Source organism: Telluria sp. RB2R28, assembly GCF_059685835.1.
Genome location: NZ_JCASIK010000001.1, coordinates 738,592 through 794,599, shown reverse-complemented (window position 1 = coordinate 794,599; position 56,008 = coordinate 738,592). Strand labels below are relative to the sequence as shown.

The 56,008-nt window shown below is 65.9% G+C and carries 50 protein-coding genes and 4 tRNA genes (2 of these 54 running past the window's edge); 24 read left to right on the top strand and 30 right to left on the bottom strand.

Annotated features, from left to right (window positions below):
- Positions 1-136 carry the start of an arsenate reductase (glutaredoxin) gene (gene arsC, locus AC56LV_RS03600; protein WP_499556074.1) on the bottom strand. The gene continues 212 nt to the left of window position 1, outside the view, so 136 of the gene's 348 nt are visible here — the first part of the coding sequence; it begins with the start codon at positions 134-136; its stop codon lies beyond the left edge, outside the window.
- Between the two features lie 191 nt (positions 137-327).
- Between arsC and AC56LV_RS03595 the strand changes: the two genes are divergently transcribed.
- Positions 328-960 (top strand): 1-acyl-sn-glycerol-3-phosphate acyltransferase, encoded by a 633-nt coding sequence (locus AC56LV_RS03595; protein WP_499556073.1) that lies wholly within the window; start codon positions 328-330, stop codon positions 958-960.
- 66 nt (positions 961-1,026) lie between these two features.
- Here AC56LV_RS03595 and AC56LV_RS03590 read toward each other — a convergent pair whose 3' ends face one another.
- Complete coding sequence (locus tag AC56LV_RS03590; protein WP_499556072.1) at positions 1,027-1,473, bottom strand: ester cyclase; 447 nt, start codon at positions 1,471-1,473, stop codon at positions 1,027-1,029.
- 94 nt (positions 1,474-1,567) lie between these two features.
- Here AC56LV_RS03590 and AC56LV_RS03585 point away from each other — a divergent pair, with 94 nt between their 5' ends.
- Complete coding sequence (locus tag AC56LV_RS03585; protein ID WP_499556071.1) at positions 1,568-2,479, top strand: LysR family transcriptional regulator; 912 nt, start codon at positions 1,568-1,570, stop codon at positions 2,477-2,479.
- Positions 2,480-2,517: 38 nt separating this feature from the next.
- Here the strand turns inward: AC56LV_RS03585 and AC56LV_RS03580 are convergent, their stop codons facing one another.
- From AC56LV_RS03580 to AC56LV_RS03535, 10 genes are all read right to left on the bottom strand, one after another.
- Complete coding sequence (locus tag AC56LV_RS03580) at positions 2,518-4,212, bottom strand: SulP family inorganic anion transporter (protein WP_499556070.1); 1,695 nt, start codon at positions 4,210-4,212, stop codon at positions 2,518-2,520.
- 73 nt (positions 4,213-4,285) lie between these two features.
- Complete coding sequence (locus AC56LV_RS03575; protein ID WP_499556069.1) at positions 4,286-4,864, bottom strand: HupE/UreJ family protein; 579 nt, start codon at positions 4,862-4,864, stop codon at positions 4,286-4,288.
- Between the two features lie 16 nt (positions 4,865-4,880).
- On the bottom strand, positions 4,881-5,504 hold the full coding sequence (gene ureG / locus AC56LV_RS03570; RefSeq protein ID WP_499556068.1) for an urease accessory protein UreG: 624 nt from the start codon (positions 5,502-5,504) through the stop codon (positions 4,881-4,883).
- Positions 5,505-5,527: 23 nt separating this feature from the next.
- Positions 5,528-6,193, bottom strand: coding sequence for an urease accessory protein UreF (locus AC56LV_RS03565; RefSeq protein ID WP_499556067.1), 666 nt, complete (start codon positions 6,191-6,193; stop codon positions 5,528-5,530).
- Positions 6,190-6,723 carry an urease accessory protein UreE gene (ureE, locus tag AC56LV_RS03560; RefSeq protein ID WP_499556066.1) on the bottom strand — a complete coding sequence of 178 codons (534 nt, stop codon included), beginning with the start codon at positions 6,721-6,723 and terminating at the stop codon, positions 6,190-6,192. The genes AC56LV_RS03565 and ureE overlap by 4 nt, the downstream gene beginning before the upstream one ends.
- A 9-nt stretch (positions 6,724-6,732) precedes the next feature.
- Positions 6,733-8,433, bottom strand: coding sequence for an urease subunit alpha (ureC, locus tag AC56LV_RS03555; RefSeq protein WP_499556774.1), 1,701 nt, complete (start codon positions 8,431-8,433; stop codon positions 6,733-6,735).
- Positions 8,433-8,771, bottom strand: coding sequence for an urease subunit beta (locus AC56LV_RS03550; RefSeq protein WP_499556065.1), 339 nt, complete (start codon positions 8,769-8,771; stop codon positions 8,433-8,435). The genes ureC and AC56LV_RS03550 overlap by 1 nt, the downstream gene beginning before the upstream one ends.
- A 12-nt stretch (positions 8,772-8,783) precedes the next feature.
- On the bottom strand, positions 8,784-9,086 hold the full coding sequence (locus AC56LV_RS03545) for an urease subunit gamma (RefSeq protein WP_183551533.1): 303 nt from the start codon (positions 9,084-9,086) through the stop codon (positions 8,784-8,786).
- 26 nt (positions 9,087-9,112) lie between these two features.
- Complete coding sequence (locus tag AC56LV_RS03540) at positions 9,113-9,952, bottom strand: urease accessory protein UreD (protein WP_499556064.1); 840 nt, start codon at positions 9,950-9,952, stop codon at positions 9,113-9,115.
- Between the two features lie 103 nt (positions 9,953-10,055).
- A complete protein-coding gene (locus AC56LV_RS03535; RefSeq protein WP_499556063.1) occupies positions 10,056-11,528 on the bottom strand; it encodes a GGDEF domain-containing protein in 1,473 nt (490 codons plus the stop codon).
- Positions 11,529-11,705: 177 nt separating this feature from the next.
- On the opposite strand from AC56LV_RS03535, the gene AC56LV_RS03530 reads away from it, so the two are divergent.
- From AC56LV_RS03530 to AC56LV_RS03520, 3 genes are read left to right on the top strand one after another with little or no spacing between them, the layout of a single operon-like run.
- Positions 11,706-12,671 (top strand): SDR family oxidoreductase, encoded by a 966-nt coding sequence (locus AC56LV_RS03530; protein WP_499556062.1) that lies wholly within the window; start codon positions 11,706-11,708, stop codon positions 12,669-12,671.
- A 24-nt stretch (positions 12,672-12,695) separates the two neighbouring features.
- A complete protein-coding gene (ku, locus tag AC56LV_RS03525) occupies positions 12,696-13,742 on the top strand; it encodes a non-homologous end joining protein Ku (RefSeq protein WP_499556061.1) in 1,047 nt (348 codons plus the stop codon).
- 2 nt (positions 13,743-13,744) lie between these two features.
- On the top strand, positions 13,745-13,978 hold the full coding sequence (locus tag AC56LV_RS03520) for a hypothetical protein (protein ID WP_499556060.1): 234 nt from the start codon (positions 13,745-13,747) through the stop codon (positions 13,976-13,978).
- 22 nt (positions 13,979-14,000) lie between these two features.
- Here AC56LV_RS03520 and ligD read toward each other — a convergent pair whose 3' ends face one another.
- The gene (gene ligD / locus AC56LV_RS03515; protein WP_499556059.1) at positions 14,001-16,595 is read right to left on the bottom strand and encodes a DNA ligase D; all 2,595 of its coding nucleotides are present in this window, start codon (positions 16,593-16,595) and stop codon (positions 14,001-14,003) included.
- A gap of 122 nt (positions 16,596-16,717) precedes the next feature.
- Here ligD and AC56LV_RS03510 point away from each other — a divergent pair, with 122 nt between their 5' ends.
- Positions 16,718-17,659 (top strand): D-2-hydroxyacid dehydrogenase, encoded by a 942-nt coding sequence (locus AC56LV_RS03510; RefSeq protein ID WP_499556058.1) that lies wholly within the window; start codon positions 16,718-16,720, stop codon positions 17,657-17,659.
- On the opposite strand, the gene AC56LV_RS03505 is transcribed toward AC56LV_RS03510, so the two are convergent.
- Positions 17,656-21,540: a two-component regulator propeller domain-containing protein gene (locus AC56LV_RS03505; RefSeq protein ID WP_499556057.1), complete on the bottom strand. Its 3,885-nt coding sequence runs from the start codon at positions 21,538-21,540 to the stop codon at positions 17,656-17,658. The genes AC56LV_RS03510 and AC56LV_RS03505 overlap by 4 nt on opposite strands.
- A gap of 109 nt (positions 21,541-21,649) precedes the next feature.
- Between AC56LV_RS03505 and AC56LV_RS03500 the strand changes: the two genes are divergently transcribed.
- Positions 21,650-21,726, top strand: a tRNA-Arg gene (locus AC56LV_RS03500).
- Between the two features lie 77 nt (positions 21,727-21,803).
- On the opposite strand, the gene AC56LV_RS03495 is transcribed toward AC56LV_RS03500, so the two are convergent.
- Entirely contained in the window at positions 21,804-22,772 is a 969-nt protein-coding gene (locus AC56LV_RS03495) for an IS1595 family transposase (RefSeq protein WP_499556056.1), read from the bottom strand.
- Positions 22,773-23,035: 263 nt separating this feature from the next.
- On the opposite strand from AC56LV_RS03495, the gene AC56LV_RS03490 reads away from it, so the two are divergent.
- From AC56LV_RS03490 to AC56LV_RS03475, 4 genes are all read left to right on the top strand, one after another.
- Positions 23,036-23,112 (top strand) — tRNA-Arg (locus AC56LV_RS03490).
- Positions 23,113-23,201: 89 nt separating this feature from the next.
- Complete coding sequence (locus tag AC56LV_RS03485) at positions 23,202-23,831, top strand: NUDIX hydrolase (protein WP_499556055.1); 630 nt, start codon at positions 23,202-23,204, stop codon at positions 23,829-23,831.
- 80 nt (positions 23,832-23,911) lie between these two features.
- Positions 23,912-23,988: transfer RNA gene (locus AC56LV_RS03480), tRNA-Arg, on the top strand.
- 162 nt (positions 23,989-24,150) lie between these two features.
- A tRNA-Arg gene (locus AC56LV_RS03475) sits at positions 24,151-24,227 on the top strand.
- Positions 24,228-24,360: 133 nt separating this feature from the next.
- On the opposite strand, the gene AC56LV_RS03470 is transcribed toward AC56LV_RS03475, so the two are convergent.
- The 3 genes from AC56LV_RS03470 to AC56LV_RS03460 are packed head-to-tail and all read right to left on the bottom strand — an operon-like array spanning position 24,361 to position 28,779.
- Positions 24,361-26,253: a sensor histidine kinase, YfiR-like protein-associated gene (locus AC56LV_RS03470; protein ID WP_499556054.1), complete on the bottom strand. Its 1,893-nt coding sequence runs from the start codon at positions 26,251-26,253 to the stop codon at positions 24,361-24,363.
- A complete protein-coding gene (locus tag AC56LV_RS03465) occupies positions 26,253-26,840 on the bottom strand; it encodes a TOL_0243 family YfiR-like periplasmic protein (RefSeq protein ID WP_499556053.1) in 588 nt (195 codons plus the stop codon). Before AC56LV_RS03465 ends, AC56LV_RS03470 begins: the two co-directional genes overlap by 1 nt.
- Before the next feature lie 16 nt (positions 26,841-26,856).
- Positions 26,857-28,779: a TOL_0244 family TonB-dependent receptor gene (locus tag AC56LV_RS03460; protein ID WP_499556052.1), complete on the bottom strand. Its 1,923-nt coding sequence runs from the start codon at positions 28,777-28,779 to the stop codon at positions 26,857-26,859.
- A gap of 292 nt (positions 28,780-29,071) precedes the next feature.
- Between AC56LV_RS03460 and AC56LV_RS03455 the strand changes: the two genes are divergently transcribed.
- From AC56LV_RS03455 to AC56LV_RS03445, 3 genes are all read left to right on the top strand, one after another.
- Positions 29,072-29,905, top strand: coding sequence for a response regulator (locus tag AC56LV_RS03455; protein WP_499556051.1), 834 nt, complete (start codon positions 29,072-29,074; stop codon positions 29,903-29,905).
- 159 nt (positions 29,906-30,064) lie between these two features.
- The gene (locus tag AC56LV_RS03450) at positions 30,065-33,091 is read left to right on the top strand and encodes an ATP-binding protein (RefSeq protein ID WP_499556050.1); all 3,027 of its coding nucleotides are present in this window, start codon (positions 30,065-30,067) and stop codon (positions 33,089-33,091) included.
- Positions 33,092-33,221: 130 nt separating this feature from the next.
- A complete protein-coding gene (locus tag AC56LV_RS03445; RefSeq protein WP_499556049.1) occupies positions 33,222-34,226 on the top strand; it encodes a response regulator in 1,005 nt (334 codons plus the stop codon).
- A 146-nt stretch (positions 34,227-34,372) separates the two neighbouring features.
- Here the strand turns inward: AC56LV_RS03445 and AC56LV_RS03440 are convergent, their stop codons facing one another.
- Positions 34,373-34,792 carry a hypothetical protein gene (locus AC56LV_RS03440; protein WP_499556048.1) on the bottom strand — a complete coding sequence of 140 codons (420 nt, stop codon included), beginning with the start codon at positions 34,790-34,792 and terminating at the stop codon, positions 34,373-34,375.
- Positions 34,793-34,981: 189 nt separating this feature from the next.
- Entirely contained in the window at positions 34,982-35,461 is a 480-nt protein-coding gene (locus AC56LV_RS03435; protein ID WP_499556046.1) for a hemerythrin domain-containing protein, read from the bottom strand.
- A gap of 192 nt (positions 35,462-35,653) precedes the next feature.
- On the opposite strand from AC56LV_RS03435, the gene AC56LV_RS03430 reads away from it, so the two are divergent.
- Positions 35,654-36,373, top strand: a complete 720-nt coding sequence (locus AC56LV_RS03430; protein ID WP_499556044.1) for a sensor histidine kinase — start codon at positions 35,654-35,656, stop codon at positions 36,371-36,373.
- Positions 36,374-36,449: 76 nt separating this feature from the next.
- Here the strand turns inward: AC56LV_RS03430 and AC56LV_RS03425 are convergent, their stop codons facing one another.
- The 3 genes from AC56LV_RS03425 to AC56LV_RS03415 form a co-directional block, all read right to left on the bottom strand.
- Complete coding sequence (locus AC56LV_RS03425; protein ID WP_499556042.1) at positions 36,450-37,751, bottom strand: NAD(P)/FAD-dependent oxidoreductase; 1,302 nt, start codon at positions 37,749-37,751, stop codon at positions 36,450-36,452.
- Positions 37,752-37,846: 95 nt separating this feature from the next.
- On the bottom strand, positions 37,847-38,617 hold the full coding sequence (locus AC56LV_RS03420; protein ID WP_499556040.1) for a LytR/AlgR family response regulator transcription factor: 771 nt from the start codon (positions 38,615-38,617) through the stop codon (positions 37,847-37,849).
- The gene (locus AC56LV_RS03415) at positions 38,614-39,876 is read right to left on the bottom strand and encodes a sensor histidine kinase (protein ID WP_499556038.1); all 1,263 of its coding nucleotides are present in this window, start codon (positions 39,874-39,876) and stop codon (positions 38,614-38,616) included. The genes AC56LV_RS03420 and AC56LV_RS03415 overlap by 4 nt, the downstream gene beginning before the upstream one ends.
- Before the next feature lie 310 nt (positions 39,877-40,186).
- Between AC56LV_RS03415 and AC56LV_RS03410 the strand changes: the two genes are divergently transcribed.
- The 5 genes from AC56LV_RS03410 (at position 40,187) to AC56LV_RS03390 (ending at position 44,935) form a co-directional block, all read left to right on the top strand.
- Positions 40,187-40,951 (top strand): glycosyltransferase family 2 protein, encoded by a 765-nt coding sequence (locus tag AC56LV_RS03410; protein ID WP_499556036.1) that lies wholly within the window; start codon positions 40,187-40,189, stop codon positions 40,949-40,951.
- Positions 40,948-41,652 carry a TVP38/TMEM64 family protein gene (locus tag AC56LV_RS03405; RefSeq protein ID WP_499556035.1) on the top strand — a complete coding sequence of 235 codons (705 nt, stop codon included), beginning with the start codon at positions 40,948-40,950 and terminating at the stop codon, positions 41,650-41,652. The genes AC56LV_RS03410 and AC56LV_RS03405 overlap by 4 nt, the downstream gene beginning before the upstream one ends.
- Positions 41,624-43,351 carry an ArnT family glycosyltransferase gene (locus AC56LV_RS03400; RefSeq protein WP_499556033.1) on the top strand — a complete coding sequence of 576 codons (1,728 nt, stop codon included), beginning with the start codon at positions 41,624-41,626 and terminating at the stop codon, positions 43,349-43,351. The genes AC56LV_RS03405 and AC56LV_RS03400 overlap by 29 nt, the downstream gene beginning before the upstream one ends.
- An 80-nt stretch (positions 43,352-43,431) precedes the next feature.
- Positions 43,432-43,569 (top strand): hypothetical protein, encoded by a 138-nt coding sequence (locus AC56LV_RS03395; protein WP_499556031.1) that lies wholly within the window; start codon positions 43,432-43,434, stop codon positions 43,567-43,569.
- A 121-nt stretch (positions 43,570-43,690) separates the two neighbouring features.
- Positions 43,691-44,935 (top strand): DEAD/DEAH box helicase, encoded by a 1,245-nt coding sequence (locus AC56LV_RS03390; protein ID WP_183551455.1) that lies wholly within the window; start codon positions 43,691-43,693, stop codon positions 44,933-44,935.
- Between the two features lie 443 nt (positions 44,936-45,378).
- Here the strand turns inward: AC56LV_RS03390 and AC56LV_RS03385 are convergent, their stop codons facing one another.
- The 6 genes from AC56LV_RS03385 to AC56LV_RS03360 form a co-directional block, all read right to left on the bottom strand.
- Positions 45,379-45,837, bottom strand: a complete 459-nt coding sequence (locus AC56LV_RS03385; protein WP_499556029.1) for a hypothetical protein — start codon at positions 45,835-45,837, stop codon at positions 45,379-45,381.
- A 180-nt stretch (positions 45,838-46,017) separates the two neighbouring features.
- Positions 46,018-46,506, bottom strand: coding sequence for a DUF4304 domain-containing protein (locus tag AC56LV_RS03380; RefSeq protein WP_499556027.1), 489 nt, complete (start codon positions 46,504-46,506; stop codon positions 46,018-46,020).
- 217 nt (positions 46,507-46,723) lie between these two features.
- The gene (locus AC56LV_RS03375; protein ID WP_499556025.1) at positions 46,724-47,035 is read right to left on the bottom strand and encodes an antibiotic biosynthesis monooxygenase family protein; all 312 of its coding nucleotides are present in this window, start codon (positions 47,033-47,035) and stop codon (positions 46,724-46,726) included.
- A gap of 168 nt (positions 47,036-47,203) precedes the next feature.
- On the bottom strand, positions 47,204-47,509 hold the full coding sequence (locus AC56LV_RS03370) for a hypothetical protein (protein ID WP_499556023.1): 306 nt from the start codon (positions 47,507-47,509) through the stop codon (positions 47,204-47,206).
- Between the two features lie 134 nt (positions 47,510-47,643).
- Positions 47,644-50,349 carry a bifunctional acetate--CoA ligase family protein/GNAT family N-acetyltransferase gene (locus AC56LV_RS03365; protein WP_499556021.1) on the bottom strand — a complete coding sequence of 902 codons (2,706 nt, stop codon included), beginning with the start codon at positions 50,347-50,349 and terminating at the stop codon, positions 47,644-47,646.
- 146 nt (positions 50,350-50,495) lie between these two features.
- Positions 50,496-50,906, bottom strand: coding sequence for a hypothetical protein (locus tag AC56LV_RS03360; protein WP_499556019.1), 411 nt, complete (start codon positions 50,904-50,906; stop codon positions 50,496-50,498).
- A 113-nt stretch (positions 50,907-51,019) separates the two neighbouring features.
- Between AC56LV_RS03360 and AC56LV_RS03355 the strand changes: the two genes are divergently transcribed.
- From AC56LV_RS03355 to AC56LV_RS03340, 4 genes are read left to right on the top strand one after another with little or no spacing between them, the layout of a single operon-like run.
- Positions 51,020-51,433, top strand: coding sequence for a hypothetical protein (locus tag AC56LV_RS03355; protein ID WP_499556017.1), 414 nt, complete (start codon positions 51,020-51,022; stop codon positions 51,431-51,433).
- A gap of 60 nt (positions 51,434-51,493) precedes the next feature.
- A complete protein-coding gene (locus AC56LV_RS03350) occupies positions 51,494-51,877 on the top strand; it encodes a hypothetical protein (RefSeq protein WP_499556015.1) in 384 nt (127 codons plus the stop codon).
- Complete coding sequence (locus tag AC56LV_RS03345) at positions 51,877-53,268, top strand: TolC family protein (RefSeq protein ID WP_499556013.1); 1,392 nt, start codon at positions 51,877-51,879, stop codon at positions 53,266-53,268. Before AC56LV_RS03350 ends, AC56LV_RS03345 begins: the two co-directional genes overlap by 1 nt.
- Positions 53,265-54,677 (top strand): multicopper oxidase family protein, encoded by a 1,413-nt coding sequence (locus tag AC56LV_RS03340; RefSeq protein WP_499556011.1) that lies wholly within the window; start codon positions 53,265-53,267, stop codon positions 54,675-54,677. The genes AC56LV_RS03345 and AC56LV_RS03340 overlap by 4 nt, the downstream gene beginning before the upstream one ends.
- Here the strand turns inward: AC56LV_RS03340 and AC56LV_RS03335 are convergent.
- Positions 54,674-56,008: the end of a PAS domain S-box protein gene (locus AC56LV_RS03335; protein WP_499556009.1), read on the bottom strand. It continues 1,410 nt past the right edge of the window; only the last 1,335 of its 2,745 coding nucleotides appear in the window; its start codon lies beyond the right edge, outside the window; its stop codon occupies positions 54,674-54,676. The genes AC56LV_RS03340 and AC56LV_RS03335 overlap by 4 nt on opposite strands.

Here is a 56,008-nt window from a genome sequence, read left to right as displayed (position 1 = left end):
AGCGGGTCAGCGTGTCTCGTGTTGGCGGATTGGCCAGGTAGTCGATGATCTGCGGTTCATGACCGGCTTCGCGGATGGCGGCCAGCGTGTTGCGCGACGTGCCGCAGCGGGCATTGTGGTAAATCGTGATGGCCATGGTCATAGCAATGGTGTTTTTCTATTCATAGTGTGGTGAATCGGACAACGACATGATAACCACAGCGCATACCTGTCACCACTATTTTGCTTGTGACCCCTTCCGGGCCGGGCTAGAATCGCACGCTTGATTTTATCGAGCGTAAGAACTGCAGCCGTTGCAGATGACTGACGCCACCCTCCGGAGACCCGATGACCGACTACTTGCTGCGCCCTGCAGCCCTGCCCACCCTGCGCCAGCGCGCAGCGCTGCGCGTACTGCAGTGTTTCGGCTGGAAGGTATTCTTCAAACCGTTGCCAGGGCCGCACGGCGTCTGCGTCATCTATCCGCACACGTCGAACTGGGATTTCCCGATCGGCCTGCTGGCCACGTGGGCCATGGGCACGCAGTTCAAGTGGCTGGCCAAGGACACGCTGTTCCGGGGACCGATGGGCCGCCTGATGCGCCACTGGGGCGGCGTCCCGGTCGACCGCCGCGCGCCGATGGGCGCGACGCGCCAGCTGGCCGACACCATGCTCGCCGCGCCATCGTTCTGGATCGGCATCACGCCCGAAGGCACGCGCGCCTATCGTCCCAACTGGAAAAGCGGCTTCTACCACCTGGCCGTCACGGCCAATGTGCCGATGGTGCTGGTGCGTTTTGACTATGGCAAGAAAGAGCTGAGCCTCGTCGACACGATGACGCCGACCGGCGACGTCGAGCGCGACATGGACGCCATCCGCGCTGTGTATGTCAACAGCCAGGCGCTGTATCCGGAGAATGCGGCGCCAATCGTGCTGGCCCCGCCACGCGACGAGCAACCTGCGCAGCGCAAACGGGCCTGAACGCTGGCGGCCCCCACGCCACCGATAGACGATGTGTTCGTAAAATTTTCGTGGTCGTAACGACGCTCAACCTTGTGGCGGGAACTGGCCAAGCTGCACGAAGAGACCAAACCAGTCCTCCATATGCCAGGTGGTGGTGATCAGGCCGCCTTCAAGCGTGTGAAACTCGTGCAACCGGAAGCTCACTTTCTTGCCGGTTGGCGCGATGCCGAGCAGCTCCCCCAGATGCGTCCCGCTGATCTCGGCGCGCACCGCGACCTTCCCGGGCTCCTGAATCGTGTCGTGGATGGTGATGTGCACGTCCGGGAATGCGGCTGCCAGCATCCGGATGATCGGCTTGATGCCGGCTGGTCCCAGGCCCTGGCCCGGGGCCAGCGGAATGTCCTCCCACGCCGCGGCGAGCACGGCATCGACAAGATCCGGGTTCTGTTCGCTGAACGCGCGGTACAGCGTTTCCACGACCATGAGTTCGGTGCGTAGCTGGTGCGACAAGGCGGTCGTTGATATCGTCATCGGAAGGATCGGCTCGAAGTTGAATGAGACGTTAGTGTGGTCTGCGCGGCGCAATCAGTCCAACAAATAAGCGATATACCGTATTATTTGCTCCATGGATTTTCATGGCCTGGATTTGAATTTGCTGGTCGCGTTCAACGCGTTGATGAACGAACGCAATGTCACGCGTGCTGCAACCCAGGTGGGCGTCAGCCAGCCGGCAATGAGCGCCGCCTTGTCCCGGCTGCGTACCTTGTTGGGCGATCCCCTGTTCCAACGTAGCAGTGCCGGCCTGGTTCCCACCGCACGCGCACGCGATCTGGCCGCGCCCGTGGCCGCGGCCCTGCGTCAGATCGAATTGGCGATGCTGACGCAGCCCGCGTTTGAACCCGGGACGGCGTCGGTGACGTTCCGACTGGGCCTGCAGGACTATCCCACGCTGGTGCTGCTACCAGCGCTTGTGGAAGCGCTCGAACGAGCCACGCCCGGCATATCGTTGAATGTGCTCGCGTATAACGACCGGAATACTGCCATCGATCTGCTCGATGCCGGATCGATCGATGTCGCCATTGGCGTGGCGCCGACCGTGATGGATGCCCGCATCATGACCCGACCGCTCATGCGCGATGCGTTCGTCACAATCGTGTCGACCGACCATCCGGCGGCCAGTGGCCCAATGGACTTGCACACCTATCTCGACCTGCAGCACGTTCTCGTATCACCCGAAGGGCAGTTGCACGGTCTCGTCGATCAAACCCTCGCGCAACAGGGCAAGCAACGCAAGCTTGCCTTGACCTTGCCACAACTGTTTGCCGTGCCCGCAGTGATTGCGCGCACCAATATGGCTGCCACCATCCTCAAGCGTGTAGCGGATGATTCGCAGGCCGGCCATCGGCTTGTCATGTTCGCGCCCCCCTTGGGCCTGCCGGAAATCACGTTTCACCTGATATGGCATCGTCGTAGCGACAGCAACCCCGCACAACAATGGTTCAGGGAATTCATCGCGCAGCAATCAGCCGCCTTGTAATCATCCGTTGCGTGGAAGGCAGCAGCGCATGCGAACGGCTACGGCTTACCCGCCGGCTGCGTGGCCGCTGCCGGCGTGCCGGCAGCACGCGATCCTGCCAGCTGGTCCCACGCAATGGCGGCGCTCAGGAATATCTGCCCGTTGAGCTTACCCAGCAGATCGCTTTCCTTGAGCCGGTCCATGACCGGCCCCTTCACTTCGGCCAGGTGCATCAGCACACCGCGCCGGTTCAGCGAACTGTTCAACTCTTCAAGGCCGAACAGCGCCGATGTGTCGATCGCATTCACGGCAGACAGCACCAGCACCAGGTGGCGCGTGCCCGCATGGGCGACGAGTTCTTCATCGATGCGCTCGTTGACCGCATCCACATTGCCGAAGAACAGGCCGGCATCCACCCGCAGCATCAGCAGACCCGGCGTCGTTTCGGCCGAATAGCGCTCGACATTGCGAAAGTGTTCGGTGCCATGGATGCGCCCCAGCACGGCGATGTGCGGCCGGCTCGCGCGCCAGATCAGCACGACCATCGACAGCGCCACGCCCACCAGCACGCCGGCTTCGACACCGAGGATCAGCACCCCGCCGGCCGTGGCCAGCAGCGCCAGCGCATCGGCGCGGTCGTAGTGCCAGGCGGTGCGCAGCGTCGACAGGTCGAGCATCCCGAGCACGGCCACGATGATCGTCGCAGCCAGCGTCGGCAGCGGCAGCAGCGCGAGCCAGCCGGTGGGCAGCACGAGCGCCAGCGCCAGCAGGCCCGCCGTGATCAGGCTGGCCAGCTGCGTGTTGGCGCCGGCCGCAAAGTTGACGGCCGACCGCGACAGGCTGCCGGTCACGGGAAAGCCGCCCGTCAGCGCGCTACCGACGTTGGCAGCGCCCAGGCCGATCAGTTCGCGGTTGCTGACCAGTTTCTCGCCGCCGCGCTTGAGCGCCAGCGCCTGCGCGCCCGACATGCTGATCAGGAACACCATGAAGCCGATCAAGAGCGCCGGTTGCAGCAAGGCTTGCCAATGCTGCGACGACGTCGCCAGGTTCAGGCCCGGCAAACCGGCCGGCACGGCGCCCGTGGTGGCCACGCCCATCTGCGCGAGACCCAGCTGCTGCACGAGCGCCATCGCGCCCAGCACGACGGCAATCGGCGCCAGCTTGGCCCCCACGTCGGCGGCCGCCGCCGGGATGCGCAGCCAGCGCAGCAGCGGCGCCAGGTGGCTGCGCGCGGCCAGGAGCAGCACGAGCGAGCCGACGCCCAGCAGGATGCTCGTCGGGTGCGGCGTCATGCCGATCTCGATGGGGCTACCCACCAGCGTGCGCAGCTGGCCCCACGCGATCACGATCGCCGAGCCAATGGTGAACCCGCTCATCACGGGCCGTGAAAAGAAGTTGGCAAGAAAGCCGATGCGCAGCAGCCCGCACAGCAGCAGGACCAGCCCCGACAACAGGGCCAGTTGCGCGGCCAGCACGCCGTACAGCGCCGTGCCGGGCGTGGCCAGGGGCGCCAGCGTGGACGCCGTCATCAGGGAAATGATCGCCATCGGCCCGACCGATTGCGTGGTGCTGGTGCCAAACAGCGCATACAGCAACGGCGGGATGATACTGGCGTAGATGCCGACCGCCGGCGGCAGGCCCGCCACCAGTGCGTAGGCCATGCCCTGCGGGATCATCATCATCGCCACCACGATGCCGGCGCTGATATCGCCCGGCAGCGCGGTGCGCCGGTATGGGCGTAACCACTCAAGCATGGAAAGTCCTGGCCGGGACGGCCGGCGGTAAAAAGAGCGCTAGCGTAGCATAATTACCCGTACCGGCCGGGCATCAGCCGGCCAGCGCCACGAGCCAGATGCCCGCCGCGCCGATGGCCGCAGCCAGCGGCCGGCGCAGGCGCTCGCCCGGGATCGCGCCCAGCAGCATCAGCCCGGCGCTGGCCAGGATGAAGCCGGCGCCGCTGGCCATGCCGGCCAGTTCATTGCCGTGCGCGAGTCCGTGCACGAACGCGCAGGCGCCGACGGTGAGTACGGCCATCTGCGGCTGCTGCAGGCGCGGCGCATATGCCGCCAACCCACCCAGCAGCAGCACGGTCGCCGCGATCGACAGTTCGAGTGCCGGCAACGCGACGCCGCCACTGCTGGCCGCGCCCAGCGCCATCATCACGAGGAACGTCGGCCCGAGCAGGTAGCGGTGCTGCTGGCGGCTCCAGAGACCGACCGCGAGCAGCGCCAGCAAATGGTCGACGCCCGTCACAGGGTGCAGCAGACCGGCCACGAAGCCGCTGTCGGGCGCGTGCCCGGGATGCGCGGCCGCCGGCAGCGCCAGTGTCAGGGCGGTCGCGGCCACGCCCGCGCGGGTCAGGTGGTGGCGGATGGTGTGGCGCAGCGCGCGCAAGCTTGTCGTCATGGTTGTCTCCCTGGTGTTATTGGTGGACTGCGTCGAGCAAGCCCTGCTCGCGGATGAACGCGACCACCTCCTGCACGCCCTCGCCCGTGCGCAGATTGGTAAACACGAAGGGCCGCTCGCTACGCTGGCGCCGTGCATCGCTCGCCATCACCGACAGGTCCGCCCCGACATGCGGCGCCAGATCGGTCTTGTTGATGATCAGGAGGTCCGAGCGCGTGATGCCTGGCCCGCCCTTGCGCGGGATCTTCTCGCCGCCGGCGACATCGATCACGTACAGCGTCAGGTCGGACAGCTCCGGGCTGAAGGTCGCGGCCAGGTTGTCGCCGCCCGATTCGACCAGCACGAGTTCCAGGTCCGGAAAGTCGGCCTGCAGGCGCGCGATGGCTTCCAGGTTGATCGACGCGTCTTCGCGGATCGCCGTGTGCGGGCAGCCGCCCGTCTCCACACCCATCAGGCGCTCGGGCGCGAGCGCACCGGCGCGCAGCAGGATGTCCATGTCTTCGCGCGTGTAGATGTCGTTGGTGATCACGGCCATGTCGTAGTCGTCGCGCATGTGGCGGCACAGCAGCTCGCACAGCGCGGTCTTGCCCGAGCCCACCGGCCCGCCGATCCCGACCCGCAGCGGATTGGATGTTGTCATGGTTTTTCCTTCATCAACAATGATCACGACCGGTACAGGCGGCCATGCTGGACTTCGTGCCGCATCGACAGCATCGACAGGCCGGGCGCCCAGTTCGACATTTCGTCGTCCGGCAAGCGCCGCGCCAATTCAACGGCGCGCTCGATGTCGGGCCGCAGCGACAGCAGCAGGCGCTGGCCGGCGACCTGCCCCAGCGGCACCGACTTGACACACACCAGCACCTGGTTCTCGACCCACGCGAACACCATCGCCAGCAGCGCTTCTTCGTGCGGGATATCGAGTCCGTCGACCGCGCAGGCAAAGGCCAGCGGCAGCGTGACGTCCTCGCCCAGCGCGCGCGTGTCGGCCACGCCCAGCTCCGCGATCAGGCGACCCAGCGAATATCCCATCTGGACCGATTCAGCGCGCAGTTCGGCCGTGTCGCGCGACGCCAGGAAGCAGCCGCCCCAGTGCGCGATCGCTTCGGCGTCGTGCGCGGCGAACGCTTTCAAAAGACGCCACAGCACGGGGGCATCCCAGCGCGCCACGACGTCATCGAGGTAGCGCACGATCCACGCGCGGGCGCTGTCGGCGTTCGTGACCAGGCCTTCTTCGAGCGCTGCTTCGAGGCCCTGCGAATAGCTGTAGCCCCCGATCGGCAAGGCCGGGCTGGCAAATTGCAGCAGGTGCAGCAGGCTGGCGGCGTTCATGCCGGATCCGGTGCTACTGGCGCAACGTCCGACGGCCGGTGGATCTTCTGGCGCAGCGGCACCGGCGCCAGCAAGCCGCCCGGCCCCTGCTCGTGATGATGACCGTGACCGCCGCCATACGCGCCCGCCTCCGGCTCGAATTTGGCCAGTTCTTCACTGACGTCGGCGCCCAGCCCTGCGACCATCTCGCGCAGCACCGGATCGACACGGATGCGCAGCCAGCCCGGCCCCACCTGGGTCTGCGTATGACGATTCCCCAGGTGAAAGGCGCAGCGCGCCAGCAGCGTCGCGTCGGCGCAGCGCACGACATGCGTCGGCTCAAGCGCGGCCTCAACGCGCACGACACGCCCGCCTTCGCCCAGCAGCAGGTCGCCATCGCGCAGCACCGTGCCGCGCACGAGAAACAGCGCGACCTCTTCCCCCGAGGCCAGGCGCGCGCGCTGGCGGCAGCGTTCCCGTTGTTCGAACGGCAGCACCAGCGTGTCGTGCACGACGTCGGCGACAGCGATGCGGGTATGCAGTGAAATCATGGATGGCCTCTAGAACAGGAAGTAACGCTGTGCCAGCGGCAGCACGCCCGCCGCTTCGCAGACCAGCAGGCGCCCGTCGGCGCGCACTTCATAGGTTTCGGGATCGACTTCCATCTGCGGCGTGGCGCCGTTGTGGATCATGTCGCGCTTGCGCAGGCCGCGCGTGCCACGCACGGCGATCGTCGTCTTGCTCAAGCCCAGCGTGCCTGCGATGCCGGCCTCGAACGCGCTGTGCGAAACAAACGTGAACGACTTGCGCAGGCCGCCGCCAAAGGCGCCGAACATGGGCCGGTAATGCACCGGCTGCGGCGTCGGGATCGACGCATTCGGGTCGCCCATCAGGCTGGCCGCGATCATGCCGCCCTTGACCACCATCGACGGCTTGACGCCAAAGAAGGCCGGCCGCCACAGCACGACGTCGGCGATCTTGCCCACCTCAAGCGAGCCGACGACGTGCGCGATGCCGTGCGCGATGGCCGGATTGATCGTGTACTTGGCGATGTAGCGCTTGACGCGGGCATTGTCGTTGCGTGACGAGTCGCCCTCCAACGCGCCGCGCTGCACCTTCATCTTGTGCGCCGTCTGCCAGGTGCGCATGATCGTCTCGCCCACACGGCCCATCGCCTGCGAGTCCGACGACATCATCGAGATCGCGCCCAGGTCGTGCAGGATGTCCTCGGCGGCGATCGTCTCGCGCCGGATGCGCGACTCGGCGAACGCCACGTCCTCGGCAATGGCCGGGTCGAGGTGGTGGCAGACCATCAGCATGTCCAGGTGCTCATCGAGCGTGTTGACGGTGAACGGGCGCGTGGGATTGGTCGACGACGGCAGCACGTTGTCGTAGCCCACGGCCGCGATGATGTCCGGCGCATGGCCACCGCCGGCGCCCTCGGTATGGAAGGTGTGGATCGTGCGGCCCTTGAACGCCGCCACGGTCGACTCCAGAAACCCTGCCTCGTTGAGCGTGTCGGAGTGCAGCGCCACCTGCACGTCCAGCCGTTCGGCCACCGACAGGCAGTTGTCGATCGCCGCGGGCGTGCTGCCCCAGTCCTCGTGCAGCTTCAGGCCCACGGCGCCGGCAAGGACCTGCTCTTCGAGCGGGCCGGGCTGGCTGACGTTGCCCTTGCCGAAAAAGCCCAGGTTCATCGGGAATGCGTCGGCTGCCTGCAGCATCGAATGAATGTGCCAGGCGCCCGGCGTGCAGGTCGTGGCGGCCGTGCCGACGGCGGGCCCGGTGCCCCCGCCCAGCATCGTCGTGATCCCGGAATACAGCGCCTGGTCGATCTGCTGCGGGCAGATGAAATGGATGTGCGTATCCACGCCGCCGGCCGTGACGATCATGCCTTCGCCGGCAATGATCTCGGTCGCCCCGCCGATGGCCATCGTGACATCCGGCTGGATATCCGGGTTGCCGGCCTTACCGATGGCGGCAATCAGGCCATCCTTGATGCCGATATCCGCCTTGACGATGCCCCAGTGGTCGACGATGACGGCGTTGGTGATGACGGTGTCCATCACGCCCTCGCGCAGGCGCTGCGACTGGCCCATGCCGTCGCGGATGACTTTGCCGCCGCCGAACTTGACCTCTTCGCCATAGGTTGAGAAGTCGCGTTCGATCTCGATCACGAGATCGGTGTCCGCGAGGCGAATGCGGTCGCCCGTGGTCGGGCCATACATGTCGGCGTAGGCCTGGCGGCTGAGCGTGACCATCATGCGTCCCCTGGGGTGAACGGCACGGCCGCAGGCAACGGCCCCGACACGCGGCCCTGGAAACCATGTACGATCCGCTCACCCGCCAGGTCGACCAGTTCCACCGTGCGGCGCTGGCCCGGCTCGAAGCGCACCGCGGTGCCGGCCGCGATGTTCAGCCGCATGCCGAGCGCCACGTCCCGCTCGAACTGCAGCGCGGGATTGACTTCGTAAAAGTGGTAGTGCGAGCCGACCTGCACCGGCCGGTCGCCTGCATTGGCCACGACCACGGTCAGCGTGCGCCGACCGACGTTGAGTTCGATCTCGCCGTCGTCAAGAAAGTATTCGCCTGGGATCACGCTGGGCTCCGGCTAGGGAATCGGATGGTGGACGGTCACGAGCTTGGTCCCGTCCGGGAACGTCGCCTCGACCTGGATATCGGGAATCATCTCGGGCACGCCCTCCATCACGTCGCCGCGCGCGAGGATCGTCGTGCCTTCGCTCATCAGCTCGGCCACACTGCGGCCATCGCGCGCGCCTTCCATGATGGCGGCCGTGATCAGGGCCACGGCTTCCGGATAATTCAGCTTGAGACCGCGCGCGCGCCGGCGTTCGGCCAGCAGCGCGGCAGTGAAAATCAGCAGCTTGTCTTTTTCGCGGGGTGTCAGATCCATGGGCGGTCCGTTCCAGGTGAGCCGGTCTAGGTAAGCCAGATGCGCGGCGGGCACGCCGGGCGCTCGAGCAGATGGGGGCGCAGCAATGCCCACACCTGCGCCATGACAGCGCGCGCTGCTTCGCCATCGTCGCCGAGATAACGCGCGACGAACACCGACTTCACCTGGCTCGACGCCAGCTGCGGGTCGAGCGCGCGTACGCTCGCCTGCAGCGCGGCAGGCACGGGCCGGCCGACGGCAAGCAAGGTCGCGCACACCGCATGGCCGCGCATGCCGAGCGGGCTGGCGATGCCGTCGGGGGTCAGGATGCCCTGCTCCCACCACAGCAGGCGGCCGTCCTGGCGAATGCGCGTGCGCTGGCGGATCCGTCCACGCGTAAACGCTTCCCCGGCGGCCACACGACCGAAGCACAGCACTTCGCTGCCGATATAGGTGCTGCCGGCAGCCAGATCGACGTCGTGTTCGAGGTCGACGCTGGCCGCGTCATAGAAGATGGTTTCCTGCGGCAGCCATTCGATGGCGGCGCCCGCAGCAATGCGCAAGCGCACCGCCTGTTGCGACACGCGGCCATTGGCGCGGTACCACTTGGCCGCGCCGGGACTGGTGGCGAGCACGCTGCAAGCGGGGCCGGCGTCGACGTCGATCTCGAGCCGGTCGCCCCCGACCACGCCGCCCGGCGGATGCACGACGATCACGTGGCAGGCGCCAGGACCTTCCGGATACAGCGCCTTCTGCACACGCAGCGGGCCGCGGTGCGTGCGGTGCACGAGGCGCGTCGTGTCGCCATCACGCATGAAGCCCAGCGCCAGGCTGGCTTGCCAGGCGGGGAAGACGGTGGGTGCATCGGTGGAGGTGCAATCGCGCATGCCTGATGAAACAGCACGATGCGTGCCAGCGTCCTTACGTGGCGTGGGGCCTCTATTTTGCAGGCGACGCGCACCGCGAAGGTGCGCGCTGCACCTGAACGCGTCAGGACATCGCCAGCTCGATGCAGTTGCGGCCGGCCCGCTTGGCGCGCGCCAATGCGGCGTGGGTACGCACCGCCATCGAGTCACCGCTCTCGCCCTCGCCCAACTGGGCCACGCCGAGGCTGATCGTGACGTGGTCGCAACCCGGTATTTCGACCTGCTCGATCGCCGCGCGCAGCTTCTCGGCCATCTTCAGCGCGTCAATCGCGCTTGTGTGCGATGCGATGACCTGGAATTCCTCACCACCCGAGCGCACCAGCAAATCGCTCGCGCGCAGCAGCGCGCGCGCCGTATCAGCCACCGTGCGCAGCACCAGGTCGCCCACCGGGTTGCCGAACGTGTCGTTGATCTGGCTGAAGCGGTCGATGTCGAAGACGATCAGCGCCAGCGGCAACCGGTAGCGGCGTGCGCGCCTGATTTCCTGTTCCAGCAAGCCTTCGCCGTGGCGGCGGTTGGCCAGGTCGGTCAGGGCGTCGGTCGTGGCCAGATGCGTGATGCGCGCCAGCAGCGCCTCGTTCTCGCGCGTGACCTCGGCCATGCGCAGGCCATGCGCGGCCAGCCCGGCCAGATCGTCCAGTGCCTGCAACTGCGCGGACGAAAAAGGCCGCGCGTCGCCGAACAGCAGGCACAGGGAACCCATCGGCCCGCCCGGCCCTGGTGCCGGGATTGGCACGCCGACGACCATGCGCGCGCCAAAGGTGTCCAGGCGCGCCGCCAGCGCCGGTTCTCCTGCCTTGTCGAGCGAATCGAGCAGCGTGAATTCGCCTGTCGCTGCCGCCAGCAGGCCGGGAAACGCATGGCGCAGCGGTGATTGCAGCAAGCGGCCATCGTGCGCGAGCAGCGCCATCAAATGCAGGCCATCCACGCCCTGCTCGGCCTCGAGATGCAGGTCGCCATCGCGGTGCTGGAACAGCGCCGCATGCACGACGCCGGGCCAGCCGGCCAGCGCTGCGCACAGGTGCCCGGCAAAGCGCGCGCTGTCGTCGGCATCGGCCAATGCCTGCTGACAGGCGCTGCGCACTGCCAGCAGCGTGCGCAGCTCGGCTTCCGATGGCGTGGGCACGCCTGGCGTGGCGACACTGAATCCGGTGCGCATGCGCGCAGCCAGCAGCGCGCGGGTCTGCTGCGCGCGCAGCGGACCGATGGCGTAGTCGAGTGGACCGAACGCCATCAGCGCCGGCAGCCAGCGCGCGTTCGCGAAAGGACACAGCACCAGCACCGGAGCACCGGCGCGCTCGGCGACCAGGGCGCCCAGCGCCGCCAGGTCGATGCCGGGATCGCAGCGTTCGAGATCCAGCACGAGCAGATCGGCCGGTTCGCGCGCCAGCAGCGCGCGCGCCTGCCCTGCCCCCGCCGCCACGCGCAGATTGGCAAACATGCCGTCGCAGCCGTGCTGAAAATCGGCGCGGCGCTGGCCGACGGGATTGACGAAGACGCAGGTAAAGTCTTCGCGCGCGCCGTCTTCTTGATGCATGGTGATTCTCCAGAGGTAGGTCCAGCCGCGCCCTGTCGGCATGGCTGCAAAGCAAGTTTGCCATAAGCGGGCGTGCCAAGCATAGCAATTGTCGCCCTGTGTGTGGGAGCGCACCGTCGCAGCAGGGTGCGCGCCGAATACTCTTGCAAACGAAACCACACTCACGGGAGAACCACCATGGCACATCAAGACGACGTGGCAGCAAAGCAGCGCGCCATCCAGGAAGAGCAGGACGCGCGCGACGCCAAAAAGAACGAGTCCGGGAGCAAAGAAGCCGTCCAGACCGGGGTTGACCAGCCGGCGCCGCCGATGCCGGCGCAGCACCTGGCCAAACCGGGCCTCGAAGCCGATATGGAAAGCAAGCCAAAATTCATGGCCGAGGGCTACAAGGGCAGCGGCAAGCTCGAAGGCATGGCTGCGATCGTCACCGGCGCCGACTCGGGCATCGGACGCGCGGTGGCGGTGCTGTTCGCACGCGAAGGCGCCGACGTGGCCGTCATGTATCTGAACGAGGATGTCGACGCTGCAGAAACCAAGCGCTGCATCGAGGCCGAAGGCCGCCGCTGCATCACGATCGCGGGCGACGTCAAGGATCCGGCATTCTGCAACGACGCCGTGCAGCAGGTGGTCGCGGCATTCGGCCGGCTGGATGTTCTGGTCAACAACGCCGCATTCCAGGAACACGCCGATTCGATCCTCGATATCACCGAAGAGCGGTTCGAGGAGACCTTCCGCACCAATATCTTCGGCTACTTCCACATGGCCAAGGCGGTCGTGCCGCACCTCAAGCGCGGCGCGTCGATCATCAATACGGGCTCGGTCACCGGTCTGAAAGGCTCGGCCAAGCTGATCGACTATTCGTCGACCAAGGGTGCAATCCATGCGTTCACGATGTCGCTGGCCGGCAGCCTGCTCGACCAGGGCATCCGCGTGAACGCGGTGGCGCCGGGTCCTGTCTGGACGCCACTGAACCCGGCCGACAAGGGCCCGGACGACATCACCGAGTTCGGCGCCAGCACCGACTACCGGCGCCCGGCCCAGCCTGAAGAACTCTCGCCCGCCTACGTGTTCCTGGCCTCGCCCGTGTGCTCGGGCTACATCACGGGCATCGTGCTGCCGGTGACCGGCGTCGTCGGCGAATAACCGACCCACAGCGAGGAGCAGCCGATGGCACGCAGCATGTGGAAGGGCGCGATCAGTTTCGGACTGGTCCACATTCCGGTCGATATGTACCCTGCGGTCGAGACCAAGGGGCTCGACCTGACGATGCTCGACCGGCGTGATTTTTCGCCGGTCGGGTTCAAACGCTACAACAAGGGCAATGGCAAGGAAGTGGTGTGGGACGACATCGTCAAGGGCTACGAGTATGAGGACGGTGAGTACGTCGTCCTGTCGGACGAAGACCTGCGCCGCGCCAATCCGGAAGCGACGCAGACGATCGACATCCAGGCCTTCGTCGATGCCGGCGATGTGCCGCTGATCTACTACGACCAGCCCTATTACCTGGCGCCCGGCAAGGGCGGCGCGAAAGTCTATGCGCTGCTGCGCGAGACGCTGCGCGAAGCGGGCAAGATCGGGATTGCGCACGTGGTCATCCGCGTCAAGCAGCATCTGGCGGCGCTGATCTGCGTGGGCGACACGATTGTCCTTAATACGCTGCGCTATCCGGACGAGATGCGCGACGCGGGTGAACTCAAGATCCCGTCGCCCAATTCAAAAACGGCTGCCGTCACCGTCAAGGAACTCAAGATGGCAATGGCCCTGGTCGAGGGCATGAGCGAAGACTGGGCGCCGGCGCAGTACCACGACAGCTACCGCGAAGACGTGCTGGCCCTGGTCAAGAAAAAGATCAAGGCCAAGCAGACCAAGACGATCACGCAGCCCGAGCCTGAGAAGGAAAAGCGCACCACCGGCAAGGTCATCGATTTGGTCGCCCTGCTCCAGGCCAGCCTTGGCAAGAAGCCGGCCAAGGCGGCGCTGGCCGCCCTTGACGACGATGATGATGACGACGATCCGCCACCGCGCAAGTCGCGCAAGGCTGCGGACGACGAAGACGACGACAGCCAGGACGACACGCCGCCTCCACGGGCGCGCAAGGCCCCGGCCAGGTCCGGTGCTCGCGCCACGGCGACCAAAGCAGCAGCCAAGCCGGCAGCCAAAAAGGCAGCGGCGAAAGCCAGCACCAGGGCGCCTGCGCGCAAGAAGGCGGCGTGAGGATGGACGGCTTTATCGACTTTCTCCAATGGCCCGCCATGGCGGTCAGCCTGATTGCTGCCTACCTGGTCGGGGCCAAGCGCGCCGGCAACCGCATCCTGGGCTTCTGGACCTTCATCTTCAGCAACCTGCTGTGGATCGTCTGGGGCTGGCACGCCGAAGCGTGGGCGCTCATCGCGCTGCAGGTCGCGCTGCTGGCCATGAACGTGCGCGGTATCTTCCGGAACGAAGCCTAGGGCACCGCGCCCGCCCCTACCCCTACGGCACGAACTCGAGCTGCTTCATCGCCTTGGTCAGTGTCTTCGCCGCCGTGGCATAGTCCTGCCACGGCGTATTCCCGACATCGAGCCGCTCGTGCACATTGGCGATCGTCCACTGGTCGCTCGATGTCAGCTTGTCCAGCTCATCCCAGCCCAACGGCACCGAAATCCCCAGTCCCGGGCGCGAACGCGCCGACCATGCGGCCACTGTCGTCGCCCCCTGCCCGTTGCGCAGGTAATCGATGAAGATCTTGCCGACCCGGTTTTTCGGGCCGCTCTTGAACGCGAAGCGCTCGGGCAGCGTTTGCGCCATGTGGTGCACGATCGCCTGCGAGAAGCGCTTGACCGTGTCCCAGTCATGGTTGCCCTTGATCGGCACGACCACGTGCAAGCCCTTGCCACCACTGGTTTTCAAAAACGCCGGCAAGCCCAGTTCGTCCAGGAAGGCATGCATCAGCTGCGCCGCTTCCTGCATCTCGGGCCACTGGATGCCGTCGCCCGGATCGAGGTCGAACACCATCCGGTTGGGCTTCTGGTAACTGCCCTTGAACGCATTCTGGGTATGGATCTCCACCACGTTCCACTGCGCCGACGACAGGATGCCGAGCGGCGTGGCCACTTCGAGCATCGGCGGGTGTTCCGGGTCGAGCGCCTGGTCCAGATCGCGCAGACCGGCCATCTTGCGCACGTCGACGTGCTTCTGGAAAAACAGCTCGCCGCCCACGCCCTCGGGCGCGCGCACGAGCGAGACCGGGCGGCCTTTCAGATGTTCCATCATCAACTCGCCCACCACCGCGTAATAACGCACCAGCGCCAGCTTGGTGGCGCCCGACGCCTTGTCGATCACGCGCTCGCCGTTGGTGATCTTCAGCGAAGCCGGCAGCTTGCCCTGTGCGGCCACCGGTTCGTCATCTGCCGTCGCATTGGGCACCTCGCCCGCGACGTCTTCCACGGCAAGCGCCTGCTCGCGGGTGATGTTCCTGGCCGGCTTGTCCTTGCGCAGCCCCTGGAACACCGGATGGCGCACGGCGCCGCCGCTCGTCCAGTCCGAAAAACTGACCTCCGCTACCAGCACCGGCTTGACCCAGTGGTGTGCGCGCCCCGGCACGGCGCGCGGCGGGAACGGACTCGTGTCGGTGCGCAGCGCCTCGAGTTGTTCGGCGATGCTGGTCAGGGTCGCATGGTTGAAGCCCGAGCCGACGTTGCCGGCGTAGCGCAGCACGCCGTCTTCGTCATGGACCCCGAGCAGCAGCGCGCCGATGCCGGTGCGCGCGCCTTTCGGATCGGTGAAGCCGCCGATGACGAATTCCTGGCGCCGGCCGCATTTGAGCTTGATCCAGTCGGGCGAGCGGCGCGACACATAGCGGGCGTCGCGCCGCTTGCCGATCACGCCTTCGAGGCCGATCTTGCAGGCGGCGACGATCAGTTCATCCGGCTTGGCTCCGAATTCGGCGGAGAACCGCACCTTGTCGGATTTGGCGTTCTTGAGCACCTGCTCAAGCACCGTGCGGCGGTCGACCAGCGGCATCTCGCGCAGGTCGTGACCATCGAAGTATGGGATATCAAACAGGAAGTAATCGATGTCGACGGCGCCGTTGCCGTCGAATGCCGCCTGCAGGAGGCCGAAATCGGGCTTGCCGGCGTCGTCGTGCACGACGATTTCGCCGTCGTACCAGCCGTCGGGCAGGGCCATGCGTTCCAGCTCTTCCTTCAGCGGTGTGAGCTTGTCGGTCCAGTCGTTGGCGTTGCGCGTGATGAGACGCACGGCGCCCTCTTCGATGCGCGCGAGCATGCGGTAGCCGTCGAACTTGACTTCGAACAGCCAGTTTTCGGGGTCGGGCGGCGGTGCGTCGACCAGCGTGGCCAGTTCAGGCGAGAATTTGGCAGGCAGCGGCGACCTGGCATCCTTCGCCGTGGCGCGCTTTGCCGGTGCCTTCTTTGCTGCCGCTTTTTTGGCGGGTGCTTTTTTGGCGGGCGCCTTCTTTGCAGGCGCCGCCGTTGCTTCTTCGCGCAGCGCCTCGACCTTTTGCGCCGCACGCTTTGGCATCGACAATGCCTTCACGCTGTCGGGCAATTCGTCGACCAGCGAAAATTCGGCGGCCGGGCGTGCGTAATCGTCCTTCTCCTTGATCAGCAGCCATGGCGGTTGCTTTTCGCCGCGACCTTTCATCCGCACCAGCGTCCAGCGGCCGTGCATCTTGTGGCCATGCAGCGCGAACTTGATGCTGCCCTTGGCAAAGCCCGCGCGCGGGTCTTCCAGCGGCTCCCAGGTGCCCTTGTCCCAGATGATCACCTTGCCGGCGCCGTACTGCTTGGCCGGGATCGTGCCTTCAAAATCCGAGTACGAGATCGGATGGTCCTCGACCTCCACGGCCATCCGCTTGTCATGCGTGTCGTAGCTGGGGCCTTTCGGCACGGCCCAGCTTTTCATCGTACCGTCGAGCTCGAGCCGGAAATCGTAATGCAGGCGGCTGGCCCAGTGCTTCTGGATCACGAAGGTGAGTACGTCCTGCCCGGCCTTCCCGCCGTCGGCCGGCTCGGTCGTGATATCGAAATTGCGTTTGGCTTTGTAGGCTTTGAGCGCGTCGGTCATGGCAACCCCTGGGAAATTCGGTCGTGCCAGCGTAGCCCCGTGGCGCGCCGCGGACTGTACGGCAACTCACGCTGACAGGGGCTGTTATGATGACCGCAAGCCGCCAACCGCGAAAGTACACCATGCAGCGAATCGTTTTTCTCGACCGTGACAGCCTGCGCGCCAATGTTCGCGTGCCCGCCTTCGAACATGCCTGGCAGGACCATGCCTCCACCTCGGTTGATGACGTCGTGGCGCGCCTGGCCGGGGCCACCGTCGCCATCACCAACAAGGTGCCGCTGCGGGCCGACGCCATCGCCCGCCTGCCCGACCTGAAGATGGTCGCCATCGCCGCGACGGGCACCGACAATGTCGACCTGGCGGCCTGCCGCGCGGCCGGCATCGTGGTCGCAAACATCCGCAATTATTCGCTGGTGTCGGTGCCCGAGCACTGCTTCACGCTGATCCTGGCGCTGCGCCGCAACCTGCGCGCCTACGCGGCCGATGTCGAGGCAGGCAAGTGGGAAACCTCAAGCCGGTTTTGCCTGCTCGACCACCCGATCGGCGACCTGGCCGGCACGCGGCTGGGCATCGTCGGCTACGGCGCGCTGGGCCGGCAAGTGGCCAGCATCGCACGCGCTTTTGGCATGGAGGTCGTGACCACCTCGCGCTCGCCGGTCACGGATACGGACGTCACGGAACTGCCGCTGGACGAATTGCTGGCCACCTCGCAGGTCGTAAGCCTGCACCTGCCGCTGGCCGACGCCACACGCCACATGATCGGTGCGCGCGAACTCGCTCTGATGCAGCCCGGCGCACTCCTGATCAACACGGCTCGCGGTGGCCTGGTCGACGAGGCGGCGCTGGCGAACGTGCTGATGGAAGGCCGCATCGCCGCCGGCTTCGATGTCCTGAGCGAAGAGCCGCCCGGCTCGAACAATCCGCTGCTGCGCCTGCGCCTGCCGCACTTTTTGCTCACGCCGCACATCGCGTGGGCCAGCTTCGGTGCGATGCAGACGCTGGCCGACATGCTGGTCGATAATATCGAGGCGTGGCACGCCGGCGCGCCCATCAACGTCGTCTAGGGCGCGGCGCTGACCGTGGGCCCCAGGGCCTCGGGCGCCTTCTGCGGCAGTTCGAGCAAAAAGGCGGTGCCGGCGCCCGGCTGGCTCACGACGCGGATCGTTCCGCCCATCAGCGTGGTGACGATGTTGTAGACGATGTTCAGTCCCAGGCCGGTGCCGCCCTGGCCCATGCGGGTGGTGAAAAACGGATCGAAGATGCGGCCGAGGTTGGCCGGGTCGATGCCGCGGCCGTCGTCGCGGAAGGTGAGCGCGACGCGGCCATCGGTTTCCAGCGCCGTCAGCGTCATGACGCCACCCGGGCCGTCGAACGCATGCAGCATCGCGTTGTTGACGAAGTTGATGATCACCTGGCCCAGCGGGCCAGGAAAACTGTCCATCACAATCCCGGCCGGCACGTCGATGTCGAGCCGATGCCCGCTCAGGCGCACCGTGTTCATCAGGGTCGCACCGATTTCATGGCAGGCCTGGGCCAAGTCGAAGCGGCGCCGCTGGGCACTGGCCTGGTCGACCGAGACCTGGCGGAAGCTGCTCACCAGTTCGGCCGCATTGTGCAGGCTGCGCACGATCAGCTGCGACGCGTCACGCGCCGCGCCCATGTAGTCGGCAAGGTCGGACCGCTTGAGCGTGGTCGCCTCGAACTGCGCCGCCACCGCATGCGTACGTTCCTGCAGCGTGCTTGCCATGAGAAGGCTGTTGCCGATCGGCGTATTGAGTTCGTGCGCCACCCCGGCCACGAGCGAACCCAGTGACGCCAGGCGTTCCTGCGCCGCCAGCTGCACCTGGGTTTCCTTCAGGCGCGCGTAGGCTTCGGCATTGTCCATCGCCACGCCGACATAAGCCGCCAGCGTGCCGAGCATGTCGAGGTGGACCTGGCCGTAGGCGCTTGCCTCCAGGCTTTGCACTGTCAGCGCGCCCAGCACGCGCTCGCCCGCCGTCACGGGCACGCACAGCAGCGAGCGCGGCATCGGCAGCGCGGTCGCCGGCGCAGTCAGCGCCACCGCCGCAGCCAGGTCCGGGGCGTCCGGAAGGCAGGCCCGCAGTTCGGCATCGACATCCGCCAGCAGGAAGGCACGGTTTTCGTTCACGCAGCGCGCCAGCAGGCGCCCGACCGGATCGAAGGCCAGCTCGCGCGGGGTCTCGCGCCGCCCGAATGCCATCGCGAACGGCAGCTCGAGCACGCCGCGCTCGCCCTGGCGCAGCGCGACGGCGAACAGCGGCGCATCCATCAGCGCCTTGACGTGCTGGTACAGCGTCAGCATGATCGCCTCGTGATCGAGGTTCGTGGTCAGCATGCGCCCCATCTCCGACAGCAGCGCGATATTGCGGTGCGCGCGCTCGACCGATTCCTTCTGGCGCTCGACCTCGCGCTTGCCCCGTTCGGCCGCTTCTTTTTGCAGCAGCAGCTCGCCGGTACGGGCGTCGACTTCGCGCGCGAGCAAGCCCTGGCGCGTCACGAGCGCGCCGATGCGCAGCCGATAGGCGAGGTACGACAGCGTCACCACGAGCGCCACGGCCAGCGTGCGGAACCACCATGTTTTCCAGTACGGCGGCGTGACCGTGATCGCGAGCGTGGCCGCGTCCTCGCTCCAGAGCCCATCCTTGTTGCTGGCCCGGACCCGGAACACGTAATGGCCGGGATCGAGATTGGTATAGGTGGCAAAGCGCCGCCCCGCGCCGGTATTGACCCAATTGGCATCGAAGCCCTCGAGCTGGTAGGCATACAGGTTGCCCATCGGGTCGGCATAGTGCAGCGCCGCGAACTCGAGCGAGATCACGGTATCGCGGTGCGACAGCGTGATCTCCCGTTGCGCAGCCAGGTTGTGGATGCCGCGCGAGCGGTTCAGCACCTGCAGGTCGGTGATGGCAACCGTTGGCGGGAAAGGATTGTCATGCACGTCAGCCGGGTTGAATGACGTGACGCCACTGACGCCCCCAAAGTGCAGTTGCCCGTCGGCGCCCTGACGGCCGGCGCCGACGAAATAGGCGCCGTCGATCAGGCCATCCTTGGCGTTATAACTCTTGGTCTGGCCGGTGACCGGGTCGACGCGCGTGATGCCGGCGGTCGTGCTGGCCCAGATGATGCCGGCGTTGTCTTCGAGGATGGCGCCGATTGACTGCGCATCCTGGCTGCTGAACGGGTAGTAGCGAAACGACGTGCGTCCGCCAGCCTGCACCATCCGGTGCAGGCCCCCGGCGGTACCGACCCACAGGTCGCCGGCCCTGGATTCAAGCATGTGATACACGCGGCTGTGGCGCAGGCTGGCCGCGTCGTGCGGGTCATGGCGAAAGCGGCTGAAGGTGCCGCTGGCGGGGTCGAAGCGCTCCAGGCCCGATTCGGTGCCGATCCACAGCACGCCGCGCCGGTCCTCGACCAGGGCAAAGCCATAGTTGTCGCCCAGGCTCGTGGCGTCGCCCGGCACATTGCGCCAGTTGCGCGCGGTCGTGGCGCCAGGCGCAACGGCCGAGAGGCCGTCGCGCGTCATCACCCACAGCGTGCCGTCGCGGCCCTCGCGCAGCGCCTGTATATGATTGGCGCCCGGACTCTGGCCCAATTCGACACGCCCCATGCGCCCGTGTGCGTCGCGCCACGCGAGGCCGGCAGGTGTGCCGATCCAGAGCCGCCCCCCGGCCTGCGTCAGCGCGGTGACGAACTTGCCCGTGAACGCATCGGTGCCGAAGCGCCGGGTCGTGCGCGAGGCCGGATCGAGCAGCATCAGGCCATCACCGCTGGTGCCCAGCCACAGACGCCCGGCAGGATCATCGACGATGGCGCGCACCCGGGCGCGACCCATTCCTTCCATTTCACCGAAGCGCGCAAAGCCGCCACTGGCCAGGTCGGTGCGGTTGATTCCGCCAAAATACGTGCCGACCCACAGCGTACCGGTGCGATCGACCAGCAACGCCGAGACCATGTTGTCGGACAGGCTGTGCCGGTCCTGCGGCAGATGACGGTAGCCGGTGAACCGGCCGCTGGACGGATCGAGCCACTTCAGGCCATCGGCCGAGGTACCGACCCACAGCTGCGCGCCGTTGTCGTGATACAGCGTCCTGATACGCGCGTCGCGCATCCCGTCCGCCGCGCCGATCCGGCGCCGCTGAGGCACATCGCCGTCGATGCGCCAGGCCTCGAGGCCCGCCGCAGTACCGATCCACAGCGTCTGGCGCGGGCCCATCGACAGCGCCTGCACGGCATTGCGTTCAGCGTCATCGGGCGGCGCCATCGTAAAACGCATGACCTGGCCGCTCGCCGGGTCGAGCCGGTCCAGGCCTGCGGCGGTGCCGACCCACAGCGCCCCGCGCCCGTCGAACGCGAGTGCGTTGACGCGGTTGTCGCGCAGGCTCGCCGGGTTGTCCGGATCGGACACGTGGTTGCGCTGCAGGCCCGTGTGCGGGTCGAAGCGCACCACGCCGTCATTGGTCGCGAGCCACAGCGCGCCATCGGGGCCCGGCACGATCGCCACCACCGAACGCTTGACGGTGCGGCCCGGCTGGGTGAGCGCAAAACGCTCGAACCGGCCGGTCGCCGGATCGTGCCGCGCCAGTCCGCCCTTCGTGCCGAACCACAGGCGCCCGGCCGGATCTTCGTACGAGGCAGAAATGAAGTTGTCGGGGATGCTCGCGGGATCGTTGGCGTCGTTGCGGTAGATGACGATCCGGTAGCCGTCGTAGCGGTGCAGGCCGGCCTGGGTGCCGAACCAGATGAAGCCCTGGCGGTCCTGCAGGATGCTCATCACCGAGTGCTGCGACAAGCCCTCCTCGACAGACAGGCGCTCGAAGCGCAGATTGCGCTGGCTGGCGTCGGCCGGCAAGGCCAGCGCCAGCAGCAGGAAGAAGGTGAAACGAAACAGGCCGCTACAGGCAGCCCAGGTAGAACCTGGCATGGTCATCCGATCGATTTGCGCTGCAACCAATCTACCAGAGGACTTTGTTGCCGTGAAATAATTTGAGTCTTCCAGAAATAAAATGTCGCTGCTATAATGCGTGCCTCGGGCGGCTGTAGCTCAGCTGGATAGAGTACTTGGCTACGAACCAAGGGGTCGTGGGTTCGATTCCTGCCAGCCGCACCAGAAAATACGAAGGGCCAGATCGCGAGATCTGGCCTTTTTTCTTGGCGCAGTCAACTTTATCTGTGGCGCAGTCAACATTATCTGTTGATGACGCCGATGGCGATGCGCAGCAATTGCTCTTGGGAACATACCCTGCCCCCATCCAGGGCCCAGCGCCAGCCCAGATAATTGCGCAGGTAGCGCGAGGCCACGCCGCGAAAACCCAGAAGCCACGCCTTGAAACGCCCTTGATAGGCGTTCACGTTCTGTACGTGGATGGCGCGACTGCCCAGATACCTGGAGCGCGCGCCGGCGCGCAGATTGACTGCCTCGTGCGCAATCGAGTGCTTGCGCGAAAAGGCGCGGTAGGCGGAATGGCTGTCGGTGACCAGCAGCGCCTGCGGATCGAGCCGGGGCAGCAAGTCGCGTTCGAGTTGCGCAGCCGTCAATGCCCCCCGCCCAGTAACGGCATCGATGGTGTTGCCGCTGCGGTCGCGCGCGATCAGTATGCAATCCAGATGCCGGGAAATGCCACGCAGCGCAGCGCAGCCACCCCGCCGGCGCGGTGGCCGGTCGAGCTTACGGGAACCTTTTTGCGATTCGAGCAGGAACGTCTCATCGGCCTCGACAATGCCATTCAGGGACGCCGGTCGGTCAAGCTTGACCCAATCGAGGAAGCGATGACGCCATCGGAAGGCTGTGTTGCGGTGCACGCCGACCCGATCTGCCCCTTTGCGCACGGACAGTGAGTCAAGCAGTACCTGTGAATAAGCGAGCCATTTGGCCTTGAGCCTGAGTCGTGCCAGGGGCGTGCCGCTCAGGTCGTTAAACGTGCGGCCGCAAGCGCAGCAGCGAAAACGCTGCAGATCGTTGGCGAAGCCGTGCCGGTGGCAGTGTGCGTTACCACAACGGGGACAGCAGCGACCTGGTCCTCGGGCCTGGGCGATGAGTGCCACTACCTGATCGAGCCCGGCGGCGGGATGCAGGGCGGCGAGCACTTGCCGGCGCTGCGGCCCGTTCAGTGACGGCAACCTGGAGAACCAGTTCCTGAAACGCGGCGCTTTCATGATCGACTCCTGACGCTGGGGACAGGGTTGGACCACGGGGCCGCTCATCAGTTCAAAGCGCTCCTCTATTTAACGTTGACTGCGCCTTTTTCTTGGCGCAGTCAACTTTATCTGTTGATGACGCCGTTGGCTGCTCATCAGTTCAAAGCCCTCCTCTATTGAACGTGACTGCGCCTTTTCCCGGGCGCCGGTTGTATCAGCGATGACGAATGAATAATCAGTCTTTGCAAGATGCTCCGCGCCCGCTATAATGCTCGCATTGGGCGGCTGTAGCTCAGCTGGATAGAGTACTTGGCTACGAACCAAGGGGTCGTGGGTTCGATTCCTGCCAGCCGCACCAAACCTTTTCAAGATAAGGGCACTTCGCAAGAAGTGCCCTTATTGCATTTGGGCTCGTGTTACACGCTATTCCCAATACACTTCCCGACAATGACCACCTTCCATCCCCAACCCGATGAGTACGGCGCGCCGGTACGTCTCGCGCGTCCGTCGTCGCCAACGGCCATCGCCTCCTGGGATGACCCGGCCGGCATCGCCACCGTGATCCCGCTCGGCGCCCTGCCCCCGTCGCTGAACGATGTGCCGTTTGCGCCCTGGCTCGACATCCCGGCCAGTACCGCCGACTGGCAGACAGTCCCCGGCCAGGCCGTCATCGACGAGCCACCCTTTGCCGTGCCGGCAGGATTCGCGCCCGCTGCAGGCGTGGTGATCGTGGAAGACGATGGCCGTGTGTGGGCCGTGGCGCCGTCGAACGCCTTCGGCGGGTATGACGCCACCTTCCCCAAGGGCCGTGTCGACCCGGACATCAGCCTGCAAGCAACCGCCATCCGCGAAGCGTTCGAGGAATCCGGCCTGCGCGTGCAGATCGTCCGGCATCTGATCGACTGCCGGCGCACGCAGACGCTCACGCGCTACTACCTGGCGCAGCGCCTGGGCGGCAATCCGGCGCTGATGGGCTGGGAAAGCCAGGCCGTGCACCTGGTGCCAATGGCGCTGCTGGAGACGGTGCTGGGCAATCCGAACGATGCGGTCATCATCGACGCCCTGCGACGAATCTGAGGCCCCGCCGACGCCGGCAAAATAATCTCCCGATACGTGTTTGCCAAGATCACCACACCCCGCTATAATGCGTGCCTCGGGCGGCTGTAGCTCAGCTGGATAGAGTACTTGGCTACGAACCAAGGGGTCGTGGGTTCGATTCCTGCCAGCCGCACCAAAGTTTCAAGAGAATGGCTCAGAAGAGATTCTGAGCCATTTTTCTTTTGCGCGTCAGTTTCTGCTGCCTCTCGATCAGTCGAGACGTTTCCCAGCGCGCCACCACACTGAAACACGGCAGACTTTGCCAATCCGGTACATGCTGCTATAATGCGTGCTTCGGGCGGCTGTAGCTCAGCTGGATAGAGTACTTGGCTACGAACCAAGGGGTCGTGGGTTCGATTCCTGCCAGCCGCACCAAAGTTTCAAGAGAATGGCTCAGAAGAAATTCTGAGCCATTTTTCTTTGCGTCCCGGTTTTTTACGTTGCCATTAACATCACCACGTCATCTGCAGAACAGGCTTGCCCTGCCCCGCTAGACGACGCAGCGCACTCAGGTACGCAGCTTCTTGATGATGCTGCGGCTGCCCAGGATTTCCTCGATCTGCTCGAAGCGCACCGGCTTGACCATATGGTGGTCAAAGCCCGACTCGAACGCCAGCTGGCGGTCTTTCTCCTGGCCCCAGCCCGTGACGGCGATCAGCACGGTCAGCGCGCCGGTGGGCAGCTTGCGGATCCCGCGCGCCAGGTCGTAACCGGACATGTGCGGCAGGCCGATATCGAGGAAGGCGTAGTCCGGGCAGAAGCGCGCGGCGGCGGCCAGCGCATCGGGCCCGTTGTGCGTGATGACCACGCTGTGCCCCATCGCCGTGAGCAGCGCGCCGATGCTGTTGACGAAGTCGACGTTGTCGTCGGCCAGCAGGATGCGGTAGCTCTCGGCGCTGATGAACGCGGCCGGCGTCGGCTTGGTCGGAGGCTCCGGCTCGACGACGATCGGCAGGCGCACCACGAAGCGGCTGCCATGGCCGAGGCCTTCGCTGTGCGCCGTGATCGTGCCGCCATGCAGTTCAACCAGTTTGCGTGCCAGCGACAGGCCCACGCCCAGGCCGGCATTGCTGCGTTCGAGCGTCGAATCGACCTGCACGAACATGTCGAACACCGAGTCGAGCATCTCCGGTGCCAGGCCGATGCCGGTATCGGCCACTTCGAGGATCAGCGTTTTCTCGTCCACCTCGCCCTTGAGCACGACGCGCCCGCCCCGGTTGGTGTACTTGGCTGCATTGTTGAGCAGGTTCGACAGCACCTGGGCCAGGCGCGTCGCGTCGCCATGCAGGAACACGGGGCGATCCGGCAATTCGAGCACCAGTTCGTGCCCGTGCAGTTCGATGTACGAGCGCACCACTTCGAGCGCATCGTTGACAACGGCCTTGAGTTCCACCCGGCCCATCTTGATCGTGAACTTGCCGGTATTGATGCGCGAGACGTCCAGCAGGTCGTCCACCAGGCGCACCATCTGGCGCAGCTGGCGTTCCATGATGTCGGTCGCGCGCTGCGTGGCCTGGGCGTCGCCGCTGCGGATGCGCAGGATATCCAGGCCCGTGCGGATCGGCGCCAGCGGATTGCGCAGTTCGTGCGCCAGCGTCGCCAGGAATTCATCCTTGCGGCGGTCGGCCAGGATCAGCGCGCCCTCGGCCTTCTGGCGTACGTCCATCTCGTGTTCGAGCGTGCGGTTGGCCGTCTGCAGTGCATCCGAGCGGCGGCCGATCTCGGCCAGCATGTCGTTGAAGGCCTCGACCAGCACCCCGATCTCGCCTTTCTGGTGACCCGGCACGCGCAGGCTGAAGTCGCGCCGCAGCATGACCTGGCGCGCGATATCGGTGACCGCTTCGAGCGGCCGCGTGATCGAGGCTTGCAGGCGCGAGGCCACGATGGCGGCAATCACGAGGGCGCCCAGCAGCACGCCGCCAAGGATCGCACCGTAGCTCAGGGCCCGGTCCAGCACGCCGTAACGCGAACGCAGGTAGACGGTGCCGACCCGGTCGCCATTTTCGACGATGTCGTGGTACATGACGACTTCGCCGCGCTCGATGCGGTAGCCGGCTGGCTCCGGCCGCTCGGGCAGGTTGGCCTTGACGCCGGTGCGCACGTAGGTGGCAAAGCGCGTGCCATTGGCGGTAAATACGGCCGCGGCCACGATCTGCGGGCGCACCCGCAGCAGGGTCAGGCTCTGCGCCACATCGGCTGGATCGTTGAACGAGACCGCCGGTGCGGTCACGCTGGCGACGATGTCGGCCTGGGTGGTGAGATCGTCGATCCAGTAGCGCTGGAAGGTGCGCAGGTCGAGCAACAGCATGGCGATACCCGCGCACAGCAACGCCACTGCGGTGGTGGACACCGCCATGAGGATCAATTTGCTGCGCACGGAGCCGGTATCGTGCATAGACATCACGTGGCTCCTTTTTGCACACGGTTCGCTACCGTCAGCAGGCGCGAACTGAGCTTCACATTGTTCTTTTCCGCCGCATCGAGCGAGACGTCGAAACGCACCCGATCATCGACGATCGTAAAATTGATGACGCTGCCGCTGCGCAGCCCGCCATCGCACTCGGTCACGGTCAGCTGCGCATTGGCGGCGCGCAGCAGGCGCGCGGCGCGGGCGTCATCCTGGCCGGCGACGAACAGCACATGCAGCGGCTGCGCCAGATCCTGCTCGCGCAGCGCGCGCACCGTGATCATGCGCCCGGCCACCAGGCGCCCGGCGGCAATCCGGGTCAGCTCGACCGCCATATCGTCGGCGCCGACCACGCCGATGCTCACCGGCGTCGTCGCATCGGCAAACGAGCCGGCCGGAAAATCGGCATACCCCAGAAACTTGTACAGAAAAGCGGCCTTGACGCGTCGTTCGAGTGCGGGCGCAGCGTCGACCACGATCGCGTGCGCGGGCAGGCCAAGGCCGAGGCTGGCCAGCAGCGGCAGCATCAAGGCCAGGCACGCTCTGCGGCGCGGCAGACAAGCTGGTTGATTGATAGTCATGAGATCCATTCGCACGTCAAAAACGCAGCGTGGCGCTGGCAAACACCGTGCGCTCGAGCAACTGGCGGCTACCTGCCGCGACAAATTCAGCGTGGCGGGCATGCAATAGATTGCGTCCGGCAAGGGCGAGCTCGAGATCGGGACGCACTTGCCACGCGATCCGCGCGTCGAGCTCATGATAACTTGGCACGGCCAGCTGCGGCAGCCGTGCGACGTAACGAAGTGAAAAATCTGCCCAGATGCGCTCGCTCAGATCGTGCGCACTGCGCAAAGTCCAGGTCAGATTGGGATCGTTGCCACCCAGGCCGGACAACCCCGTGGTGTCGCGGCTGGCCGGCTCGCGCCCCATGTCGACGTCCTGCAGCAAGCCGCCGGCGTGCAGGCGCCAGCCGCGCGCGGCCTGCCAGCTGGCCCAGAATTCGATGCCGCGCAGACTCCCCTTGCCCAGGCTGCTGATAACGTACGGCAACCGCACGCCGGGCGCCGCCGGCTCCAGGGAACGCAGCCGCTCGAAGTCGGTATAGAACAGCGTGGCCGAATACGACAGCGTTGGCAGGGGTTGGGCGCGGAACCCCAGTTCGGCCACGCGCGCCGTTTCCGCTACCGTGTCGGCGCCGCCGGCAATCAAAAACTGACTCGGCGAGGCCGGATTTACAACAAACAGGTCACGGTCGATGCGCGATGGCGCACGCACCGTGCGCGACACGGCCGCCCACAGCGTCGCCTGGTCGCTTGCGTCCCACGCCAGGCGCAGATTCGGCAGCACCTCGCTGCCCGTATACACATTGTGTTCGACACGCACCCCGGCCACAGCGCGCAGCGCCGGCGTCAGGGTCAATTCATCCTGCACGAACAGGTGCGACCAGCGCAGGTTGCGGCGCGCCGGCGTGAAACGCAGCACGGGCCCGCCGTCGATCTGGTCGCGGCTGTGGCGATATCCGCCGCCCCAGGTGATGCCATGCGCAGCGAAGCGCACCAGGTGCTGGGCCTCGACATCGACCGTGTCGATCTGCTGCATCCCCACGCCCGGCTTGCTGCGGCGCGTGTGGTCGAGCCAGGCATGCATGCGCACCTGCCCGGCAGCGGCAAGATCGCGCTGGACCTCTGCCCGCAGATTGGCGCCGGACATCGTCCCGCTCGCCAACAGGGAGGTGTTGCGCAGGCGCCCGTCGTACACATCGCCGCTGAGCGTGACATCCTGCTCGCGGCCTTCCCAGTCGAGACGAAAGCCCGCCTGCTCGCGCGCCATGCGATTGTCGACGCCGTCCGCCGAGGCCTTGCGATCCGCCTCGATCCGGACTTGCCTTGCATACACGCGCCAGTGCGGCCCGTTCTCGAACTGTCCGCCGTAGCGGACACCGGCGCCATGCTCGTCCGGTCCGGCGTACGCGGTGACGACGCCGCCGTGAGTCTGGGCCGCGCTGCGTGTGATGATATTGATGACGCCATTGACGGCGTTCGTGCCCCACACCGTGCCGCCCGGCCCGCTGACCACCTCGATGCGCGCGACGTCCTCCAGCCCCACATCCTGCATTTCCCAGACCACGCCGGAAAACAGCGGCGAATACACGCTGCGGCCATCGATCATGACGAGCAGCTTGTTGGCCTGGGGCGACAGGAACCCGCGGGCGCTGATCGCGTATTCATGGGTATTGATGCGGGCGACCTGAAGATTCGGCGCCAGCCGCAGCACTTCGGGCAGCGTGGTCGCGCCCGAGCGGGCGATGTCCGCAGCGCTGATCACGAACACCGACGCCGCCGCGCGTGCCAGCGGCTCGCTCTGGCGCGATACGGACGTTACGGCGATATCGGATAATTGTTCGAGCGAGTAATCGGCCCACGGCAGCGGGCCCGAGCCATCCTGCGCGCTTGCATCAAGGGAATATGCGGTCGATAACAGTGCGGCAAAGGCGCAAACGTACAACGAAAAAGGTGGCATAGTTGCCATCGTAGAACATTTTCTCGATCGCACCAAGTGCGCACACACCACAATGCGGTTCTTGACAACGCGCCTGGGATATTGATTAAAGCAATGACGGTTATTGGAAATATAAATTGGACTGATTTGACGCAATGCAGCATGATTGCACTGTCTCCTCTATTCTCCTCCCAGGAAATAGATTTAGCCCGCCTCTTACGAAGCGGGCTTTTTTTTGCGCGCACGGTTGCCCGAGCAGGTGCATCCCGTTTGGTGTAGGATGCCGCCCATATTTTCGTTTTTACAACAATCCATGCCCGACCTCGACCTTTCTGCCCGGAGCACCGCTTCCTACGACTGGAGCACGACCGCCCTGGGCGATGCCGCCCGCTGGCCGTTGCCGCTGCGGTTGTGCAGCGATCTGTTGCTCAATTCGCCGCTCCCGACCCTGTTGGTATGGGGACCGGAAACGGTCCTGGTATTCAATGAAGCCTACGCAGCCCTGGCCGGCCCCGGCTATGGCCGCGTGCCGGGCGGTTCGGTCCCGCCCGTCATGCCGCCACCGCTGGCTGCGGCCGGTGCGGCGCTGGCTGCGGCCTGGCGCGGTGAGGCCGGTGTGCTGGCCGACACCGCCCTGACCTTCCGCCGCCTCGACGGCAACGCCGACAACCGTTTCGACCTGCGCCTGTCCCCGGTGCGTGACGAAACCGGCACGGTGCGCGGCGTGCAGATCGCTCTGGCCCCGGCCACCGCGCAGCCGGTCCAGGAAGCGGTCGACGACGCAGGCCTGCGCATCCTGGTGGTCGAAGACAATGTCGACTCCCAGTACCTGGTGTGCGAGATGCTCAAGGCCTTCGGCCACGAAGCCGACGGCGTGGCGCATCCCGACGATGCCCTGACGCTCCTAGCGAGCCAGCGCTACGACGTGCTGTTTTCCGACGTCAGCCTGCCCGGCATGTCCGGCGTCGAACTGGTGCAGCGCGCCATCGGCGACGACCCGGCGCTGTCGATCATCTTCGCGTCGGGCTACGGTGACACACTGCTGCGGCACCTCGAGTTCCCGTACCAGTCGCTGCAGAAACCGTATGAAATCGACCAGCTGCAGGATGCGCTGGCCAAGGTAGTGCGTCAGCCGGGCCGACGCTGACCGACGGGCGACACGGTTCACTCACAAAGTGTGAGTGGGACCCGCCCGGCTGGTCTACAATGAAACGCATCCTGCCCGGCTTCGGGCGCATGGCAACTCCGGCATGAACTCTTCATCACAACACGTCCGCCCCATCGCGCGCCACCTCCGGAGGCCGGCATGAGCATTGCCCGCGACGTGTCCGACCAGGATCTGGTCGCCGCGCAAGAGGCGCTCCAGCGCGCCACAGAGCGCATGGAAAACATGCTCGAAAGCCTCACCGACGGCTTTTGTGCAGTGGACCGCGACTGGAACATCACCTATATCAATGGCCGCGCGCTGCAGATGGTCGAGCCGCTCAACAAGCGGCGTGGCGACCTGATTGGAGCCAGGCTGTGGGATGAGTTCGAGGACCTGCATGGCACGACAGTCGCCCTTGATTGCGTTCGCGCCATGGAGCAGCGCGTTACCGTCAATCGTGAATTCTATTACCGCCGCCTGAACGCCTGGCTCGACATGCGGGTCTACCCGTCCCCCGAAGGCCTGACCCTGTATTTCCAGGACATCACGGCGCGCAAGCTCGACCAGCAGGCGCTCATCGACAACAACAACCGCCTGCAACTGGCGATCGCGGCCGGGCGCCTGGGCGACTGGCGCTGGGATGCGGCCACCGATCGCGTCACGTTCGGCGCGCGCGCGGCCGAGATCCTCGGCTTGCCGGCCGATGTCGCTCTGGCGTGGCCAAGCCTGCGCGAGCGGCTGCAACCCGAAGACCGCAAGGTTGTGCGGCGCGCAGTGCTGGCCGCGTTCTCGCAGGGCACCGACCTCGACCTCGAATGCCGCCTGCTCGCGCGCGGCAACCTGGCCGGCGGCGCGGCGCGCTGCGTGGCGCTGGTCGGCCGCCCCGACTACGCCAGCGCCGTCGATGGCGGCGGCGTGCTGGGCATGACGGGCATGGCCCAGGACATCAGCGCCCGGCGCGCCGCGGATGACCACCTGCGCCAGAGCGAAGAAGAATTGCGCGCGCTGGCCAACACCATTCCGCAACTGGCCTGGATGGCCGATCCGGACGGCTCGATCGTCTGGTTCAACGAGCGCTGGTATGAATACACGGGCATCACGCCCGAAGAATCGACCGGCTGGGGCTGGCAAAAAGTGTACGACCCGGCGGTGTTGCCTGCCGTGCTCGAACATTGGGATGAATCGGTGCGCACCGGCACGGCGTTCGAGATGGAATTTCCCATTCGCGGCGCCGACGGCAATTTCCGCTGGTTCCTGACACGGGTCGAAGCCGTGCACGACCGCGACGGCCGCGTGGTGCGCTGGTTCGGCACGAACACCGATGTCGACCAGGTCAAGCGCGCCGAACAGGCGCTGCGCGACGAATCGCACGTGCTCGAACTGCTCAACAGCACGGGCAGCATGCTGGCCTCGACGCGCGATCTGCGCGCCGTGATGCAGGCCGCCACCGACGTCGCGGGCGGCGTCTGCGGCGCGCGCTTTGCCGCCTTCGTGCATTATGGCCAGGATGGCGCAGGCATGCTGTATTCGCTGTACACGCTGTCGGGCGCTACATCGGCCCAGTTCCAGGACTTCGCCGAACCGGGCGCCAGCGCCTTGTTCGGGCCCGGTCTGCGCACCACCAGCCTGCAGCGCGTGGCCGACCTGGCGGCCGATCCGGTCCAGGCCGGCAATGCGCTGCACTTCGGCCTGCCGTCTGGTCACCCGGCGGTGCGCAGCTACCTGACCGTGCCAGTCATGGCGCGCTCGGGCGAACTGCTCGGCACGATGTTCTTTGGCCACCCGGAACCGAACGTCTTTACCGAGCGCAGTGAACGCATCGTCAGCGGCATCGCGGCGCAGGCAGCGATTGCGGTCGATAATATCCGCCTGTACGAAGTGGCCAGCCGCGCGGCCGAAGAACGCAAGGTGCTGCTCGAAAACGAGCGTGAAGCGCGCGCCGAAGCCGAACGCACCAGCCAGATGAAGGATGAATTTTTGGCCACGCTGTCGCACGAACTGCGCACGCCGCTGTCAGCCATTCTTGGCTGGTCGCAGGTGCTGCGGCGCGGCAGCCGCGATGGCGCCGACTTGCAGCGGGGCCTGTCGACCATCGAGCGCAATGCGCGCGCCCAGGCGCAACTGATCGAAGACCTGCTCGACATGAGCCGCATCACGTCCGGCAAGGTGCTGCTCGACATGCAGACGCTGGCGCCGGGCAGCTTCATCGATGCCGCCATTGAAACGGTGCGCCCGGCAGCTGACGCCAAGGGCATTCGCATCGAACGGCGCTATCCCGAAGGCGTCGCCATCCCGTCCGTCGCGGGCGACCCGGGGCGGCTCCAGCAGGTGATCTGGAACCTGTTGTCGAACGCGATCAAGTTCACGCCCCGCGACGGGCTGGTGACGATCGAATTGGGATATCACGATGACCAGGTGGCCATCACGATCCGCGATACGGGCTCGGGCATCGCACCCGAATTCATCACGCACGTATTCGAGCGCTTCCGCCAGGGCGATGCCTCGATGACGCGCAGCCATGGCGGCCTGGGCCTGGGCTTGTCGATCGTGAAACACCTGATCGAACAGCACGGCGGCACGGTGCGCGCCGACAGCGCCGGGCCCGGCCAGGGCGCGAGCTTCACAATTGAACTGCCGGCGGCGCTGTCGAGCATGCCACGCGCGTCGCGTCAGGCAGACCTCGCTGGTGGCGCGCTGCCCGAGATGGCGTCAGCGCCCCTGCCCGCTGCCGCGGAGGCGACGCCCGAACCCATGGTGCGTGACATGCGCGGCATGTCGGTGCTGGTCGTGGACGATGACCGCGACGCGCGCGAGCTGATTGCCCGCATCCTGTCCGATTGCCATGCCAATGTGCGGCTGGCCGGCAGCGCACAGGATGCCATGGCGCAGTTGCGCGCGAGCCCACCGGACCTCCTGATCAGCGATCTCGGCATGCCCGACGTCAATGGCCTTGAGTTCCTCGCCTGGGTCCGCGCCCTGCCGCGCGACGCTGGCGGCCTGATTCCGGCCATCGCGCTGACGGCGTTTGCGCGCTCCGAAGACCGCTTGAAGGCGCTCGAGGCCGGTTTCTCGGCCCATGTATCCAAACCGGTCGAACAGAGTGAATTGATGACGGCCATCGGCATGGTCAGCACGCCTCCGGCTGTGCCATTGCTCGCCGAAAGCGGCCGCGGCCATAGTCGATGATGTTCCTACCTGCGGACGCGGCGCTGTCCTACAAGAAATTTTATGGTCCTTGCTACACTAATTAGAGGTAAGGTATCGTTAGATTCCACCCCGAAATGGGGCGCCGCCCAGTTTCGATAAAGAGATAAGCATGCCGAGCAGACAAGACATTTTGAACGCCAAAATTCTGGTGGTAGACGATTCGCCCGACAATATCGAGCTGATGGAAGAGATATTGCGCGAAGAAGGCTACACCTGCGTCAGCTCGACCATGCTGCCGGAGCAGGTGTGCCCGCTCCATCGCGAACACAACTACGATCTGATTCTGCTCGACCTGCAAATGCCGGGGTTGAATGGTTTCCAGGTCATGAAGGGCCTCAAGGAAATTGAACAGGGTGGCTATCTGCCCGTTCTGGCCCTGACGGCCCAGCCAAGTTTCAAGATCGCCGCGCTCGAAGCAGGCGCCCGCGACTTCATCAGCAAGCCGTTCGACCTGCTCGAGGTGCACAAGCGCATCCATAACATGCTCGAAGTACGCCTGCTGTACAAGGAACTGGCCCAGTACTCGAAGGCCCAGCAGGAACTCGCACTGCATGACGCCCTCACCGGTTTGCCGAACCGTCGCTTGCTCGAAGACCGCATCGAGACAGCGCTGCAGCACGCCAACCGCACCCATGCCAAGGCCGCGATCATGTATCTCGACCTGGATGGCTTCAAGGCGATCAACGACACCTATGGCCATGCGTATGGCGACGAGATCCTGAAAGCCGTATCGCAGCGTCTGCTGGCGAGTTCGCGCAAGGAAGACACCGTTGCCCGCCTGGGTGGCGATGAATTCATGGTCGTGCTCGGCGATATCCACGGCCTGCCCGACGCGCAGGGCCCGGCGGCCAAGCTGGTCGAGGCGTTGTCAGAACCGTTCTTCATCAACGACCTGACGCTGCGCCTGTCGACGTCGATCGGCATCAGCATCTATCCCGACGACGCTGAATCGGTCGATGCCCTGATCAATATCGCCGATTACGCGCTGTACGAAGCCAAGCGCGCCGGCAAGAACCGTTTCTGCTCGCCGGCGGCCAACCGCCAGGCGGCGTCCAAGACCAGCGGCGCGCCAGTACCGGCGCCAGTGCCCGAACTGGCAACGCCGCATCGCTGATACGTCACCTTCTTTCAGCTGACTAAAGACCGGGGCTCTCGCGCAAGCGAGCGCCCCGGTATGCTTTTGCGTTGGCTGCGCCAATAAAAAAAACAGGCCACGGAACCTGCGTTCCGTGGCCTGCTCCATCCTGCTCTGCCGTGTGCTTAACGCTTTTCGGCTGGCGGGCAATCGCGAATGGTGCTCGTTTCTTCGATCGAACGCGCGTGCTGGTGGTCGCGCCCTGCGTCGACCATCTCGGGCGGCACTTCGATGCGGGTGATACCGGCATCGACCGAAATCGGATCGCTGGCCGGGAACGTCATTTCGACGGCATCATCGAGCAAGGTCTCTTCGGCCTGCTCTTTGCTCGACTGCGTCTCGCTACCGGCCAGTGCCTTGATCGCGACAGCGAAGCTGACTGCCTGCAGGCTGGCCAGATCGCCAATGGTCTTCACGCCAAGCGTGTCGGCCAGCGCATTGGCTTGCTGCTCGCCGATGCCGCGCAGTGCCGACAATGGCGCGTCGGCCAGCTCACGGAAACTTTTGCCACGGAACTGCTCATTTACGATGTTATCGATATTCATGGTGTGTCCTCTCTTGTATAACGCTCCCGTCCTCGATGGAACCGGCTAGCTTTCACTATCGCATACCAGCAATAGCACGTATGTGCGGCAGCGAACGTCTTGACTGTCCGCACCATCGAATTCTTTGCTAAATGGCACCGACGTAAAAAAGCCGGCCCCAGGGCGGCCGGCCAGCATGTCAAGTACGCTTCAGACAGTAGCGAGAATTTCGTCGCGGCGGGCCGCCATTTCAGCGCCCATGGCTTGCAGGTCGAGGTCGAGCTTGCGCACTTTCGGGAACATTTCTTCCTCTTCCTCTTCGACGTGGTGCGACACGTATTCGCCCAGCACCTTTACTTTGGCATCATAGTAGTCTTCGTCCGGTTCCATCTCCTGCACCTGTGCGATCAGGTCCTTGGCCGACGCGTGTTCGACAAACGCTTCGTCGAGCATGTCTTCCATTTCCTTCGACGTCTTGCGCAGCGCCGGATAGAAGATTTCTTCTTCGATCGATGTGTGCATGATCAGGGCTTCGCAGATTTCGTTGGCCAGCTTCTTCTTGCTGACGGTGGCGCGCTCGCCCAGTTCTTCAAACTGGTCGAACATGTCTTTCACTTCGTCGTGCTGGCTTTTCAACAGTTCCAGCGCATCCTGCGGGCCGCTCGTCTTTTTGGTCGTTGCTTTGGTCATGGTGTTACCCCCGTATTGTTGGTTGAATGATGACTCGTTGGCCACATTCCCAGAGTGCGCCTGGCGCGTGATCTACACTGTTCGCGACCTCACACTCGGTGAGAACAGAACGAACCGCTCTTGCTGCACCCAATGCGCGACGGATAAATGACAATTGTTGTATGATTTGGGAAACATTTAATTGAGACCCTGATGACTGAACCGGTCCCACCGCATCCCGACCCGGAGCTCGAACGCCTGGTCGCGGCGCGCACTGCTGAACTCTCCGACATGGTGTCCTGGCTGGCCAATAGCTGGGACCAGGAGCGTCGCCAGCTCGCGCGCCAGTTGCACGATAGTCTGGGTTCGTCGATGACGGCCCTGACGATGCACCTTTCCCTGCTCACCCAGCGCCTGCCAGCCGAAGACAAGGCGCTGCGCGACCGCGCCGCGCAGATGAAAGTCCTGCTCGGGGGCGTCATCGAGACCAACCGCCAGATGCAGCTCGCGCTGTGGAACGACAAGCTCGAGTTTCTCGGGTTGCGCACCGCGCTGGCCGAGCTGGTGCCTGAATTCGGCGCCGAGCACGGCATCAAGGCACAAGCCAGCCTGCCCGAAGAAGACGGCGCCTGGTCGCGCGAGCACGCCGTGCTGCTGCTGCGCTGCGCCGAAGAAGGTTTGCGCAATGCCGCGGCGCATGCGCAGGCCACGCGCGTGGACGTGATCCTGGACGACGATGGCGAGATGGCCATGCTGACGGTGCGCGACGATGGCGTCGGTCCCGGCGCCGATGCGCTGGCCGCCGACGAGCGCCATGGCCTGCGCCTGCTGCGCGAACGCGCCCGCACGCTCGGTGGCAACCTGATCCTGGTGCGCACCGAGCAAGGCGGCGCCATGCTGCAAATGACGCTGCCGCGCGAATTGCCGGCCTAGGCGCCGGCAAGGCCGGTACAAACAACAACGGCGGCCAATGGCCGCCGTTGTTGTTTGTAGCCTGCCGACGATCCCGTCAGTGCAGCTTGACCAGCGGTGTGCTGCGCCGGATCAGGAAGCGCGCCACGGCCAGCAGGCCAGTGCGGGTAATGCCCATCACGGCCCGGTGGTGCATCAGGTGCAGGCTGGCGTACATCAGGCGCGCAATGCCGCCCTGCACGAACCAGCTCGCGCCGCGAAGCGAACCCATCAGGCTACCGACACTGGTGTTCTGGCCAACCGACACGAGCGACCCGTAATCGCGGTACTCGTAGGGTTCGGTCAAGGGCGGCTGGCCCTTGTCCATGCGCAGGAAGGTCGTGACGAGATAATCGGCCTGCTGGTGCGCCGCCTGCGCGCGTGGCGGCACCGGCAAGCCGTTGCCGTCGATGCAGACCGCGCAGTCGCCCAGCGACCAGATGGCCTTGGCGCCCTTGACGCGCAGATGCGAATCGACATCCAGGCCGCCGCCGCGTGCGGTCTGCAGGCCGAGCTTGCCGAGCATCTCGGGGGCGCGGATGCCCGCCGCCCACACGCACAAGTCGGCCGGGTACACATTGCCATTGGCGTCGAGCACCTTGTCGCTCTCGATCGCCGTGACGCGGCAATCGCTGACAACGCGGATGCCGCGCTTGTTCAGCAGGCCCAGCGCCGCATTCGACACGCGCTCGGGAAGCGGCGCCAGGATGCGCGGCGCGCCTTCGAGAATGGTGATGCGCACGTCGCGCTTGACGTCCATCCGTGCAAAGCCGTAGCGCGCATACGCGCCCGATGCTTCGCGCAATTCGGCGGCCAGCTCGACGCCGGTCGCGCCGCCACCGATGATGACGACGTCCAGGCCCGTTTCACGGCCCTCTTCGCGTTGCTGCTCGACCGCCAGCATCAGGCGCAGCATGCGCAGGCGGAAGCGTTCGGCGTCTTCGGTCGCATTGAGCGAAATGGAGTGTTCCTGCGCGCCCGGCACGCCGAAGTAGTTCGAGGTGCTGCCGATCGCGATCACGAGCGACGTGTACGCCAGGCGACGCGCCGGCAGCACTTCGTCGTGTTCGGTGGCCGAATACACGGCCCCGATCTCGATCGCCTGGCCGGCCTCGTCCAGCCCGGTCATCGGACCGAGCACGAAATTGAATCCATTGTCGTGCGCGAGCATCGCGTACGACAGACCTTCCTGGTGGATGTCCAGGGTGCCCGCCGCGACTTCATGCAGCGACGGTTTCCAGATGTGGTACAGGCGGCTGTCGACCAGCGTCACCTTTGTCGGGCCGAGTTTACGGCCCAGTTTGCATGCCAGCTCCAGACCGCCAGCGCCGCCACCCACGATCACGATATCGCTACGCAAGCTTGCCTCCTTCTTGATGCCCCAACCGGCAACAACGCCGGCCTGATGGCCATCTGAGATTTTACTACGGCAACGTCTCGCGCGCTGGCCTGTCCCTACATGTGACGAAAAAGCGCCATGAACGGCTGACTGACTGTCAGCGTCTCGGGCCGGTTGCGCAGGCGGATGATGCCCTTGCCGCTGTCGTCGCGCGTGACGCCCGCCACCGCCCGCAGATTGACGATCGTCGAGCGGTGCACCTGCCGGAACATGGCCGGGTCGAGCACCTCGAGCAGGTCGCGGATGGGTTTGCGCAGCAGTGATTCTCCCTCGGCCGTCATCACCACCGTGTACTTCGAATCGGACTGGAAATACGCCACGTCGTCGACCAGGATCAGGCGCGTTTCTACGCCGCGGCTGGCCGTCAGCCAGACCAGCGGCTGGGCGCGCGGCGCCGGCGGCGCGACGCTCTGCAGGCGCGCCAGCAGCGCCGCCAGCTGTGTCGTATCCGCCACACCGCGCGCCAGCCGCTCGCGCACCCGGGCCACGGTCGCGGCCAGCCGTTCGCGCCCGACCGGCTTGAGAAGGTAGTCGACGGCGCCGCGATCAAAGGCGTCGAGCGCGTACTGATCATACGCGGTCACGAACACGATCTCGGTGCGCAACCCCGCCGCCAGCACGCTTGACGCTACCTCGAGGCCGGATAGGCCAGGCATGCGGATATCGAGGAACGCAACCTCGGGCCGGTGGCTGGCAATGGCGTCGAGCGCACTGCCGCCGTCGTCGCAGGCGGCCACGATCTCGAGGTCCGGCCACACCTCGCTCAGCAGCTTGACCAGCTCTTCCTGCAGCAGGAGTTCGTCTTCGGCAATCACGCAACGGGTCATGATCGCACTCCCGCGCCCTGCAGCGCCAGCGGCACCGTGATGGTGGCGGCCACGCCGCTCGGGAAGTTGGCGACGATGGCAAAGCTCGCCATGCTGCCGTAACCGAGGCGCAGGCGCTCGCGCACATTGCGCAGGCCGATGCCGGTGCCGGCTGTCTCGAGCGAGAAGCCGCGGCCGTCGTCGGCCACCGTGACGGCTGCCGCATTGTCGATCGCGCGCGCAAGGATCCAGACGGTGCCGCCGCCAGGCTTGGGTTCCAGCCCGTGCTTGATGGCGTTCTCGACCAGCGTCTGCAGCATCATCGGCGGAAACACGAGTCGGCGCAGTTCCTCCGGCACGTCGACCTGCAGCGCCAGGCGCGGCCCCATGCGGATGGCCAGAATATCCAGATAGGCACGCGCCCGTTCCAGCTCTTCGCCCAGCGTCGACGGCGCATCCTCGGTGCGCGGCAGCGAGTGGCGCAGGTACTGGATCAGGTTACCGAGCATGGCGTCGGCGCGCGCCGGATCGGTGCGCGTAAGCACCTGGGCGCTGGCCAGTGTGTTGTACAAAAAGTGCGGCTCGACCTGGGCGTGCAGCAGGTTCAGGCGCGCCACCGTCAATTCCTTCTCGGTCGCGCTTTCGCGCAGGGCCTGTGTTTCAAGGCGGCGCCGTTCGGCGATGCGGCGCGTGATGGCGCGCACGATGGCGTCGGCGTTTTCCAGGTTGCTGCCCTGGTCGACCAGGAACCAGTCGATCCAGGCCGGGTCTTCCGGTTCGCAAATCAAGGTCACGCTGCCGGCCGCGTCGCCATTGGGCGTGATCGTGGCGCGGATCTGGTTGCGCCAGGTCGACAGGCGGGCCAGCGCGGCGCCAGCCGAGGCATTGCCGCCATACAGATCGGTGCGCTCGACCTTGGCGCGCACCTGCAGGCTGTCGCGGGCGCTGTCGACAGCGGTGACGCCAGGCAGTTCGCGGATCGCGGCGTCGATCATGTCGAACGCTTCGCCGGCCTCGAACGGGATTTCGATCTGGCGCCGCTGGCGGTTTGCCAGCGTGGCCGCGTTCACGGTGCCGGCCAGCAGCCGCACGCGGCGGGTGTGCGAGAACGCGATCAGGAGCACCCAGCCGGCCAGCGAGAACCCGAGCAGCACCACATACGCCTCGATGTCCAGATCGATATCGTGCAGCACGGTTTCACTGATGAAGATACACAGCGTCAGGTACACCGCGCTCCAGGCAACGACCAGGCGACCGTGGTGGAAAAAACTCGACATCATGATGGGCTTTCAAGCGTTGAAGAATGGCGCCAGCATAGGCACGCCATGGTTCGCAAGACAGCATTATGCGACGAAGCCGCGGCTGGGCCGACGAAACTGGCCCCGGCGGCGTTGACGTGGCGTTTGCCAGGCCACTCACCTGACCGTTCCCTCTCTATCAACTGTTACTTCCCAAGGTGGCCGCGACCTCGTACACTGACCTGTATTTACAGCCCATCCATAACCAGTCAGCACCGGATGTCGTTATCCGGAATTCTCGCAGAACATGATGCGCAGTTTTTTTGCGCGCTTCTTGAAGGGATTGAGCGGCATGGCTGACGAACCAGACAACGAGCATGCATGGCTGGTGTCGGTACTGATTCCGGCAAAGGATGAAGCCGGCAATATCGGCCATCTGGTGGACGAAATCCACCACGCCCTCGCTGGGCATCTGACGCACGAGGTCGTGCTGGTGGACGATGGCAGCAGCGACGACACCGGCGCCGTGTTCCTGCAACATTGCCAGCAGTGGAGCATGCCGGCGCGGCTGATCCGCCACGCACACAGTGCCGGCCAGAGCACTGCCTTGTGGACCGCCGCGCGCCACGCCGCCGGGCGTTTTCTCGTCACGATCGATGGCGATTGCCAGAACGACCCGGCCGACATTCCGGCGCTGGTGGCGCAGGGACTCACCCTGAGCGACACGCACCGGCATTTCTGCATTGCCGGCTTTCGCACCGACCGGCGCGACACGCGCTGGAAAAAAATCCAGTCGCGCATTGCCAACGCCGTGCGCCGCCGCATCCTCGACGACGGGGTGCCCGATACCGGCTGCGGCCTCAAGCTGGTGCCGCGCGCCACCTGGCTGTGCCTGCCCTATTTCGACCACATGCACCGGTTCGTGCCGGCGCTGGTCAAGCGCCTGGGCGGCGTGATCGCCATCGTGCCAGTGCGCCATCGCCACCGTACTGCCGGCGTGTCGAAATATACGGCCTGGAACCGGCTGTGGGTGGGCATCGTCGACATGTGGGGCGTGAGCTGGCTGATCCGCCGCAGCAAGCTGCCGCTGATCGACCGCATGGAAGTGCGGCAGTGAAACCCGCGCTGGCCCTGCTGGTCAAACCGCTGCTGCTAACTAGCGTGCTGACGCTCGGCTTCGTCTCGCTCCATTTCCAGTGGTGGGGGTCGTTTACCGAACTGGAACTCCTCAACCATTTGTTCGAGCGGCACTGGGCGGTTGCCTGGCCCGTGTTCGCGATCACCGGCATCATCTACACCGCGCTTGGCGGTCCGCGCCAGGTACTCGCCTTTGCCTGCGGCTGCGTCATCGGTGGCGTGCCGGGCGCGTTGCTGAGCACTCTGCTGACCGGCTTTGGCGCCCTGCTGGCAATCTGCTGCGTGCGCCACATCGGCACGGCCTGGGCCAGCACCCGCTATGGCGACTGGGTCACCATCATCCGCCAGTTGCTGGCCCGCGACACCTGGCTGTGGATCTGCACGCTGCGGCTGATGCCGGTCGGCAGCAACCTGGCCACCAATATTGCCGTGGGGCTGGCCCGGCTGAGCATGCCGGCAGTGTTCTGGGGCAGCCTACTTGGCTACCTGCCGCAAATGCTGCTGTTCAGCTTTGCCGGCGCAGGCCTGGCCTCGCACGACGAACAGCAGCTTTGGTTCGGCCTGCTGACGCTGGCGCTGTCCACGGCGCTCGCGCTGTACCTCTACCATCACGGCTTCAAGCAGCGTCTGCAGCACATCCGGGGACAAATGCATGCCACGCCCGCACACCGGCAACCTTGATCAGGCCCCAAGCTGGTGGCCGTGGCTTGTCGGGCTGACGCTCATTGCGCTGTTCGCGGGCATCGGGTTGCGCGCGCCCTGGCCAGCCGATGAGCCGCGCTTTGCTCAGGTCGCACGCGAAATGGTGGAATCGGGCCAGTGGCTGTTTCCCACGCGGGGCGGCGAATTCTATCCGGACAAGCCACCCGTCTTCATGTGGCTGATCGCCGTCTTCTATCAACTGACCGGACACCTGAAGATCGCGTTTCTGCTGCCCAGCGCATTGGCGGGGCTGGGGACGTTGGGGCTGGTATTCGACCTGGGGCGCCGCTTGTGGGGCGACCACGTCGCGCGCTCCGCCGTGCTGATCCTCGTATTCACGCCGCAATTCCTGCTGCAGGCCAAGGGCGCGCAAATCGACACCGTGCTGTGCTTCTGGATCACGCTCGGCTGCTATGGGCTGGTCCGCCACTTTCTGGTCGGCCCCGCCTGGGGCTGGTATGCCGCCAGCTGGGTAGCGATGGCACTGGGCATCATGACCAAGGGCGTCGGGTTTCTCCCGGCACTGATGCTGATCCCGCTGGCCATCTGGCGCCGCCGCTTTGATGAACCCGGGCACCAGGCCTGGCGCCTGTGCGCATGGTGGGGGCCCGTCCTGATGCTGCTCACGCTCGCGCTGTGGCTGGCGCCGATGTGGCTCACGGTCGAGCGTGTGCACAGCCCCGAATTGCTGGCCTACCGCGACAATATCCTGTTCAGGCAGACCGCCGAGCGCTACGCCAATGCGTGGCACCACATCCAGCCGTGGCACTACTACCTGACGACTGCGTTGCCAACGATGTGGTTTCCGCTGGTCGTGCTGTTCGTACTGCGGCTACGCGTCATCATCGACCTGTGGCCGCATGACGCAGCGCTACGCGTCCTGCTGAGCTGGGTTGTACTCGTGCTGCTGTTCTTTTCACTCAGTCCCGGCAAGCGCGAGGTCTATATCCTGCCTGCGCTACCGATGTGCGCGCTGGCGCTCGCCTGCGTGTGGGAGCAGACGCCGGCCGCGGGCCGCCGCGCCGCATCAGTGCTGTTGCGCACAGTGCTCGTGCTGATGGGCGTGCTCCTGATAGCGCTGGCGGGCGTCGCATGGCTGGCGCCCCACCGGCTGCCGGCCCGGGCGGATGACTATGCCGAGGCCGTCGCGGCACTGGCGCCCGGTGTGCTGCTGCTGGGGCTGGCGCTGGCCGGCATCCCCCTGCTGCTGCGCACGCGCGCCCTGTTCGAGCAACTGGCGCTGGCCAGCCTGCTGACCTGGCTGTGCATCGCCTTCTGGCTATGGCCGACACTCGACCCGCATCGCACGCCGCGCGCCGTCCTGCAGGAACTTGAGCGCCAGATTGCACCAGGGACGCAGGTCGGCATGCTGGAGTTCAAAGAACAGTTCCTGCTGTTTGCCGACCGGCCGCTGGTGCATTTCAGTTATCTGGCGCCACTGGCGCAGCAAGAGTCAAGCGCATGGCACTGGATGCGCGCCGATCCTGCTCGCGTGCTGCTGGTGCCCGACCATCTGGCGCTGCGCTGCTTCGATCTGACGCGACAACGCGTGCTTGGCCAGGCCCATCGGCGCGACTGGGTCATGCTTGATGCCACGTCGCTGCGTGAACGCTGCGACGGGCCAGTCGACCACGCACCGTATCGCTATGTTCCCGTCAGGAAGGACATCCTGTCGTAAGGGGCCACCGCGCAACCGGAACTGTGCCGACAGGCGCCGGTCCGGCGTATGATGGTGGTCTGCTACCCGGAGGATTCATCATGCAACTACGCACTTATTCCGCCGCAGTACTGACCATCGCCTGCCTGATGCTGGGCGGCTGCCGCGAACACAATGCGCCGGCCCAGCCGATCGCCCCGACCGCGCAAGGCGCCTCGCACACGCCGGCGTCGTCCTGATCCTGCACGGACGGGCGCGCCGCCCCGCCGCGTCGCCTTCGCTGCGTGCCAATGATCGCCATGCCGGCGCCGGCAGGTTACACTGCGGCCTGTCCATTTTTCGTCGCAAGGTGTCCTGCCCATGTCGTTTGCTTCCCTCGGCCTGATCGAGCCGATCGTCCGCACCCTGGACGCCCTCGCCTACCACACGCCCACCGCCGTCCAGGAGCAGGCGATTCCCGCCATCCTGGCTGGCAACGACGTGATGGCCGCCGCCCAGACTGGCACCGGCAAGACCGCCGGCTTCACGCTGCCGATCCTGCAGCGTCTCGTGATGGGCGGCAAGGTCGGCAACAACGCGGCGCGCGCGCTGATCCTGGTGCCGACCCGCGAACTGGCCGAACAGGTGCACGAAAGCGTGCGCACCTATGCTGAAGGCTTGCCGCTGCGCTCGATGGTCGCTTATGGCGGCGTCAGCATCAATCCGCAGATGATGACGCTGCGCAAGGGCGTGGACGTACTCGTCGCCACGCCGGGGCGCCTGCTCGACCTGCACCGGCAGAACGCGGTGCACTTTAATGAAGTGAAAACGCTGGTGCTGGACGAAGCCGACCGCATGCTCGACCTGGGCTTCGCGCGCGAACTGGACAACATCCTCAAACTGCTGCCGAAGAAGCGCCAGACGCTGCTGTTCTCGGCAACGTTCTCGGACCCGATCCGCGCACTGTCGAACCAGATGCTGCGCGAACCGGTGCGCATCGAGGCAACGCCGCGCAACACGACCGTCGCTGCGATCCGCCAGTGGGTGATCCCGGTCGACAAGAAACGCAAGGCCGCGCTGTTCGTGCACCTGCTCGAACGACGCGACTGGACGCAGGTGCTGGCCTTCGCCCGTACCCGCAAGGGGGTCGATGAGCTGGTCGGGCTGCTCGAATCCAAAGGCATCCCGGTCGACTCGATCCACGGCGACAAGCCGCAGCCTGCGCGCCTGCGCGCGCTCGACCGTTTCAAGGCGGGCGAGGTACGCGTGCTGATCGCCACCGACGTCGCTGCGCGCGGCATCGACATCGATGACCTGCCGGCCGTGATCAATGTGGATTTGCCGATCGTGGCCGAGGACTATGTGCACCGCACCGGACGCACGGGCCGCAAGGGCGCCAGCGGCGAAGCGGTGTCGCTGGTGTGCGCCGACGAAGTCGAGCAACTGGCGGCAATCGAAGTGCTCACGCGCCAGACGCTCGAACGTGTGGAAGAGCCGGGCTATGCGCCCGAACATCGCGTGCCGCAGACCGATGCAAAGGGTCAGATCGTCAAGAAGCCAAAAAAGCCGAAGAAGCCGAAGGGCAATGCGCCGGTGGTCAGCGAGGACGTGCGCTTTCGGCGTTGAGAGCGCCTGATAACACCGTTTAGCATACCGCCAACGGATGAGCGAGCAGGCAAGCGAGAGAAACGCCTGATGGATGCCTGCCCGTCGCTCATGTCGTGTGCGCAGTCTGCGAAAGCGGTGTAGCCAACGCAAGGCGCGCTTGACGACCCGCCGCCATCGGGCGAGTCGTTCGCGCGACTCTACGCCATCGCGCGCGATTCCAGCTGCAATGCTCCGATGGCGCAACCAAGCCGAATGGGCTCTCGAAGCATACGCTCGATCGGCATGCAGCTTACCTGGGCGTTTTCAGGCACGGCCAGCTCGTCCTTTCACTGCCGGACAGGTCTCCAGGAAGTAGTGCTCGCGCTGGCATTAGTCTGTCTACGAATGTGGCCGCTATGTTAGTGCCGGACTGACGCTGGGTCGGCCAGCTATCGCCCCAGAGCAGACCTTGCGCGCGGAATCTACCGAGCATATTCCTCACAAACACCATCGTTGAGACTATAACTCAAGGCGACTGCATAACCGTCTGCGGAGTACCGGGTAATCAGAAGCCCGCTCGATGTGTCGTAGGTTCCGCCATTCAAGGCGTGATCGATGAAGCACACCTCTAAATCTTCGATCCCATCCCTGTTGACGTCCCTTCGAGCGACGATTTTCAGTTCGTACAACCATTCACCGGGAGTTTCAAACACAAGAGCATCCGCAGTGGCCTTGCTCGGCTTCATACCGAAATCAGTGAATGTGCGCAGCGCGGGAGAACGACGTGGCCCGAAGGAGCTTCGAATACTGGCCAAGTCGAACTTGTCCGCTAAAAAGAGGCTGAGCTCCTTCTTAGGGAAATAGCTCACAAGAGGGGCCGCTTCTACAGTACTCGTCAGGGCCACAAATGCCAAGATGCAGGAGGCGATGAGAATTGTCATCAGTAACTTCCCAAAATTGAGAATGGAGGAAGGTCCACTCCTGGCCGATCTCGGCCGTTCGGTCCAGCATAGCAGGTTGCCAAGTCGGGAAAATCGCAGACTATCACGAAGGGCAGCACCCGAGCCGAAGCGGACGTCGAGAGATCGGGCGAAAACCGATGTCTATCCCTGCGCTCCAGATTACTTCTGCCACGGGTACCTCTGGATCACCATGTGCGTTCCTAGGCGCTGGTGCCGGAACCACTCCTCCAGCTCTGGAAAAAGACATAATAGTTCGTCTACGACATGGGCTGCGGGACGTGGCTGGTGTCGTAGCACGACTCGCCGAAAGAAAGAACGGTCCTGACGAAACCAAGCACGTGTTTGGGAACCTTTCTTTGGGTGCAGGCGGCCAGACAACGAACCCATGTAGGAAAGCACTCTGTCGGGCGGAATCTGTTCGCCAAAGTGGACCGCGCCGCTTGTCGAGCAGTGCCCAAAGTTCACTATGAAGCGCGGCCTGCCATATTTCTCCCATTGAAGGTCGAATACGTCTACCCGTTCAGCAGTAATACGGCGGAAGTCGACGCTGAACGGACTGTGCGTCATATCAATCTGGAACCCATGCTCGGCGACAAACGGATAGAAGCGATTCTTCGATTCCCGACGCAGGTCTGTAGTTTTGCCCATGCCTGATCTTTCCTCATCTGCCCAGCATATCCCAACAGCGCTGGCGAAGTTTTTGTTTCCGCTTTTAGAAAGTACGAACTTCCGCTTCTGGCCGAACCCGGCCGGTCAAGCCAACATAGCAGGTTGACAGGTTGAAAATTCAGCGGTGACCGCGACATGCCGGAACCGACCCAAACCAGCCATTCGCGCCTGTGAATGCTTTCGCTAAGCTGTCCCCTTAATCGGGAGCTACCGATATCAGGAGGTCGGCAATGACGTCAGCCCGGAGTGGGCCATCCACGAGTTCGGCGAATTCACGCATTCGGTTTCGCAGCTCGACCATGCGTGGAGTAGGCTCAGGTTGCGTAGCCCAGGCGAGTTTGGACGGCCATTGGGCATACGCAAAATAGTGGTCATCGGTGGACCGATGCAAACGCGAACCTAGACCGCCTCGCTCGTCGCGTACAAGTTTGGTGAGTTCCAGCCAGGCCTGCTCGAAGTCTCGCTCATGGCCAGAGGCTACCTTCCATCTGAAGTAAATTACGTGCATATCATCCTGTCGAGTTGTGGCCGAACCATTCTGCTCGCAAGTGGATACCAAAGGACCGCTCTTGGCCGAAGCCGGACGGTCGGTATGGCTAACTGCCCGACCATGTTGCCGCCAAAGCAAGCAACAGTTTTGTCAGGCGTTCTGAGCCGGCATCGCGCCGCGCCCGGATCAGCCGCCGCTGCGCGCGGGCACCAGGCCGCGCCTGCGCGTCAGGCCCCGTTCGCACAGCGCGCCGGCGGCATACAGCAGCACGAAGGCCGGCGTGACGAACAGGCCGTACGCGTCGGGCCACGACAGGAATTCAATGGCGCGGCCCAGGCCCAGCGCCTGCACCACGACCAGTTGGGCGGTAATCGGCAACTGCAGGAAGACCAGCTGCGACGCATCGTCGCCAGCGCCGAGCGACACAATGCCGACGCAGGCCAGGATGAACACGGCATACGGGGCGCACAACAACAAACCGAGTCGGGACATCGCAGGAGCAGGGTCGGGCCCTGTTGGCAAGGAGCGGTACGAATCGTCACGACGTGACAGGGCGACAAACACCGCCACCTTAACACCGCAGCACAGCCCAAAATCCTCCGAATGTCACATGCCGCGCGAAACGATTAACGTAATGCGAGGCGCATATTCCGGGTGCCGTCCTCACGATCAATCGTCACCTCGAAGCCCAGTTTTTTCACCATCGCGACGATGCGCGAATTTTGCGGCAGCGCTTCGCCGACGATCTCGCCGGTGCCGCGCGCGCGGCAATACCGGATCAGCTTTTCCATCATGATGCGACCCAGCCCCATGCCTTTGAGGTCCGAACGCACGGTGACGGCGAATTCGGCGCTCGTGTTGTCGGGGTCGGCCACGACACGGGCGACCGCCAGCGTCTCGAACACCCCGTCCGCATTCTTGCGGGTGGCGATGAAGGCCATCTCGCGGTCGTAGTCGATCTGCGTGAAGCGCGCCAGCTGCGACGGCTGCAGCTCGCGGATGCGCACGAACATCCGGTAGCGCACGTCGTCGGGCGTGAGCGCGTCGAAGAACGCCAGGTGCGCCGGGCCGTCTTCGGGGCGGATCGGGCGCAGCAGCAGCGGCGCGCCCTGCCACTCGATCGTCTCTTCCAGTTCGCGTGGATAGGGACGGATCGCGAGCCGGTCGAGCGTGCTGCCCGAGCGGTCGGCCAGCGCCAGCCGCATGCGCGCGTCGAGCACGATCGCGCCGCGGCTGTCGACCACGAGCGGGTTGATGTCCAGCTCGACGATTTCGGGAATATCCGAAATCAGGCGCGATACCTGGATCAGCACCGCCAGCACGGCGTCGAGATTGGCGGCCGGCCGGTTGCGGTAGCCGGCCAGGAGGCGCGCCACGCGCGTGCGGTCGACCAGGTCGCGCGCCAGCACCAGGTTCAGCGGCGGCAGGCCGACCGAATAATCATCGAGTACCTCGACCGCCACGCCGCCCTGGCCAAACACCAGCACCGGCCCGAAGACCGGGTCGAGCGCGGCGCCGACGATCAGTTCATGGCCGTGCGTGCGGCGGCACATGGCCTGCACCGAAAAGCCGTCGAAGCGCGCCTGCGGAAACAACTCGCCGAGCCGCGCGCGCATGCGCAGCGCCGCGGCGCGCACGGCGTCTTCCGAGTCGAGGTCGAGCGTCACGCCGCCGACGTCGGACTTGTGCATCACGTCGGGCGTCAGGATCTTGACGGCGACCGGGAACCCGATCGCGCGCGCCGCTGCGACGGCCGCGTCGGCGTCAACGGCGGCGCGCGTCTCGACCAGCGCCAGGCCATACGCGCGCAGGATCGCCTTGGTCTCGGGATCCGACAGCAAGAGGCGCTTGGCGGCGATCGCCTCGCGCACCAGCGCGCGCGCGGCGCTGCGGTCGGGCGCCATATGGCCCGCCATCGACGGCGGCACTTCCATCAGCAGGTTCTGGTTGCGCCGGTAGTTCACCAGTTGCAGGAAGCCGTTGACGCCGTCTTCGGGCGTGCGGTACGTGGGCATGCGCGCCTCGGCCGCAATGGCGCGCGCGGCCACGACCGAGGCGCCGCCCAGCCAGCACGACAGGATCGGGCGCGAAGCGGCGCGCGCCAGCGGCGCAATCGCATTGGCGACGTCGCGGCTGTCGACGGTCGCGGTCGGTGAATGCACGATCAGTACGGCGTCGACCTGCGGGTCGGCCAGCAGCACGTCGAGCGCTGCGGCGTAGCGCTCGGGCGGCGCGCCGCCCAGCAGGTTCACCGGGCTGGCACGCACCGAATTGCCGGGCTGCGCACCGTTCCAGCCGGCCGGCAGCACGGCATCGAGCCGCATGACCGATTCGGGCGACAGCGTCGCTGCCACGCCACCGCCATAACGCAGCGCGTCGCGCGCCAGCACGCCCGGCCCCAGGCCGTTGCTGACGATGGCCAGGCGCTCGCCATGCAGCACGCGCGCATAGGCCAGCGTCTCGACCGCCGCGAACAGCTGCTCGGTCGTGTGTACACGCAGCATGCCGGCGCGCCGGATCGCGGCGTCGAACACGTCGTCCTCGGTGGCCAGCGCGCCGCTTTCGCTGGCCGCCGGCCGGGCGCCGTCGGTATCGCTGCGCGACTTGAGCACGATCACGGGCTTGCTGCGCGCGGCGGCGCGCGCCGCTGACATGAATTTGCGCGCGTAGCGCAGCTGGTCGACATACAGCAGGATCGCGCCGGCATTGCCATCGCTGGCCAGGTGATCGAGCACGTCGCCCAGGTCGACGTCCACGGAGTCGCCCAGCGAGATGAAGTGCGAAAAGCCGATCCCGCGCGTACGCGCCCAATCGAGTACGCCCGTCATCAGCGAACCGGATTGCGAGACGAAGGCAATCCGTCCCGGCAGTGCGCCGCTGTGGGCCACGCTGGCGTTCAGGCCCAGGCCAGGGACCAAAAGGCCCGCGCTGTTCGCGCCCAGAAGACGCAGCAGATAGGGGTGCGCCGCGTCGAGCGTGGCCTGGCGCAGGCTGCGCCCCCGTGCATCGCGCCCGCGCGCCAGGCCGCTGGTGAGCACCACGGCGGCGCGCGTGCCACGCTCGCCCAGCTGGCGCACCAGTTGCGGCACGGTGGCGGCCGGCGTGCAAATGACAGCCAGGTCGGGCGCCTCGGGCAAGTCGGCCACGGTGGCGTAACACGGCAAGTCGTCCAGCTGCTTGTATTTGGGATTGACGGCGAACAGCTTGCCCTTGAAGCCGCCGCCCTGCAGATTGGCCAGCAGCGTGGCGCCCATGCTGCCCGGGCGCGCCGAGGCGCCAATCAGCGCGACCGACCGCGGCGCAAACAGGTGCTGCAGGTTACGGACGCTCATGAAAGCACCGGGGAAGTGCGCGGCATGGCCGGGCGGTTCAGGTAGCGGGCGGCATGCGACATGGATGGGACCTTTGCGTCAGTGGCGTCATTAACACCAGCATACCGCCACGGCGCCCTGCAGCGCGCACAAAATCCGCGCCGCAGCTAGCGGAAGGCGAACACGGCGCCGATGCGCCGCTCGGGCAGCGCCCGCAGTTCGGCCGAACAAGCGAGCAATTCGCGCATCAAGCCATCGGCCAGACCCTGCGTATGACAGGCCACCACGTGGGCATCGAAGGCCACGTCGGCCATGCAGCTGCGCATGTGCTGCGCTTCAGGCAGCTCACACAGCGCGATGGCCGCCAGCATGTCGTCGGACGCCGGCGGCAGCACCGCGTAGAAACGCAGGCGGAACTGGCGATCGAGCAGCATGCTGCCGTTCAGAAAACGGTCGGCACCAACGTCGAACAGCACGTGCGCGATGACTTCGGCCGCCCTGCCCGCCACTTCTTCCCGGTTCTTCCTGCGTCGCAGAGCGAGCAGCCGCTCGATCAACACCATGCCTGCCCTTGCCATTGAATTATCATTGAATCAACCTGGCATGCTATCAGCCGCGCCCCTTGCCCCGCAAGGTTTCCGGCGGCCTTCATGACAGCAGTGTTGCGCGGACGCCATGCTAGAATTACCGCGTGAATTCAACCGTCCATGTCTGTCTGCGCCGCGCGCTCGTGTGGCTGCTGCTGCTGGCGATTCCCTTCCAGGGCATCGCTTCGGCAGGCATGCTGGCGTGCACACATGCGGCCATGCAGCACGGCGCCGTGACTACCGTGAGCGCGCCGCACCACATGGCCGCCGGGGCGGGTCACTGCCACGATGCCGGCCCACAGGTTGCCACGGCCACCGACCATGCGCCGACGGACCACGACCAGGAGCGCTGCAGCGCCTGCGCCGCCTGTTGCATCGGCGCCGCCATGGCCGGCGCACCAACGATTCCCGCCGCGCCCCAGACCTTGTCGACCCGGCTGATCGAGGCAGCCACCGGCCGCCCCGAGGCAGTCGACCTCGCGTTACCCGAACGACCTCCCCGCTTCCCGCTCGCCTGAATCAGCACACCACCGCGCCACGCTGGCGCGGCATCACTGCATTTCACCGAACGAGGAACCATGTCGACCTTTACCCGACCACAGCTGCTGCTGGCCTGCGTGCTGACCTGCGCCTGCGTCCTGACGCCTGCCGTAGCGCAGAGCGGCCACGGCGCCACCCCGGCCGCGAGCGCCACCGACCCGGACGCCGCCGTCCCGGAAACCCGCTACCAGCCAGCGTACGTGCCACCGGCACGCGCCGCCGCAACCACCACGCCTGACCGCACCTGGCAGGAACACAACCGCATTGTGGCGGCCCAGCCCGGCCATGACGCGCATGCAGGCCATGGCAAGCCGGTGCCCGATCCACATGCGCACAGCGGCCATGGCAAGCCGGCCCCTGATCCGCACGCGCACCACCACGCCCCTGTTCCAGCACAGCCAGACCACAAGGAGCACCACTGATGGCAAGTCCAATTTCATGGCATGCGACGCTGGCCCTGAGCCTGGGCGTGCTGCTGGCCGGCTGCGCCAGCGTCGCTCCCGAGCGCGCCTTCGAAGCCAGCGCTGCTGCGGCGCAGGCACGCACGGGCGTGGATGCGCGCCTGCTGCGCAGCGATGCCGACCGCCAGGCCTTGCAGGGCGAGATCGACACGCTGCTGCAGGCGCCGCTGACGCAGGACGCGGCCGTGCGCATCGCTGCGCTGAACCACCCGGGCCTGCAGGCCACCTACTGGGAAGCCGGCATTGCCCAGGCCGACGTGGCCCAGGCCGCGCGCCTGCGCAATCCGGGCTTCGGATTCTCGCGCATGGACGGTGGCGGCAACCGGGAAACCGAACGCTCGGTGTCGATCGACCTGGCGGGCCTGCTCACCATGCCGCTGCGCCAGCGCATGGCCGCGCGGCGCCTTGACGAAACGACGCTGCGCGTGGCCGCCGCCATCGAGCACCACGTCAACGCCACCCGGCGCGCCTGGATCGAGGCTGTGGCGGCGCGCCAGGCCGTGGCCTACGCGCGTCAGGTGGCCGACGCCGCCGACGCGTCGAGCTCACTGATGGCGCGCATGACCCAGGCCGGCAATGCCAGTGCGCTGGACCTGGCGCGCGAGTCCGCCTTCCACGCCGAAGCCGGCGCCGGCGTACTGCGCGCCGACCGCCTGGCCAACGCCGCGCGCGAACATCTGACGCGCCAGCTCGGCCTGTGGGGCGCGCAAGCGAGGTACACGCTGCCCGAGCGCTTGCCCGACCTGCCGGCGGCGCCCGCCGAACTGGCCGGCATCGAGCGCACGGCGCTGAGCCAGCGCCTGGACGTGCAGGCCGCGCGCGCCGCCGCCAGCGGCACCGCCGCCGACCTGGGCCTCACGCGCACCACGCGCTTTGTCAATGTGCTCGACCTGGGCTATGCGGACAAGCGCGAGACGGGCGAGCCAAAGAGTGATGGCTACGAGATTGGCCTGGAGCTGCCACTGTTCGACTGGGGTGGCGCCCGCGTGGCGCGCGCCGAAGCGGTATACATGCAGTCGCTCGGCCAGGTCGCGGCCGTCGCGGTCAATGCCCGCAGCGAAGCGCGCGCGGGCTACCTCGGCTACCGCGCCAGCTACGACGTGGCGCGTCACTACCGCGACCAGGTGATCCCGCTGCGCAAGCAGATCGCGGACGAGACGCTGCTGCGCTACAACGGCATGCTGGCCAGCCCGTTCGAGCTGCTGGCCGACGCGCGCGAACAGGCTGGGGCGGTCCACGCCACCATCGAGGCGCTGAAGGATTTCTGGCTGGCCCAGGTTGACCTGGAAACCGCCATCGGCACGCGCCTGCCGGCGCCGTCGACCACTGATACGAAGGACACTCCACAATGACCAACCGCAGATCGTTCCTGACTGGCGCCGGCGCCGGCATTACGGCACTGGGTGCCTCGCTCGTGAGCCGCGCCGGCGCGGCGTCGCTGCCGGAAGCCCCGACCCACACGTCGAGCGCCACCGCCGCGCCACTGGCCCCGACGGGCGGGCGCCCGTACAACCCCGTCGTCACGCTCAACGGCTGGACGCTGCCGTGGCGCATGAAGGACGGCGTCAAGGAATTCCACCTGGTGGCCGAACCGGTCGTGCGCGAATTCGCGCCCGGCATGCAGGTCAATCTGTGGGGCTACAACGGCCAGAGTCCGGGCCCGACCATCGAAGTGGTCGAGGGCGACCGGGTGCGCATCTTTGTCACCAACAAGCTGCCCGAGCACACGAGCGTGCACTGGCACGGCCAGTTGCTGCCGTGCGGGATGGATGGCGTGACGGGCCTGACCCAGCCCGGCATCCAGCCCGGCAAAACGTTCGTCTACGAATTCGTCGCGCGCCATGCGGGCACCTTCATGTACCACCCGCACGCTGACGAGATGCAGCAGATGGCGATGGGGATGATGGGTTTCTGGGTCACGCACCCGAAGAACCCGCGCCAGCACGCCGTCGATCGCGATTACGTGATGCTGCTGTCGTCGTACGACATCGAACCGGGCAGCTATACCCCGCGCACCAACACGATGCTCGACTTCAACCTGTGGACCATCAACAGCCGCGTGTTCCCGGGCCTGGACCCGATGGTCGCGCGCCTGGGCGACAAGGTACGCATTCGCGTTGGCAACCTGACGATGACGAACCACCCGATCCACCTGCATGGACACCGCTTCGAGGTCGCTGGCACCGATGGCGGCTGGGTGCCGAAGTCGGCGCGCTGGCCCGAGGTGACGACCGACGTCGCCGTCGGCCAGATGCGCGCCATTGAGTTCGTGGCCGATGCGCCGGGCGACTGGGCCTTCCACTGCCATAAATCGCACCACACGATGAACGCGATGGGCCATGACGTGCCAACGCTGATCGGCGTCGACCATCGGGGCGTGGCCGAGAAGATCAACAAGCTGGTGCCCGGCTATATGGTTATGGGCGACAAGGGCGGCTCGATGGGCGACATGAAAATGCCGCTGCCGGCCAACACGCTGCCGATGATGAGCGGCGACGGCCCGTTCGGCAACCTGGAGATGGGCGGCATGTTCACGGTGCTCAAGGTGCGCGAAGGCCTCAAACGCGGCGATTACAGCGACCCTGGCTGGTACCGGCATCCGGCCGGCACGGTCGCGCGCGAATGGACGGGTGATGGGGCTGGCACGCTACCGCCAGCGCCACGCGCACCCGACGCCCGCCCGGCGCCGGCGCCGGCCGGCCAGGCCATGGATGCGCGCAAGCCCGGCGCAAAGGACATGACGGGGCACGAGCACCATTAACCTGCTGCAGGCGCCTCGGGCGCCTCGGACACCTCAGGCACCTTGCGCAGCAGCGCGATCAGCTGCTGCGGTGCGACCGGTTTCGTGAAGTGCTCGTCGAAGCCGGCCGCCAGCGAGGCGGCCCGGTCTTCCTTTCTGCCGCGCCCCGTCACGGCCACCAGGTAGGGGCGCGGCGCATCCTGGGCCAGCATGCCCGCCAGTTCCAGCCCATCCATATGCGGCATGCCCAGGTCGAGCACCGCGATCCGGGCCGGCCGTTCACGGTGCAGGCGCAGCGCTTCTGCGCCATCGTGCGCCACCATCACAGTGGCGCCTTCGGAACGCAGCAGCCAGGCCAGCGATTCCGCCGCATCCACATTGTCGTCGGCCACCAGAATATGCTTGCCCAGCGCAGCGCCGTCAGGCACGGGAAGCACCTCACCCGGCGCCATGGCCGGCTCCTCGCACAGGTGCAGGCGCACGAGGAAGGTCGCGCCGTGGCCCGGACCGTCGCTGTCGGCCCGGATGCTGCCGCCATGCAGCTCGACGAAGCCCTTGGCCAGCGACAAACCGATCCCCAGGCCGCCCTGCGCCAGGTGACTGGCGCTGCCGGCCTGCACGAACGGATCGAACACGCGTTCGAGCATGTCGGGCGCCAGCCCCACGCCGCTGTCGGCCACCCAGGCCACGGCCTGGTTGTCTTCGCGCCGCAAGCCCAGCTCGAGACCGCCGCCGGGCGGCGTGTACTTGGCCGCATTCGTGATCAGGTTGGCGAACACCTGCGTCAGGCGCAGCGGATCGGCGTCGACCCAGAGCGGTTCGTCGGCCACACGCAGCGCCACCTGGTGGCGCCCGGCCTCGATCAGCGGCATGCTCGTTTGCAGCGTTTCGCGCAGCAAGCGGCCCAGGTCCACGCGCACGCGGCGCAGTTCGATCTTGCCGCGGCTGATGCGCGATACGTCCAGCAGGTCGTCGAGCAGGCGCGCCATCTGGTCGGTCTGGCGCGCCACCATGGCCGCGATCCATTCGATGCGTTCCGGCGCCAGCGCCTTGCTGCGCAATAGTGAGGCCGCATTGGCGATCGGCGCGAGCGGATTGCGCAGCTCGTGCGCCAGCGTGGCGATATAGACGTCCTTGCGCCCGTCGGCCTCGCGCAGGCTGTGCATCGCCGCTTCGCGCTCGGACACGTCCAGCACCAGCGAGAACACAGTCTGGATCTCGCCTGCCTCGTCGACCAGCACCGAGTTGTACCATTCGCAGCACAGCGCGCGCCCATCGCGGGTGCGGTTGCGGTTGGCCGACTTGGCGTAGCGCGTGCCGGAGTTGATCAGGCGCGCAATCATCGTGTCGAC

What these genes read in the sequence shown, in the direction of transcription:
- AC56LV_RS03455 (WP_499556051.1), top strand. Translation starts at nt 29,072, where the DNA reads ATGCCCGACCTCGACCTTTCTGCCCGGAGCACCGCTTCCTACGACTGG.
- AC56LV_RS03345 (WP_499556013.1), top strand. Translation starts at nt 51,877, where the DNA reads ATGGCAAGTCCAATTTCATGGCATGCGACGCTGGCCCTGAGCCTGGGC.
- AC56LV_RS03585 (WP_499556071.1), top strand. Translation starts at nt 1,568, where the DNA reads ATGGATTTTCATGGCCTGGATTTGAATTTGCTGGTCGCGTTCAACGCG.
- AC56LV_RS03375 (WP_499556025.1), bottom strand. Translation starts at nt 47,035, where the DNA reads ATGCACGTAATTTACTTCAGATGGAAGGTAGCCTCTGGCCATGAGCGA.
- AC56LV_RS03440 (WP_499556048.1), bottom strand. Translation starts at nt 34,792, where the DNA reads ATGAATATCGATAACATCGTAAATGAGCAGTTCCGTGGCAAAAGTTTC.
- AC56LV_RS03565 (WP_499556067.1), bottom strand. Translation starts at nt 6,193, where the DNA reads ATGAACGCCGCCAGCCTGCTGCACCTGCTGCAATTTGCCAGCCCGGCC.
- AC56LV_RS03415 (WP_499556038.1), bottom strand. Translation starts at nt 39,876, where the DNA reads ATGATGTCGAGTTTTTTCCACCACGGTCGCCTGGTCGTTGCCTGGAGC.
- AC56LV_RS03595 (WP_499556073.1), top strand. Translation starts at nt 328, where the DNA reads ATGACCGACTACTTGCTGCGCCCTGCAGCCCTGCCCACCCTGCGCCAG.
- AC56LV_RS03590 (WP_499556072.1), bottom strand. Translation starts at nt 1,473, where the DNA reads ATGACGATATCAACGACCGCCTTGTCGCACCAGCTACGCACCGAACTC.
- AC56LV_RS03435 (WP_499556046.1), bottom strand. Translation starts at nt 35,461, where the DNA reads ATGACCAAAGCAACGACCAAAAAGACGAGCGGCCCGCAGGATGCGCTG.
- AC56LV_RS03385 (WP_499556029.1), bottom strand. Translation starts at nt 45,837, where the DNA reads ATGACAATTCTCATCGCCTCCTGCATCTTGGCATTTGTGGCCCTGACG.
- AC56LV_RS03530 (WP_499556062.1), top strand. Translation starts at nt 11,706, where the DNA reads ATGGCACATCAAGACGACGTGGCAGCAAAGCAGCGCGCCATCCAGGAA.
- AC56LV_RS03495 (WP_499556056.1), bottom strand. Translation starts at nt 22,772, where the DNA reads ATGAAAGCGCCGCGTTTCAGGAACTGGTTCTCCAGGTTGCCGTCACTG.
- ureG (WP_499556068.1), bottom strand. Translation starts at nt 5,504, where the DNA reads ATGACAACATCCAATCCGCTGCGGGTCGGGATCGGCGGGCCGGTGGGC.
- AC56LV_RS03430 (WP_499556044.1), top strand. Translation starts at nt 35,654, where the DNA reads ATGACTGAACCGGTCCCACCGCATCCCGACCCGGAGCTCGAACGCCTG.
- AC56LV_RS03465 (WP_499556053.1), bottom strand. Translation starts at nt 26,840, where the DNA reads ATGACTATCAATCAACCAGCTTGTCTGCCGCGCCGCAGAGCGTGCCTG.
- AC56LV_RS03460 (WP_499556052.1), bottom strand. Translation starts at nt 28,779, where the DNA reads ATGCCACCTTTTTCGTTGTACGTTTGCGCCTTTGCCGCACTGTTATCG.
- AC56LV_RS03535 (WP_499556063.1), bottom strand. Translation starts at nt 11,528, where the DNA reads ATGCATCAAGAAGACGGCGCGCGCGAAGACTTTACCTGCGTCTTCGTC.
- AC56LV_RS03445 (WP_499556049.1), top strand. Translation starts at nt 33,222, where the DNA reads ATGCCGAGCAGACAAGACATTTTGAACGCCAAAATTCTGGTGGTAGAC.
- AC56LV_RS03400 (WP_499556033.1), top strand. Translation starts at nt 41,624, where the DNA reads ATGCCACGCCCGCACACCGGCAACCTTGATCAGGCCCCAAGCTGGTGG.
- AC56LV_RS03505 (WP_499556057.1), bottom strand. Translation starts at nt 21,540, where the DNA reads ATGCCAGGTTCTACCTGGGCTGCCTGTAGCGGCCTGTTTCGTTTCACC.
- AC56LV_RS03545 (WP_183551533.1), bottom strand. Translation starts at nt 9,086, where the DNA reads ATGGATCTGACACCCCGCGAAAAAGACAAGCTGCTGATTTTCACTGCC.
- AC56LV_RS03340 (WP_499556011.1), top strand. Translation starts at nt 53,265, where the DNA reads ATGACCAACCGCAGATCGTTCCTGACTGGCGCCGGCGCCGGCATTACG.
- AC56LV_RS03410 (WP_499556036.1), top strand. Translation starts at nt 40,187, where the DNA reads ATGGCTGACGAACCAGACAACGAGCATGCATGGCTGGTGTCGGTACTG.
- AC56LV_RS03580 (WP_499556070.1), bottom strand. Translation starts at nt 4,212, where the DNA reads ATGCTTGAGTGGTTACGCCCATACCGGCGCACCGCGCTGCCGGGCGAT.
- ureC (WP_499556774.1), bottom strand. Translation starts at nt 8,433, where the DNA reads ATGGTCACGCTCAGCCGCCAGGCCTACGCCGACATGTATGGCCCGACC.
- AC56LV_RS03450 (WP_499556050.1), top strand. Translation starts at nt 30,065, where the DNA reads ATGAGCATTGCCCGCGACGTGTCCGACCAGGATCTGGTCGCCGCGCAA.
- ku (WP_499556061.1), top strand. Translation starts at nt 12,696, where the DNA reads ATGGCACGCAGCATGTGGAAGGGCGCGATCAGTTTCGGACTGGTCCAC.
- AC56LV_RS03420 (WP_499556040.1), bottom strand. Translation starts at nt 38,617, where the DNA reads ATGACCCGTTGCGTGATTGCCGAAGACGAACTCCTGCTGCAGGAAGAG.
- ureE (WP_499556066.1), bottom strand. Translation starts at nt 6,723, where the DNA reads ATGATTTCACTGCATACCCGCATCGCTGTCGCCGACGTCGTGCACGAC.
- ligD (WP_499556059.1), bottom strand. Translation starts at nt 16,595, where the DNA reads ATGACCGACGCGCTCAAAGCCTACAAAGCCAAACGCAATTTCGATATC.
- AC56LV_RS03380 (WP_499556027.1), bottom strand. Translation starts at nt 46,506, where the DNA reads ATGGGCAAAACTACAGACCTGCGTCGGGAATCGAAGAATCGCTTCTAT.
- AC56LV_RS03520 (WP_499556060.1), top strand. Translation starts at nt 13,745, where the DNA reads ATGGACGGCTTTATCGACTTTCTCCAATGGCCCGCCATGGCGGTCAGC.
- AC56LV_RS03365 (WP_499556021.1), bottom strand. Translation starts at nt 50,349, where the DNA reads ATGAGCGTCCGTAACCTGCAGCACCTGTTTGCGCCGCGGTCGGTCGCG.
- AC56LV_RS03350 (WP_499556015.1), top strand. Translation starts at nt 51,494, where the DNA reads ATGTCGACCTTTACCCGACCACAGCTGCTGCTGGCCTGCGTGCTGACC.
- AC56LV_RS03485 (WP_499556055.1), top strand. Translation starts at nt 23,202, where the DNA reads ATGACCACCTTCCATCCCCAACCCGATGAGTACGGCGCGCCGGTACGT.
- AC56LV_RS03510 (WP_499556058.1), top strand. Translation starts at nt 16,718, where the DNA reads ATGCAGCGAATCGTTTTTCTCGACCGTGACAGCCTGCGCGCCAATGTT.
- AC56LV_RS03470 (WP_499556054.1), bottom strand. Translation starts at nt 26,253, where the DNA reads ATGTCTATGCACGATACCGGCTCCGTGCGCAGCAAATTGATCCTCATG.
- AC56LV_RS03575 (WP_499556069.1), bottom strand. Translation starts at nt 4,864, where the DNA reads ATGACGACAAGCTTGCGCGCGCTGCGCCACACCATCCGCCACCACCTG.
- AC56LV_RS03360 (WP_499556019.1), bottom strand. Translation starts at nt 50,906, where the DNA reads ATGGCAAGGGCAGGCATGGTGTTGATCGAGCGGCTGCTCGCTCTGCGA.
- AC56LV_RS03390 (WP_183551455.1), top strand. Translation starts at nt 43,691, where the DNA reads ATGTCGTTTGCTTCCCTCGGCCTGATCGAGCCGATCGTCCGCACCCTG.
- AC56LV_RS03370 (WP_499556023.1), bottom strand. Translation starts at nt 47,509, where the DNA reads ATGTCCCGACTCGGTTTGTTGTTGTGCGCCCCGTATGCCGTGTTCATC.
- AC56LV_RS03395 (WP_499556031.1), top strand. Translation starts at nt 43,432, where the DNA reads ATGCAACTACGCACTTATTCCGCCGCAGTACTGACCATCGCCTGCCTG.
- AC56LV_RS03540 (WP_499556064.1), bottom strand. Translation starts at nt 9,952, where the DNA reads ATGCGCGATTGCACCTCCACCGATGCACCCACCGTCTTCCCCGCCTGG.